The sequence below is a fragment of the Curvibacter lanceolatus ATCC 14669 genome (assembly GCF_000381265.1).
In the GTDB taxonomy this organism is placed as follows: domain Bacteria; phylum Pseudomonadota; class Gammaproteobacteria; order Burkholderiales; family Burkholderiaceae_C; genus Curvibacter; species Curvibacter lanceolatus.
In genome coordinates this window covers 56,811-113,322 of record NZ_KB906259.1, presented here as the reverse complement: position 1 = coordinate 113,322, position 56,512 = coordinate 56,811, and the positions used below count along the sequence as shown (strand labels likewise).

At 68.3% G+C, this 56,512-nt stretch carries 45 protein-coding genes and 2 pseudogenes (2 of these 47 only partly in view); 27 read left to right on the top strand and 20 right to left on the bottom strand.

The window, feature by feature from the left end:
• On the bottom strand, positions 1-274 hold the beginning of the coding sequence (locus F624_RS0114125) for a hypothetical protein (RefSeq protein ID WP_019574967.1). It extends 299 nt beyond the left edge of the window; the window shows 274 of its 573 coding nt (coding positions 1-274); it begins with the start codon at positions 272-274; the stop codon falls past the left edge of the window.
• An 87-nt stretch (positions 275-361) separates the two neighbouring features.
• Here F624_RS0114125 and clpB point away from each other — a divergent pair, with 87 nt between their 5' ends.
• The 4 genes from clpB to F624_RS0114105 all read left to right on the top strand — a co-directional run bounded on the left by clpB (position 362) and on the right by F624_RS0114105 (position 5,899).
• On the top strand, positions 362-2,968 hold the full coding sequence (gene clpB / locus F624_RS0114120) for an ATP-dependent chaperone ClpB (RefSeq protein ID WP_019574966.1): 2,607 nt from the start codon (positions 362-364) through the stop codon (positions 2,966-2,968).
• A gap of 109 nt (positions 2,969-3,077) precedes the next feature.
• Complete coding sequence (locus F624_RS0114115; RefSeq protein ID WP_019574965.1) at positions 3,078-3,425, top strand: hypothetical protein; 348 nt, start codon at positions 3,078-3,080, stop codon at positions 3,423-3,425.
• Between the two features lie 158 nt (positions 3,426-3,583).
• Positions 3,584-4,471: a formyltransferase family protein gene (locus F624_RS0114110; protein ID WP_157443468.1), complete on the top strand. Its 888-nt coding sequence runs from the start codon at positions 3,584-3,586 to the stop codon at positions 4,469-4,471.
• An 84-nt stretch (positions 4,472-4,555) separates the two neighbouring features.
• Complete coding sequence (locus F624_RS0114105; protein ID WP_019574963.1) at positions 4,556-5,899, top strand: amidase; 1,344 nt, start codon at positions 4,556-4,558, stop codon at positions 5,897-5,899.
• Positions 5,900-5,915: 16 nt separating this feature from the next.
• Here the strand turns inward: F624_RS0114105 and F624_RS36255 are convergent, their stop codons facing one another.
• Together F624_RS36255 and F624_RS0114095 are read right to left on the bottom strand one after the other, a co-directional pair.
• On the bottom strand, positions 5,916-8,084 hold the full coding sequence (locus tag F624_RS36255) for an FUSC family protein (protein ID WP_019574962.1): 2,169 nt from the start codon (positions 8,082-8,084) through the stop codon (positions 5,916-5,918).
• 99 nt (positions 8,085-8,183) lie between these two features.
• Positions 8,184-9,098 (bottom strand): AraC family transcriptional regulator, encoded by a 915-nt coding sequence (locus F624_RS0114095; RefSeq protein ID WP_019574961.1) that lies wholly within the window; start codon positions 9,096-9,098, stop codon positions 8,184-8,186.
• Positions 9,099-9,209: 111 nt separating this feature from the next.
• Between F624_RS0114095 and F624_RS0114090 the strand changes: the two genes are divergently transcribed.
• Positions 9,210-10,469 carry an MFS transporter gene (locus F624_RS0114090; protein WP_019574960.1) on the top strand — a complete coding sequence of 420 codons (1,260 nt, stop codon included), beginning with the start codon at positions 9,210-9,212 and terminating at the stop codon, positions 10,467-10,469.
• A 12-nt stretch (positions 10,470-10,481) separates the two neighbouring features.
• Here F624_RS0114090 and F624_RS0114085 read toward each other — a convergent pair whose 3' ends face one another.
• Entirely contained in the window at positions 10,482-11,543 is a 1,062-nt protein-coding gene (locus F624_RS0114085; protein WP_031255017.1) for an ABC transporter ATP-binding protein, read from the bottom strand.
• Between the two features lie 52 nt (positions 11,544-11,595).
• Between F624_RS0114085 and F624_RS0114080 the strand changes: the two genes are divergently transcribed.
• The 8 genes from F624_RS0114080 to F624_RS0114045 all read left to right on the top strand — a co-directional run bounded on the left by F624_RS0114080 (position 11,596) and on the right by F624_RS0114045 (position 21,007).
• Positions 11,596-13,212 (top strand): ABC transporter permease, encoded by a 1,617-nt coding sequence (locus tag F624_RS0114080; RefSeq protein ID WP_019574958.1) that lies wholly within the window; start codon positions 11,596-11,598, stop codon positions 13,210-13,212.
• Between the two features lie 157 nt (positions 13,213-13,369).
• Positions 13,370-14,416 carry an extracellular solute-binding protein gene (locus F624_RS0114075; RefSeq protein ID WP_019574957.1) on the top strand — a complete coding sequence of 349 codons (1,047 nt, stop codon included), beginning with the start codon at positions 13,370-13,372 and terminating at the stop codon, positions 14,414-14,416.
• Between the two features lie 142 nt (positions 14,417-14,558).
• The gene (locus tag F624_RS0114070; RefSeq protein ID WP_031255016.1) at positions 14,559-16,811 is read left to right on the top strand and encodes a TonB-dependent receptor; all 2,253 of its coding nucleotides are present in this window, start codon (positions 14,559-14,561) and stop codon (positions 16,809-16,811) included.
• A 12-nt stretch (positions 16,812-16,823) separates the two neighbouring features.
• Positions 16,824-17,510, top strand: a complete 687-nt coding sequence (locus F624_RS0114065) for a Fe2+-dependent dioxygenase (protein ID WP_019574955.1) — start codon at positions 16,824-16,826, stop codon at positions 17,508-17,510.
• The gene (locus F624_RS0114060; protein ID WP_019574954.1) at positions 17,495-18,610 is read left to right on the top strand and encodes an alpha-hydroxy acid oxidase; all 1,116 of its coding nucleotides are present in this window, start codon (positions 17,495-17,497) and stop codon (positions 18,608-18,610) included. Before F624_RS0114065 ends, F624_RS0114060 begins: the two co-directional genes overlap by 16 nt.
• Before the next feature lie 105 nt (positions 18,611-18,715).
• On the top strand, positions 18,716-20,428 hold the full coding sequence (locus F624_RS0114055) for a thiamine pyrophosphate-binding protein (RefSeq protein WP_019574953.1): 1,713 nt from the start codon (positions 18,716-18,718) through the stop codon (positions 20,426-20,428).
• Positions 20,429-20,486: 58 nt separating this feature from the next.
• Entirely contained in the window at positions 20,487-20,747 is a 261-nt protein-coding gene (locus F624_RS0114050) for a type II toxin-antitoxin system Phd/YefM family antitoxin (RefSeq protein WP_019574952.1), read from the top strand.
• On the top strand, positions 20,744-21,007 hold the full coding sequence (locus F624_RS0114045; RefSeq protein ID WP_019574951.1) for a Txe/YoeB family addiction module toxin: 264 nt from the start codon (positions 20,744-20,746) through the stop codon (positions 21,005-21,007). Before F624_RS0114050 ends, F624_RS0114045 begins: the two co-directional genes overlap by 4 nt.
• A gap of 42 nt (positions 21,008-21,049) precedes the next feature.
• Here the strand turns inward: F624_RS0114045 and F624_RS0114040 are convergent, their stop codons facing one another.
• Both F624_RS0114040 and F624_RS0114035 read right to left on the bottom strand, forming a co-directional pair.
• Positions 21,050-22,087 carry an MBL fold metallo-hydrolase gene (locus F624_RS0114040; RefSeq protein ID WP_019574950.1) on the bottom strand — a complete coding sequence of 346 codons (1,038 nt, stop codon included), beginning with the start codon at positions 22,085-22,087 and terminating at the stop codon, positions 21,050-21,052.
• A gap of 14 nt (positions 22,088-22,101) precedes the next feature.
• The gene (locus tag F624_RS0114035) at positions 22,102-23,028 is read right to left on the bottom strand and encodes a LysR family transcriptional regulator (protein ID WP_019574949.1); all 927 of its coding nucleotides are present in this window, start codon (positions 23,026-23,028) and stop codon (positions 22,102-22,104) included.
• 168 nt (positions 23,029-23,196) lie between these two features.
• Here F624_RS0114035 and F624_RS0114030 point away from each other — a divergent pair, with 168 nt between their 5' ends.
• From F624_RS0114030 to F624_RS0114015, 4 genes are all read left to right on the top strand, one after another.
• On the top strand, positions 23,197-24,063 hold the full coding sequence (locus F624_RS0114030; RefSeq protein WP_019574948.1) for an alpha/beta hydrolase: 867 nt from the start codon (positions 23,197-23,199) through the stop codon (positions 24,061-24,063).
• Between the two features lie 209 nt (positions 24,064-24,272).
• Positions 24,273-25,556, top strand: a complete 1,284-nt coding sequence (locus tag F624_RS0114025; RefSeq protein ID WP_019574947.1) for an efflux RND transporter periplasmic adaptor subunit — start codon at positions 24,273-24,275, stop codon at positions 25,554-25,556.
• 31 nt (positions 25,557-25,587) lie between these two features.
• Positions 25,588-28,833: an efflux RND transporter permease subunit gene (locus F624_RS0114020; RefSeq protein WP_019574946.1), complete on the top strand. Its 3,246-nt coding sequence runs from the start codon at positions 25,588-25,590 to the stop codon at positions 28,831-28,833.
• 12 nt (positions 28,834-28,845) lie between these two features.
• Positions 28,846-30,354: an efflux transporter outer membrane subunit gene (locus F624_RS0114015; protein WP_019574945.1), complete on the top strand. Its 1,509-nt coding sequence runs from the start codon at positions 28,846-28,848 to the stop codon at positions 30,352-30,354.
• Here the strand turns inward: F624_RS0114015 and F624_RS0114010 are convergent.
• The 7 genes from F624_RS0114010 to ppsR all read right to left on the bottom strand — a co-directional run bounded on the left by F624_RS0114010 (position 30,342) and on the right by ppsR (position 38,804).
• Positions 30,342-32,588, bottom strand: a complete 2,247-nt coding sequence (locus tag F624_RS0114010; protein WP_084679516.1) for a TonB-dependent siderophore receptor — start codon at positions 32,586-32,588, stop codon at positions 30,342-30,344. The genes F624_RS0114015 and F624_RS0114010 overlap by 13 nt on opposite strands.
• 104 nt (positions 32,589-32,692) lie before the next feature.
• Positions 32,693-33,046 carry a DUF3325 family protein gene (locus F624_RS0114005; RefSeq protein ID WP_031255014.1) on the bottom strand — a complete coding sequence of 118 codons (354 nt, stop codon included), beginning with the start codon at positions 33,044-33,046 and terminating at the stop codon, positions 32,693-32,695.
• Entirely contained in the window at positions 33,039-34,646 is a 1,608-nt protein-coding gene (locus F624_RS0114000; protein ID WP_157443467.1) for a PepSY-associated TM helix domain-containing protein, read from the bottom strand. The genes F624_RS0114005 and F624_RS0114000 overlap by 8 nt, the downstream gene beginning before the upstream one ends.
• A 12-nt stretch (positions 34,647-34,658) precedes the next feature.
• Positions 34,659-34,934: a hypothetical protein gene (locus F624_RS0113995; RefSeq protein ID WP_027475802.1), complete on the bottom strand. Its 276-nt coding sequence runs from the start codon at positions 34,932-34,934 to the stop codon at positions 34,659-34,661.
• A 13-nt stretch (positions 34,935-34,947) separates the two neighbouring features.
• Positions 34,948-37,077, bottom strand: coding sequence for a TonB-dependent receptor (locus F624_RS0113990; RefSeq protein ID WP_019574940.1), 2,130 nt, complete (start codon positions 37,075-37,077; stop codon positions 34,948-34,950).
• A 350-nt stretch (positions 37,078-37,427) separates the two neighbouring features.
• Positions 37,428-37,904 carry a bacterioferritin gene (gene bfr, locus F624_RS0113985; RefSeq protein ID WP_019574939.1) on the bottom strand — a complete coding sequence of 159 codons (477 nt, stop codon included), beginning with the start codon at positions 37,902-37,904 and terminating at the stop codon, positions 37,428-37,430.
• A 78-nt stretch (positions 37,905-37,982) separates the two neighbouring features.
• A complete protein-coding gene (ppsR, locus tag F624_RS0113980) occupies positions 37,983-38,804 on the bottom strand; it encodes a posphoenolpyruvate synthetase regulatory kinase/phosphorylase PpsR (protein WP_019574938.1) in 822 nt (273 codons plus the stop codon).
• Positions 38,805-39,013: 209 nt separating this feature from the next.
• Between ppsR and ppsA the strand changes: the two genes are divergently transcribed.
• From ppsA to F624_RS0113960, 4 genes are all read left to right on the top strand, one after another.
• A complete protein-coding gene (gene ppsA / locus F624_RS0113975; RefSeq protein WP_027475806.1) occupies positions 39,014-41,407 on the top strand; it encodes a phosphoenolpyruvate synthase in 2,394 nt (797 codons plus the stop codon).
• A gap of 130 nt (positions 41,408-41,537) precedes the next feature.
• Complete coding sequence (locus F624_RS32520) at positions 41,538-41,807, top strand: sodium/substrate symporter small subunit (RefSeq protein WP_019574936.1); 270 nt, start codon at positions 41,538-41,540, stop codon at positions 41,805-41,807.
• On the top strand, positions 41,807-43,912 hold the full coding sequence (locus F624_RS0113965) for a VC_2705 family sodium/solute symporter (RefSeq protein ID WP_019574935.1): 2,106 nt from the start codon (positions 41,807-41,809) through the stop codon (positions 43,910-43,912). The genes F624_RS32520 and F624_RS0113965 overlap by 1 nt, the downstream gene beginning before the upstream one ends.
• A gap of 136 nt (positions 43,913-44,048) precedes the next feature.
• Positions 44,049-44,546: a hypothetical protein gene (locus F624_RS0113960; protein ID WP_019574934.1), complete on the top strand. Its 498-nt coding sequence runs from the start codon at positions 44,049-44,051 to the stop codon at positions 44,544-44,546.
• Between the two features lie 23 nt (positions 44,547-44,569).
• Here F624_RS0113960 and F624_RS35535 read toward each other — a convergent pair whose 3' ends face one another.
• The 4 genes and pseudogenes from F624_RS35535 to F624_RS32515 all read right to left on the bottom strand — a co-directional run bounded on the left by F624_RS35535 (position 44,570) and on the right by F624_RS32515 (position 46,331).
• Positions 44,570-44,899 (bottom strand): FKBP-type peptidyl-prolyl cis-trans isomerase, encoded by a 330-nt coding sequence (locus F624_RS35535; RefSeq protein WP_420536240.1) that lies wholly within the window; start codon positions 44,897-44,899, stop codon positions 44,570-44,572.
• A gap of 27 nt (positions 44,900-44,926) precedes the next feature.
• Positions 44,927-45,271 (bottom strand): annotated as a pseudogene (locus F624_RS35530) (FKBP-type peptidyl-prolyl cis-trans isomerase); the annotation flags it as partial.
• Between the two features lie 128 nt (positions 45,272-45,399).
• Positions 45,400-45,711, bottom strand: a complete 312-nt coding sequence (locus F624_RS0113950; protein WP_019574932.1) for a winged helix-turn-helix transcriptional regulator — start codon at positions 45,709-45,711, stop codon at positions 45,400-45,402.
• Between the two features lie 157 nt (positions 45,712-45,868).
• Positions 45,869-46,331 (bottom strand): annotated as a pseudogene (locus F624_RS32515) (MarR family winged helix-turn-helix transcriptional regulator).
• Between the two features lie 180 nt (positions 46,332-46,511).
• Between F624_RS32515 and ahpC the strand changes: the two are divergent.
• From ahpC to F624_RS0113930, 3 genes are all read left to right on the top strand, one after another.
• Positions 46,512-47,075, top strand: coding sequence for an alkyl hydroperoxide reductase subunit C (ahpC, locus tag F624_RS0113940; RefSeq protein ID WP_019574930.1), 564 nt, complete (start codon positions 46,512-46,514; stop codon positions 47,073-47,075).
• A gap of 166 nt (positions 47,076-47,241) precedes the next feature.
• Positions 47,242-48,810, top strand: coding sequence for an alkyl hydroperoxide reductase subunit F (gene ahpF / locus F624_RS0113935; RefSeq protein WP_019574928.1), 1,569 nt, complete (start codon positions 47,242-47,244; stop codon positions 48,808-48,810).
• A gap of 91 nt (positions 48,811-48,901) precedes the next feature.
• A complete protein-coding gene (locus F624_RS0113930) occupies positions 48,902-49,120 on the top strand; it encodes a SlyX family protein (protein ID WP_019574927.1) in 219 nt (72 codons plus the stop codon).
• Between the two features lie 434 nt (positions 49,121-49,554).
• Here the strand turns inward: F624_RS0113930 and F624_RS0113925 are convergent, their stop codons facing one another.
• Both F624_RS0113925 and F624_RS0113920 read right to left on the bottom strand, forming a co-directional pair.
• On the bottom strand, positions 49,555-50,778 hold the full coding sequence (locus F624_RS0113925) for an HD-GYP domain-containing protein (protein ID WP_019574926.1): 1,224 nt from the start codon (positions 50,776-50,778) through the stop codon (positions 49,555-49,557).
• A 120-nt stretch (positions 50,779-50,898) separates the two neighbouring features.
• Positions 50,899-51,798: a LysR family transcriptional regulator gene (locus tag F624_RS0113920; RefSeq protein WP_019574925.1), complete on the bottom strand. Its 900-nt coding sequence runs from the start codon at positions 51,796-51,798 to the stop codon at positions 50,899-50,901.
• A 115-nt stretch (positions 51,799-51,913) separates the two neighbouring features.
• Between F624_RS0113920 and F624_RS0113915 the strand changes: the two genes are divergently transcribed.
• The 3 genes from F624_RS0113915 (at position 51,914) to F624_RS0113905 (ending at position 55,364) form a co-directional block, all read left to right on the top strand.
• Entirely contained in the window at positions 51,914-52,912 is a 999-nt protein-coding gene (locus tag F624_RS0113915; RefSeq protein ID WP_019574924.1) for a tripartite tricarboxylate transporter substrate binding protein, read from the top strand.
• 11 nt (positions 52,913-52,923) lie between these two features.
• Positions 52,924-54,129, top strand: a complete 1,206-nt coding sequence (locus F624_RS0113910) for a M20 aminoacylase family protein (protein WP_031255007.1) — start codon at positions 52,924-52,926, stop codon at positions 54,127-54,129.
• A 128-nt stretch (positions 54,130-54,257) separates the two neighbouring features.
• Positions 54,258-55,364: a sensor domain-containing diguanylate cyclase gene (locus F624_RS0113905; RefSeq protein WP_019574922.1), complete on the top strand. Its 1,107-nt coding sequence runs from the start codon at positions 54,258-54,260 to the stop codon at positions 55,362-55,364.
• Between the two features lie 74 nt (positions 55,365-55,438).
• Here F624_RS0113905 and F624_RS0113900 read toward each other — a convergent pair whose 3' ends face one another.
• Positions 55,439-56,512: the 3' portion of an acyl-CoA dehydrogenase family protein gene (locus F624_RS0113900; RefSeq protein ID WP_019574921.1), read on the bottom strand. 672 nt of this gene lie beyond the right edge of the window; the window shows 1,074 of its 1,746 coding nt (coding positions 673-1,746); its start codon lies beyond the right edge, outside the window; the stop codon is at positions 55,439-55,441.

Here is a 56,512-nt window from a genome sequence, read left to right as displayed (position 1 = left end):
GAAAGGGTTGCCCGTAGTCGGCATGGGGTGTGGGGGCCGGCATCGCCTGGATGGGCGGCGTGCCCTGATCCGGCAGCCCGGCCGGTCCCGCCGTGGCCTGGGGCCCCTCGCTGGTGGCGGGGGCGGGCACTTCACCGAGCAGCATGGGCCACCAGCCCTTGAGCAGCAGGCGCGTCAGCCACAGCCGCAACTCCTCGCGCGAGGTGGTGTTGAAGCGCATCAGGATGCGGTCTTGCTCGCGCTGGTACTGAAGCGACAGTTGGTGGATCTCCATGCTTTGATTTTAGTCAGCACCCAGGTGTCGGCCGGCCCTTGAAATAAGCCTGTTGGGCACAAGTTGCAGTTCAACTGGAGATCACCCATGCGAATCGACAAATTCACCACCAAGTTTCAAGAAGCCCTAGGCGAGGCTCAGAGTCTGGCCCTGGGGAACGATCATGCCTACATCGAACCGGCCCACCTGCTGGTGGCCTTGCTGCGCCAGGACGACGGCCCCAAGGCCCTGCTGCAGCGTGCGGGCGTCAACGTGCCCGGCCTGCTGAGTGCCGCCGAGGCTGCCGTCAAGCGCCTGCCCCAGGTGCAGGGCCAGGAGCAGGTGCAGGTCAGCCGTGAGCTGGCCGTGCTGTTCCAGGCCACCGAAAAAGAGGCCCTCAAACGCGGCGATCAGTACATTGCCAGCGAGTTGTTTCTGCTGGCCCTGACCGAAAGCAAGATCGAGCTGGCCGCCACCGCCAAGAGCCACGGTCTGACCCGCAAGAGCCTGGAGTCGGCCATCGAAGCCGTGCGCGGCGGCCAGAACGTCAACAGCCCCGAGGCCGAAGGCCAGCGCGAGGCCCTCAAGAAATACTGTCTCGACCTGACCGAGCGGGCCCGCCAGGGCAAGCTTGACCCCGTGATCGGCCGCGACGACGAGATCCGCCGCGCCATCCAGGTGCTGCAGCGCCGCACCAAGAACAACCCCGTGCTGATCGGCGAGCCCGGCGTGGGCAAGACCGCTATCGTGGAAGGCCTGGCCCAGCGCATCGTGGCCGGCGAGGTGCCCGACTCGCTCAAGGGCAAGCGCGTGCTGTCGCTGGACATGGCTTCGCTGCTGGCCGGCGCCAAGTTCCGCGGCGATTTCGAAGAGCGGCTGAAGAACGTGCTGAACGAACTGGCCAAGGATGAGGGCCAGACCATCGTCTTCATCGACGAGCTGCACACCATGGTGGGCGCCGGCAAGGCCGAGGGCGCCATGGACGCGGGCAACATGCTCAAGCCGGCACTGGCGCGTGGCGAGCTGCACTGCGTGGGGGCCACCACCCTGGACGAATACCGCAAGTACATCGAGAAAGACGCCGCGCTGGAGCGCCGCTTCCAGAAGATCCTGGTCGGCGAGCCCTCGGTCGAGGCCACCATCGCCATCTTGCGCGGCCTGCAAGAGAAGTACGAGGTGCACCATGGCGTGGACATCACCGACCCCGCCATCGTGGCCGCGGCCGAGCTGAGCCACCGCTACATCACCGACCGCTTCCTGCCCGACAAGGCCATCGACCTGATCGACGAGGCCGCGGCCAAGATCAAGATCGAGATCGACTCCAAGCCCGAGGCCATCGACAAGCTCGACCGCCGCATGATCCAGTTGCAGATCGAGCGCGAGGCCATGAAGAAAGAGACCGACGAGGCCTCGCAAAAGCGCCTCGAGCTGATCGAAGAGGAAATCGGCAAGCTGCAAAAAGAGATCGCCGACCTCGAAGAGATCTGGAAGTCCGAGAAGGCCCAGGCCCAGGGCAGCCAGCAGGTGCGCGAGGCGATCGACAAGCTGCGCCAGCAGATCGAAGAGCTCACCCGCAAGGGCGATTTCAACAAGGTGGCCGAGCTGCAATACGGCAAGCTGCCCGAGCTGGAAAAGCAGCTCAAGGAAGCCCAGGACAAGGAAGCCGGCCGCACCGCCAGCCACGGCGCGCCACGCCTGCTGCGCACCCAGGTGGGGGCCGAAGAGATCGCCGAGGTGGTGAGCCGCGCCACCGGCATCCCGGTGTCCAAGATGATGCAGGGCGAGAAAGACAAGCTGCTGCAGATGGAAGACAAGCTGCACGAACGCGTGGTCGGTCAGGACGAGGCCATCAGCGCGGTGGCCAACGCCATCCGGCGCTCGCGCTCGGGCCTGTCCGACCCCAACCGCCCCACCGGCTCTTTCCTGTTCCTGGGCCCCACGGGCGTGGGCAAGACCGAGCTGTGCAAGGCGCTGGCGGGCTTTTTGTTCGACTCGGAAGAGCACCTGATCCGCATCGACATGAGCGAGTTCATGGAGAAGCACTCCGTGGCCCGCCTGATCGGCGCGCCCCCGGGCTATGTGGGCTATGAAGAGGGCGGCTACCTGACCGAGGCGGTGCGCCGCAAGCCCTACAGCGTGGTGCTGCTCGACGAGGTCGAAAAGGCCCACCCTGATGTGTTCAACGTGTTGCTGCAGGTGCTCGACGATGGCCGCCTGACCGATGGCCAGGGCCGCACCGTGGACTTCAAGAACACCGTGATCGTGATGACCAGCAACATCGGATCGCACCACATCCAGGCCATGGTGGGGCAGTCGTATGACGACATCAAGGACGCTGTGTGGGATGAGCTGAAGAACCACTTCCGCCCCGAGTTCCTGAACCGCATCGACGAGACCGTGGTGTTCCATGCGCTCGATGCCAAGCACATCGAATCGATTGCCGGCATCCAGTTGCAGATTCTGCAGACCCGTCTGCAGAAGATGGACCTCACGCTGCAGGTCTCGCCCGCGGCGCTGGCCGAGCTGGCCAAGGTGGGCTTCGATCCGGTGTTCGGTGCCCGGCCGCTCAAGCGTGCGATCCAGCAGCGTATCGAGAACCCGCTGTCGAAGCTGCTGCTCGAAGGCAAGTTCGCGCCCAAGAGCGTGATCCCGGTCGATGTCGATCCGGTGCAGGCGCCCGGGGTGTTCCGCTTCGGCGAGGTCAGCGCAGCCTGAACGGGCTCCGGCCCACGACGGCTTGAACTTTGCCGCTGCGGCTCCATCTGAGGGGCATGCACAGCCCGACGCGCCTGGCGCGTCGGGCTTTTCGTCTTGAAAGGAACCCATGTCCGGACTCAACCAGGCCCTGGCCTCTTTGTCCCGTCTCTTGTTGCGCCTGCTGCTGGTGGCGGCCGCGCTGGTGCTGGTGCTCAGCCTGCTCGCGGCCATGGCCGTGCTGGCCCTGGCCTGGACCCTGCGGGCCGGCTGGGCCCGCCTCACGGGGCGCCCCGTCACCCCCTGGGTGCGGCGTTTCGACCTGGGCCAGCAGTTCGGCGACGTGCTGCGGCGCGGCCAGGCAGGGCCCGGCGGTGCCGGGCGCCATGCGCCGGCCGATGTCACCGATGTCGAGGTGCGCGAGATCATCGACGTGGGGGATGTGCGCGACAGCAATCCCCGCCTGCCCCCACGCTAGTCGCCTGGATCGCCTGGATCGCTTGGTACAGGCTGCCTTCCCCTGCTACCGGCCGTTTACCAAAACCTCAATCGGCCTTTACCTGCGGCTTTCAAAATGGTGACACCGGCCCCCGGGGCCGCCACCTTGGGTGGTGGCGCCTGAGGGCTGGCGCCCCCTTGAACCAGCCCAGGAAGCCCATGCCAGAGCGGCGCTTTGCCATCACGGCCACCGACCGTTATCTCGGTGTTTTCAAGGCCTTTGTCGAGGCGGGATGGCAGCCGGTGAAGCTGTTCACGGCGCCCACCGACGAGCGCATCTCGCACAACAAGGCCACCATCGCCTACGCCCGCAGCCTGGGGCTGGACATCCAGCTCTCGCCGCTGGACCAGGCCGCCATGGTGGATCTGCAGGCCCGTGATTGCGAGCTGCTGGTGCTGGCCAGCTACCAGTGGCGCATCGGCGACTGGGCACCCTACCTGCGCTATGCGATCAACTTCCACCCCTCGCCGCTGCCGCGCTACCGTGGGCCTTACCCCCTGGTGCAGGCCCTGCTGGACCGGCAAAAGCGCTGGGCCGTGAGCTGCCACCAGGTCACCCACGAGTTCGATGCCGGCGCCGTGCTGGCCAGCCGCAGCTTTGAGCTGGCGGACGATGAATGCCATGAAAGCCTGGACCTCAAGACCCAGATCGCCGCCGGCCAACTGGCCACCGCCGTGGCCATGAACCTGGACGCCCTGTGGGACCAGGCCCAGCCCCAGGGCGAGGGCCATTACGTGAAGCTCTGGAGCGACGCTGACCGCCTGCTGGATTTCGAGCGCGGCGTGGACGAGTTGCAGACCCAGTTGCGCGCCTTTGGCCGCTTTGAATGCCTGGCGCGGGTCAACAACGTGGTCTTCCATGTGCGCCGTGCCGCGGCCTGGAAGCAGGGGCACCGCTTTCCCCCCGGCGCGGTGGTGCACAGCGACGGGCCGCGCCTGGTGCTGGCCTGCAGCGACGGCTATGTGGCCCTGCTCGAGTGGAGCCTGCTGGCGCCGGGCACCCCGACCGAGACCCCGGCACGCTGAAAGCCCTGGTGGCCCTGAAAGCCCTGGCGGCAGCGCCTCCCGCCCCCGCCCGATAATGCCGGTTGGCTGAATTGCGAGGGGCCCATGCGCTTCATCACCGACACCATTCCCGTTCTCAAGGCCCGCCTGGCGCGGGGCGAAACCAGTTGCGAGGCCCTGGTGGCCGGCGCCCTGGAGGCCGCGGCCGCCCCGGCGGCGGCCAGCGTCTTCACCACCCTGTACCCCGAGGCCGCCCTGGCTGCGGCCCGCCATGCCGATGCGCAGCGCGCCGCCGGCGTGGCCCCCCCGGCCCTGGCCGGCCTGCCCGTCAGCATCAAGGACCTGTACGACGTGGCCGGTGAGACCACGCTGGCCGGCTCGGTGGTCTGCCGTGGCGAGCCCGCCGCCCTGGCCGATGCCCCGGCCGTGGCCCGCCTGCGCAGCGCCGGGGCGGCCCTGCTGGGCAAGACCAACATGACCGAGTTCGCGTTTTCGGGCGTGGGCATCAACCCCCATCACGGTACCCCGCGCAACCCGGCCGATGCCGCGCTGGCGCGCATCCCCGGTGGCTCTTCGTCCGGCGCGGCGGTGTCGGTGGCCCTGGGCCTGGCGGTGGCCGGCCTGGGCTCTGACACGGGGGGCTCGATCCGCATCCCGGCGGCCCTGTGCGGCCTGGTGGGCTTCAAGAGCACCCAGTCGCGCGTGCCGCGCCAGGGCGCGCTGGAGCTGTCGCGCAGCCTGGACACGGTGTGCGCCATGACCCGCAGCGTGGCCGATTGCCTGACGGTGGATGCCGTGCTGGCCGGCGCGCCGCTGGCCGTACAACGCCGCCCGCTGGCCGGCCTGCGCCTGGCCTTGCCGCAGACCGTGCTGCTCGATGCCCTGGAGCCCGCCGTGGCCCAGGCTTACGCCCACGCGCTCACCCGCCTGTCGGCGGCCGGTGCACAGTTGATCGAGATCCCCTTGGGCGAGCTGGCCGAGATCCCACGCCTGAACGCGCCCGGCGGCTTTTCACCTGTCGAAGCCTATGCCGTGCACCACCAGCGCCTGGCCCGGGCACGGGCGCAGTTCGACCCCCGTGTGGCGGCCCGCATCGAGCTGGGGGCGTCTGTCTTGGCCCGTGAGTACATCGCCATGCAAGACCACCGCGCCGACTGGATTGCCCGGGTGGAGGCGCTGCTGGAAGGCTTTGATGCGGTGCTGTGCCCCACCGTGCCGGTGCTGGCGCCGGCCATGGACGAACTGGTGGCGTCCGACGAGGCCTTCTTCAAGGCCAATGGCCTGTTGCTGCGCAACACCTTTGCCTTCAACTACCTCGACGGCTGTGCCTTCAGCCTGCCTTGTCAGGCCGCGGGCGAGCTGCCGGTGGGGCTGATGCTGGCCTCGGTGCGCGGCGACGATGCGCGCCTGGCCAGCGTGGCCCTGGCGGTGGAGCAGGCGCTGGCCTGAACCGGCTTCAAGGCGCTCAGCTCGGTGGGCGGCGCAGTTCGGCCAGTGCCTCGCGCGCCGACGATGCCACCCGGGCCGCGTCGCGCAGGGCCACCTGCAGGCGCCGGTTCATCCAGGGCATCACGTCTTCGCTGAGCGGCTTTTCCGGCAGCAGGTCCAGCCCCGCATCCAGGGCCGCGGCCTCGACCTGGGTCTCGATGTCGGTGTCGCCGGCGGGCTGTTTGCCAAGGGTCAGCAGCGTGTCCAGCGTCTTCTGGGCAGCCTGCACCGCCGCCTGCGCCTGGGCCTGTTGCAGTTCAGTGCCGCCGCGCAACTGCATCATGCGCAGCATCGACAGGTGGGCCATCAGGCGCTGGGCGTGGTCCAGCAGCCGGGTCAGGGCTTGCAGCGGCAGTTGCACCTGGCGCGGCTCGAAGCTGCTGCGCTGCAGGGCCGTGGCCAGCAGGCCCAGGGCGTCGTAGGCCTGGCGCCGTGCCAGGCGCTGGGTCACGGTGCGCTCGGGGTGGGCCGGGTCGTGGGGTGCCAGCGCCGCATGGGCGTAGGCGCGCAGCGCCTGCAACAGGCGTGGCAGTGTGCGGGGCAGGGCGCGTCGCTCCCACGAGGGCAGCACAAAACAGAAGGCCCAGGCCATCAGCGCGCCCAGCAGGGTGTCGCCCAGGCGTTCGGCAATCGGAAAGCCGATCGCCGGGTGGGCCAGATGCGCCTGCAACAAGGCCATCACCGTGGCCGCCGAGGCCGTGACCAGGTAGCGTTCCACGGCAAAGCTGTGCGCCAGGCCCACCGCCGTCAGAAAGGCCAGGGTCAGCAGCAGGGGCGAGTGCACATGGGCCAGCCCCATCACGATCAGGCAGCCCAGCAGGGTGCCCAGCACCCGGATGTTGCGTCGCGACAGGGTCTGCTCCAGGTTGCCGCGCAGCACCACCGCCACGCTCAGCACCAGCCATTGGGGGTGGGCGGTCCAGGGCAGGGCCAGTGCGATGTAGTAGGCCGCCCCCAGCGCCAGCGCGGCGCGCAGGGCGTGGCGCAGCACGGGCGAGGCCAGGCTCAGGTGGGGCTTGAAGGCCGACAGCGGCCAGCCTTCGGGGGCCACGAACAGTTGCAGTTCCTTGCGCGTCAGCGGCAGTTCACCGTCGCCCTGGCGCAGCAGCGCATGGATGGCGTCCACGTCATCGGCCAGGTGCTGCACCCGGTTCACCAGGGCCGGCAGCAGGCGGGCCCGTCGGTCATCCGATGGCAGCAGGGGGTGGGCCAGGAACTGGTCACGCAAATCCAGCCGCAGCGGGGGCTCGGCCTCGGCGGTGGGTGGCAGGCCGCGCACACCGGCCTGGGCCTGGTCCAGCCGGTAGGCCAGGTGGCGCAGGCGCGCCGCCAGGGCTGCGCGCACCTGCAGGGCCAGCTCGTCGCTGCCCAGCAGCTCCAGGTCGAGGCGGCTGGCCAGCAGGATGTCGCGCAGGTCGATGGCGCGCAGCAGCATGCCGGTGTCGCGGCGCGCGCGGGCCGAGTCGGGGGCGGCGAACAGCAGGTCGCGGGCGGCCTGAAGGCGTTCGGCCAGCACGGCCTCGTCGCGCACCCAGGTCTGCAGCGAATCGCGCGCCTGGTCGGTTTCGGCGGCCCCTTCGACCACACCGGCCCGTGAGCGCAGCAACTGGGCCGTGGCGTCCAGCGCGGCGGCCAGGGCCAGGCTGCGGTAGCGCGGTTGCAGCAGGCGCACCAGGATCTGGGCCCAGCCCAGGTACACGGCCGAGCCGGCCAGGGTCCAGGCCAGCAGTTCGTCGGGCGGGGTGCCCGGGGGCACGCCCATGGTGAAGACGATGGCCAGCACGGCGGCAAACGACACCGGGCCAGCCCGCGGGCCCCAGGCCAGGGTCATCATGCCGAGGAACACCAGCCCCATGATGGCCAGGCCCAGCAGCCGGGGGTAGGGGTCCAGGGCCGCCACCGTCCAGGTGGCCAGCGCGCCAAGCACGGCGGCCAGCAGCACTCGGTGCAGCGAGCGCCGCGGTGTGGTGGGCACATCGGCCAGGCTGGAGAACACCGCACCGCTGCTGGCCAACTGGGCCAGGTGCAGGGTGGCGTGGCTGCCGAACAGCCACTGGATCAGGCCGATGCCGAGCGCCACACCCAGACCGTTGAGGACGTGGGGGGGCAGTCGGTGCAGCCAGGTCAGGGGAGAGAAAAAACGCATGGGCAAGGCAAGGCTAGAGAGGGGGCTGTCGGGGACCTGCGGCAGCATAGCGTGAGCCGACGGCCTTGTCTGTGAGGATGTAACCGGATGAACGGGCCGTCAGACCAAGCCCGCGCTGTGTCGCGTCTTGCCGCTGAAGTGGCTGGGCGGCTGGCCCATGGCGGCGCGGAACATGGCGGTGAAGGCGCTTTCGCTGGCGTAGCCGCTGGCCGCCGCCACCAGGCTCACCGGCTGGCCGCGGGCCAGCAGGGGCAGGGCGTAGGCCAGCGTGGCCTGCTGGCGCCATTGCTGGTAGCTCAGGCCCAGCTGCTCGCGGAACAGCCGGGCCACGGTGCGCTCGCTGGCCCCGACGCTGGCCGACCATTCGGCCAGCGTGGCCCGTTCGCCCGGGGCCCGCAGCACGGCTTCACACAGGGCCCGCAGGCGCTTGTCGCCGCCGTCGCGCGGGGGCAGGGGCACGCCCATGCGGATCTGCGGGGCCTGCAGCAACTCGTCGCACAGCAGGGGCTGGATCAGGCGCTCGCGTTGCAACAAGGCCTGTTGCCTGTGGGGTTCGACCTGGCTCAGCTGGGCGTCCGAGTGCGTGTCCAGGCCCAGCACCAGGGCGCGCATCAGCTCGGTGACCTCGATCACCACGCAGCCTTGCCAGGGGGCCTGTTGCGGGGCGGCGTGGTGGTGCAGGTACAGGGTGTGCAGGTCGGCGTCTTCCACCACATTGATCGAGTGGCTCATGCCCGCCGGCACCCAGACCGCGCGCGAGGGCGGCACGATGAAGGTGCCGTCGTCGGTGCTGAGCCGGCACACGCCGTTGAGCGAGAAGGTGAGCTGCGGCCACTCGTGGTGGTGCGGCACCACCTTGGTCTCGGCCTGCAGGTGGCGCATCTTGGCGCGCAGCGGGCGATCGGCCGTGGGCAGGTACAGGTGCGGGGTGAGGCTGTCGACCACGTCGCCCAGGGGGCGCACGGTCACGGGCCTGGCTGCGCTGCGGGCGGGGCGGCGTCGGATGGCGGGCATGTCGGTGGGGTGATTTGTCTTGATTGCGATGAATTATGTCTTTTCATCGTCAACAAGACGAGCGCACTCCCCCTAACATGACCCTCTTCAAGCCCATAGGGAGCCCCATTCATGTCCACCACCGCCCACGCCTTGCCCGTGCCCACCGTCCGCCAGGATGCCGCCCTGATCGGTCTGGTGGGGCTGGCCCATGGCATCAGCCATTTCAGCCAGCTGGTGCTGGCCCCCTTGTTCCCCTGGCTCAAGGATGCCTTTGGCGTGAGCTACACCGAGCTGGGCTTTGTGCTCACCGTGTTCTTTGTGGTGTCGTGCATCGTGCAGGCCTTGTCGGGCTTTGTGGTCGATCGCTACAGCCCGCGCCCGGTGCTGTTTGCCGGCCTGGGCCTGCTGGGCGTGGCCTTGCTGGGCTATGCCGCTGCTCCCAGCTACTGGATGCTGCTGTTCTGCGCGGTGCTGGCCGGCATGGGCAACGGGGTGTTCCACCCGGTCGACTACACCTTGTTCAACCGCAAGGTGGCCACCACCCGGCTGGGCCATGCCTACAGCGTGCACGGCATCACCGGCAGCCTGGGCTGGGCGCTGGCGCCGGCCCTGGTGGTGCCGCTGGCCATGGCTTTCTCCTGGCGCGTGGCGCTGGCCAGCGCGGGTGGGCTGGCCCTGGCCGTGTTGGCGGTGCTGTGGTTCAACCGCGAGGTGCTGAGCCTGCCCAGCGCCACCGCCGCGCCCAAGCCTGCCGCGGCCTCATCGGCCAAGAGCACAGGCTCGGCCGCGGGCGGTCTCGATTTCCTGCGCATCCCGGCCGTGTGGATGTGCTTTGCCTTCTTCCTGTTCTATGCCATGGCGCTCAGTGTGGTGCAGACCTTCGCGCCCGAGGCGGCACGTCAGTTGCACGCCGTGCCCGTGACCCTGGTGGCGGTGTGCCTGACCATCTACATGGTGGCCAGTGCCGGCGGCATGGTGCTGGGCGGCTTTCTGGCCTCTGACCCCACACGTTGCGAGCGCATCGTGGCCGTGGGCATCGGCCTGGCCGCCCTGGTGGCGCTCAGCCTGGCCCTGGCCCCGGTGCCGGCCAGCCTGGTGCCGGTGTTGTTTGGCTTCATGGGCTTTGCCAATGGCATCGCCGGGCCCTCGCGCGATCTGCTGGTCAAGCGCTCCACGCCCGAGAACGCCACTGGCCGCGTCTATGGCGTGGTGTATGCGGGGCTGGACATCGGGCAGGCCATCTCGCCGCTGGTGTTCGGCCGGCTGATGGACCATGGCCAGTACACCAGCGTGCTGGTGGGCCTGGCCGTGGTGCAGGCGGTGCTGATTGCGAGTGCCTTCAATGTGCGGCGGGTGCGCCGCACCGCGGCCGGCCTGCAGCCTGCCTGATCCGCTGCTGCGTCAGGCCGCCGTGGGGAGGCGGTCGAACACCACGGGATGTTCGGGCCGGGCCCGCACGCCGATCCAGCTGCCGACAGGGTGCTCCAGGTGGCTGGGCAACTGGGCCAGCAGGCGTTGGCCGTCGCTCAGGCGCAGTTCATACAACGAGTCGGCACCGCGGAACAGCTTGCGAACAATCTGGGCCTGGGGGGCGCCAGGGGCCATGTCGCTGGCCACGTCGCTGGCGCGCAGCAGCACGTCGCAAGGTCCTTCGGGCCGTTGCGCCGGGGCCGGCAGCGGCCCCAGGGCAGTGTCGATCCAGCGCTGGCCGGCCTGGTGCTGCACAAGGCCCGGGGCAAACACCCCATGGCCGATGAAGTCGGCCACAAAGCGGGTGGCGGGTTCGCGGTACACCGTGCCGGCGTCGGCCCACTGGTGCATCCGACCCTGTGACATGACCCCGATCAGGTCGCCCAGGGCAAAGGCCTCCATCTGGTCGTGGGTGACGAACAGCGCGGTGGTCTGGGCTTCCTTGAGGATGCTGCGCACCTCCTGGGCCAGGCGCTCGCGCAGTTCCACATCGAGGTTGGAGAAGGGCTCGTCGAGCAGCATCAGCTGAGGCTTGGGCGCCAGGGCCCGGGCCAGGGCCACCCGCTGCTGCTGTCCGCCCGAGAGTTCATGCGGCAGGCGCTGGGCGCTGGAGCGCAGCCCGACCAGGGCCAGCACCTCGTCCACTCGCCGGGCTTGTTGGGCGCGCGGCTGGCGGTGCAGCCCGAAGCGGACGTTGTCGGCCACGCTGAGGTGGGGGAACAGCGCATAGTCCTGGAACACCATGCCGATGCGCCGCCGCTCCGGCGGCACAGGGCTGCCCTGGCCACTGACGCACTCGCCCGCCAGCTGGATCGTGCCGGCGCTGACGGGCTCGAGCCCGGCCACGGCGCGCAGCAGCGTGGTCTTGCCGCAGCCCGAGGGGCCCAGCAAGACACCGATCTCGCCGGCCTTCAGGCCCAGGCTGGCGCGGTCCACCGCGAGGTGTTCGCGGCCGGGGTAGCGGATCTCCAAATCAAGGACGTCAAGAAACATGGGGCGATTGTAGGGAGTCGAAGGGCCACGATATTGGCTCCTACAATGCCGCATGATTTTTCGTCCGGGCTTCTTCTCGCGTGCCGTTCTCTGGGGAATTGCCCTGCTGCTGGCCTTGCCGGTGCTGGTGGTGATCGGGGCCTGGCTGCAATGGAACGAAGGCTCCAACGAGCTGCTGCGCAACATGCTGGAGACGGTGCTGCCGCGCTATGCTGGCACCACCGTGGCGCTGTCCCTGGGCGTGGGCATCGGGGTGGTCCTGCTCGGCACCTTGTGTGCGGTGCTGGTGAGCCTGTTTGATTTCCCTGGGCGTCGCACCTTTGAATGGGCCCTGTTGCTGCCCCTGGCCATGCCGGCCTATGTGCTGGCCTATGCCTACACCGATTTCCTGCAGTTCAGCGGGCCCTTGCAGACTTGGCTGCGCGCGGCCTGGGGCCTGGAGGGGCGCCTGCTGCCCAACATCCGCAGCGTGGGGGGCGCGATCGGTGTTTTCATCCTGGCCTTGTACCCCTATGTCTACCTGCTGGTGCGCACAGCGCTGGCGCAGCGGGCCCAGTTGCTGATGGAGGCGGCCCGCCTGCTGGGGGCCTCGCTGGGGCGGCGTGTGTTCCGCGTGGCCTTGCCCATGGCCCGCCCAGCCATGGCGGCGGGTGCTGCGCTGGCGTTGATGGAGACCTTGGCCGACTACGGCGTCTCCAGCTATTTCGGGATCCAGACCTTCACCGCCGGCATCTACAAGGCCTGGCTGGTCATGGAAGACCATATTGCGGCAGCCCAGTTGGCCACGGTGCTGTTGCTGATCGTGGCGCTGCTGCTGACGCTGGAGCAGCGCTCTCAGGCGCGCCTGCGTTTTGCCAGCCAGCGGCTGGACCGGGCATCCGCAGCTTCGGCTTCGCTGAGGCTGGGCGGCTGGCGTGCCGCGCTGGCGATCGCTCTGTGTGCGCTGCCGGTGCTGCTGGGTTTTGTGCTGCCGGTGGGCTTCATGCTGCGGGCCCTGCACGCCGCCGGGGAGGTGGCCTTGCCCTGGGCGCGTTTCGGTCGCTGGGCTTTCGACAGCCTGGCGCTGGGCCTGGGCACGGCGGTGCTGGCCAGCTTGCTGGCCCTGTGGCTGTCGGCCCAGTCGCGCCTGTACCCGGGCACCCAGATGCGCTCGCTGTCCTATCTGATCGGCCTGGGCTATGCCGTGCCCGGCGCCGTGATCGTGGTCGGGCTGCTGCTGCCTGTGGGGTGGGTGCAGTCGCGCTGGCCGCAAGCGTCCGTGGGGTCTTGGCTGACCACCACCTTCCTGGGGCTGATCTGGGCCTACCTGGTGCGTTTTGTGGCGGTGGCGCTGCAATCGGTGCAAAGCGGCTACAGCCGGGTGCCGGTCCACCTCGATGACAGCGCCCGCATGCTCGGGGTGGCCGGCTGGGGCCTGCTCCGGCGCGTGCACATGCCGCTGCTGCGCCAGCCCATGATGGCCGCCATCCTGCTGGTGATGGTGGATGTCATGAAAGAGCTGCCTGCGACCCTGGTGTTGCGCCCCTTCAACACCGACACCCTGGCCGTGATCACCCATCAGCTGGCGCGTGACGAGCGCCTGGGGGAGGCCGCCTTGCCGGCCCTGGCGCTGGTGCTGGTGGGCCTGGTGCCGGTGATGCTGCTGAGCCGCACCCTGCGTCGTCGTTAGTCTCGCGCAACACCTCACTGATGGGGGTTAGGATGTTTATGAGAATCATTCTTGTTCGTGATAGCATTTGCTTTCCTTTGCGTTGATTCGCAAAGAGATTGCAATTTATTCACCCAAATCGACACCTTCTGAGCTGACCTTGGCGAGGCCCTCACACATGCGACGCATCCTTCCCATCCTCACGCTGGCCCTGGCGGCCCCATGGCTGTCCGCCCAGGCGGACGAGGGCTCTGTCAACCTCTACTCGGCACGCCATTACCAGAGCGACGATGCCCTCTACAGCGCCTTCACCAAGGCCACCGGCATCAAGATCAACCGGGTCGATTCCGATGACGCCGGCATCCTCAGCCGCCTCAAGGCCGAAGGCAGCGCCTCGCCTGCCGATGTGATTCTGCTGGTGGATGCGGCCCGCCTGTGGCGTGCCGAAAACGATGGCCTGTTCCAGCCGATCCGCTCCAAGACCCTTGAAGACGCCATTCCCGCACAGTTCCACGCCCAGCCCAAGGCCGATGGCGGTATCGCCTGGTTCGGCTTTTCGACCCGTGCCCGCGTCATCGTCTTCAACAAGATCAAGTACCGCAAAGCCGATTTCGACACTTACGACAAGCTCGCCGATCCCCAGTTCAAGGGCAGACTCTGCACCACCACCGGTTCGTCGCCCTACAACGTGAGTCTGTTCGGTTCGATGATCGAGCACATCGGCCCGGCGGCCACCGAGACCTGGCTGCAGGGCCTGGTCAACAACATGGCCCGTTCGCCTCAGGGCGGTGACACGGACCAGATCCGCGCCGTGGCCAGCGGTGAATGCGGTGTGGCCCTCTCCAACAGCTATTACTACGCCCGCCTGATGCGCTCCAGCAACCCCGAAGACCGGGCTGTGGTGGAGAAGGTCGGGGTGGTGTTCCCCAACCAGTCCAGCTGGGGCACGCACGTCAATGTGGCCGGCGGCGCCGTGGCGCGCTACTCGAAGAACCAGGCCAACGCGGTCAAGTTTCTCGAGTACCTGGCCAGCCCCGAAGCGCAAAAGCATTTCGCCAATGGCAACAACGAGTGGCCGGTGGCCAAGGGGGTGCAGTTCGACAACGCCGCCCTCAAATCAATGGCGGGTGGCGGCAGCTTCAAGAGCGAAGTCATCCCCGTGAGCGCAGCCGGCCAGAACCAGACCAAGGTTCAGCAGATGCTGGACCGCGTCGGTTACCGCTGACAGTTTCCCCCGGGTGGTGGCCGTGCCCTGCGGGCAAGCCACGCCTTTTTCAACTCAGCCAGCGACCTGTACTGCGCGGTGCGGGGCGTCAGCCAACGGCCCGGGCTTCGGCCCCAGGGCCCACCCACACACTGGAGTTTTCATGCAACGCAAAAAGATGTCCCGCAATCAGCAAAGTGTGGCGCGCCAGGCCGCGCCTGCCCCTGGCAAAGTGCTGCCGCTGGCCGCGCTCATGTTGGCCGGCTCTCTGGGCACGGCCCAGCAGGCGATGGCGCAGAGCGAGGAGAAGTCCCTCAGCACCGTGACCGTCAAGGACACCAAGGAGGGCCCGACCATTGCCAAGGAAAGCCTGCTCGTCAAGCAGACTGGCATCGCCAAGGGCAACCAGGACATCCGCGACATTCCCCAGACCGTGACGGTGATGACCGAGCACTACATGGACGACCGCAATTTCGATGATCTGCGCGAAGTGCTGAAGTCGGTCTCGGGCGTGACCTTCCAGGCTGGCGAAACGGGCGAAGAAGACGTGCGCATCCGGGGTTTCTCGCTCCAGCAGGCCGGCGACATCTATGTCGATGGCCTGCATGACAACGCCATGGTCCAGCACGACACCTTCAACCTCGACCGGGTCGAAGTGCTCAAGGGCTCGGCCTCCATGCTGTTCGGCAAAGGCTCGACCGGCGGGGTGGTCAATCAGGTCAACAAGCAGCCTTTCCTGATGGACCAGAGCGAGATCAACGGCACCGTGGGCAACGGCCGCTCGGCCCGCGTCTCGGCGGACATCAACCGTCAGACCGGCGAGTCGTCGGCCTTCCGGGTGAACATCATGCGTCACCAGGCCGACAACTGGGGCGCAACGGTCAAGAAGGAGGGCGTGGCCCCCACCTACCGCTGGGGCATTGGCGAGCGCGACGAGTACTCGATCGGCATGTACCACCTGCGCACCGAGGGGCGCCCGATGTACAACCACCCCTGGCTGATCAACAACGGCAGCACCACCGCCAGCAACAACAGCACCGGCACCATCACCCCCGTGCTCGACGCCACCGCCTACTACGGGCTGGCCAGCGACTACCTGCGCACCGAGTCCAACTACGGTACGGTCACCCACAAGCGCCGACTCGATGGCGATGCCGAGATCAAGACCACGCTGCGTTACGGCCACTACTCGCGTGACCTGCTGGCCAGCAACATCAGCTGGGGCAGTGTGACCACCGCGTCCAGCCTCAGTGGCAGCACGGTGCTCAACCGCCGCTTCAAGGCGCGCCGCAACGACTCCAACATGCTGCAGGTGCAAAGCGAGTACACCGGCAACGCCAACTGGGGTGGCTTCAAGCACAGCCTGGTGGGCGGGGTCGACTACTACGACCAACGTGCGCAGCAGAACAACAATGCCACGGCCGGCCTGGCGACGCCCCCCACCACCACGGTGGGCAACCCCGACAGCGGCGCCTATGTGCAGGACACCCGCGCGGTCGCCATGGCGCCCTTCCGCGCCCGGTCGATGGGCTTCTATGGCCAGGACGTCATGAGCCTGACCGAGCAGATCAAGTTGGTGGGTGGCCTGCGCTACGACCGCTTCATGGGCAAGTATGGCGACACCAGCGGCAACAGCTTCAGCATGGACAACAACCTCTGGAGCCCGCGCGTGGGGGCCATCTGGCAGCCCAATGACACCTCGTCCTACTACGCTTCGTATGGCACCTCGTACAACACCTCGGGTGATACCTACCAGTACGGTACGGTCAACCTGAGCTTGGCGGGCACCAATGCCACCCTGCTCAACACCCCGCCAGAGAAGAGCCGCAACTTCGAGCTGGGTGCCAAGTACGACGTCTTCGACAAGAAGGGTCTGTTCGGCGTGGCGCTGTTCCGCAGCGAGAAGTACAACGAGCGCAACACCGACGTCGACACGGTGGCCAACCAGTACCTGCTGTCGGGCAAGCGCCATGCCACCGGCATGGAGTTCAACTTCGCCGGCCGCCTGACCCCGGCCTGGGAGGTGTTCTACAACCACACCTGGATCCCCTCGGCCACCATCGACGTCAGCAGCGTGGCCTCCACCAGCGCCGCCCAACGCCAGGGCGATCGTCCGGCCCTCACGCCCAAGCACAGCGCCACCCTCTGGAGCACCTACCGGGTGCTGCCGGGCTGGCGTGTCGGTGGCGGCCTGAACTACCGGGGCGCGCAGAATCCTGATCAGAACCGCAACGTCGTCGCCCAGGCCTTCACCACCGTCGATGCCATGGTCGAGCACAACCTGACCAGCAACACCTTGCTGCGCCTGAACGTGAGCAACCTGACCAACAAGCTGTATGCTGACCAGCTCTACCGAGGCTTTTACGTGCCCGGTGCGCCGCGTCGCATCGAGCTGAGCGTCAAGGCCCTGTTCTGACCCGGCGAACCCATGCTGCTGCAACTCAAGAACCTGCTGAGCGCGCAAGAGCTCAGCACCGCCCGCGCCCTGCTCGGCGACGAGGCCCCATGGATCGATGGGCGCAGCAGCGCGGGCGTCCAGGCCCTGACGCAGAAGAACAATGAGCAGCTGGCGCAGGACAGCGAAGCCTCCCGCACCCTGCAGGCCCTGATCCTCGGGGCCCTGCGACGCGATCCGCTGTTCTTCTCGGCAGCCCTGCCGCGCAAGATCTTCAACCCGCTGTTCAACCGCTACGGCGGGGGCAGCAATTTCTACGGCCCCCATGTCGATGGGGCGGTGCTGCATTCCAAGGCCACGCAGGAGTGGGTGCGCACCGATGTCTCCTGCACCGTCTTCCTCAGCGACCCGGCCGATTACGACGGTGGCGAGCTGCTGGTGCAGGACACCTATGGCAGCCGTGGCGTCAAACTGGCGGCGGGCGATGCGGTGCTGTACCCCGGCACCAGCGTGCACCAGGTCACCCCCGTCACCCGCGGCCACCGCGTGGCCAGCTTTCTCTGGATTGAGAGCATGGTGCGCAGCGATGAACAGCGCCGCATCTTGTTCGACCTCGACATGAACCTGCTCAAGCTGCGCGCCCAGCTGGGCGAAACCCCCGAGACCACGGCCCTGACCGGCGTCTACCACAACCTGTTACGGCAATGGGCGCAGACCTGAAGGGCTTGCCCGCCACCTTGCCCGCCACCTTGCCCGATTACGCGCAGCGGGCCCAGGAGCGCCTCACGCCTGAGGCCTGGGCCTATTTCGATGGCGGCGCCGGCGACGAGTGGACCCAGCGCCGCAACGTGGCCGCCTGGGCCCACTGGGGCCTGCGGCCCCGGGTTCTGCAAGACCTGCGTGAAGGCCACACCCGTGTGCACCTGCTGGGTCGCGAGCTGCCCACCCCCCTGATCGTGGCCCCCATGGCTTACCAGTGCTGGGCGCACCCCGACGGCGAGCGTGGCATGGCATTGGCCGCCAGCAGCCAGCAATGTGGCTTTGTGCTCAGCCAGCACAGCACCACACCGCTGCAGCAGGTGGCCCCCTTGATGCGGGCCGAGGCCGTGCGCGGCCCGCTGTGGATGCAACTGGCCAACGGCGCCGACCGGGGCCACTTGCTGGAGTTGATGGCCGAGGCCGAGCATGCCGGCTACGAGGCCCTGGTGCTCAGTGTCGATGCCCCGGTGCAGGGCAGCCGCGACCGGGTGCGCCGCCTGGGCGCCCAGCCGCCCGCGGCCCTGGTCACGCCGCATTGGCGGGCGGCCCCATCGGCGCCGGAGGGCCTGTGCGGCGGCACCGTCGAGCAGGCGCTGCGCTGGGACGACCTGGCCTGGCTGCAGGCGCGCACCCATCTGCCCCTGCTGCTCAAGGGCATCACCCACCCCCTGGACGCGCGCCAGGCCGCACGGCTGAACGTGGCGGGCGTGGTGCTCAGCAACCATGGCGGCCGCGTGCTCGATACCCAGCCCGCCACGGCCGAATGCCTGCCCGAGCTGGCCGACGCGCTGCAGGGCGACGCCGCCTTGCTGGTGGACGGTGGCATCCGGCGTGGCACCGACGTGTTCAAGGCCCTGGCCCTGGGCGCCCAGGCCGTGCTGATCGGCCGGCCCTGCCTGTGGGGCCTGGCGGCCCAGGGCGCCATGGGCGCGGCCCATGTGCTGCGCCTGCTGCGCGATGAGTTCGAGATGGCCCTGGCCCTGTGCGGTTGCCGCTCGCCGGCCGACATCTCGCGCGATCACCTGCGGGCCCTGGATCGCGCGGTCGACGACGCGCCCTGAGCAAGCGGGCTCAGCCGAGCTGAATCCCGGCAAGCCGTCAGGGCGGGGAAGCCATTACGATCAGGGCTCCCCCATTGATCTCCATTTCACCCGAGAAGACACCCCATGGCAGAGCAGCAAAGCGCAGGACACTTGTTGGTTGAATGCCTGATCGCCCAAGGCGTGGACACCGCCTTCGGCGTGCCCGGCGAAAGCTACCTCGCGGTATTGGACGGCTTTCACCGCTACCGCGACCAGATCCGCTTCATCACCTGCCGCCAGGAGGGCGGTGCCGCCTTCATGGCCGAGGCCGCCGGCAAGCTCACGGGCCGCCCTGGCGTCTGCCTGGTCACGCGCGGGCCCGGTGCCACCAACGCGTCGATTGGCGTGCACACCGCGTTCCAGGATTCGACCCCGATGGTTCTGCTGGTGGGCGATGTGGGCAGCGATTTTCGCGACCGCGAGGCCTTCCAGGAGATCGACTTCCAGAGCTTCTTCGGCCCCAGCACCAAGGGCATGGCCAAGCGGGTCGAGCGCATCGATGACGCGCGCCGCATCCCCGAGTACATCGCCCGCGCCTTTGCCACGGCCATGAACGGCCGCCCCGGCCCGGTGGTGCTGGTGCTGCCCGAAGACATGCTGACCCAGACCGTGAGCGCCACGCCCCTGCCACGGGTGGATGCCGTGCAGGCCTGGAGCGACCCGGGCTCGCTGCGTGACCTGCGCAGCCTGTTGATGCAGGCGCAGCGGCCCTTTGTGATCGCCGGTGGCGGCGGCTGGACCCCGCAGGCCGCCCAGGCCCTGCAGCGCTTTGCCGAGAACTGGCAACTGCCCGTGGGCAATGCCTTCCGCTTCCAGGACACCTTCGACAACCACCACCCGCTGTACGCGGGCGATGTGGGCATCGGCATCAACCCCCGCCTGGCCGCACGCATCCGTGAGGCCGATCTGGTGATCGCCATCGGCCCGCGCCTGGGCGAGATGACCACCGGCGGCTACACCCTGCTCGAGGCCCCGCGCCCGCGCCAGAAGCTGGTGCACATCCATGCCAGCGCCGAAGAGCTCAACCGCGTCTACCAGGCCGACCTGGTCATCAACGCCAGCATGAACGCGGCCGCGCGCAGCCTGGAGGTGCTCAGCGCGCCGGTCAGCCTGCCCTGGGCCGATTGGGCCGCCGCCGCCCACGCCGACTACCAGGCCAATCTGCAGCCCCAGGCCCTGCCGGGGCTGGACACGGCGCAGCCCGGCGTGATCGACATGCCGGCCGTGGTGGCCCTGCTGCAAAAGCACCTGCCAGCCGATGCGGTGCTCACCAATGGCGCGGGCAACTTTGCCAGCTGGGTGCACCGCTACTTCCGCCACTTCGGCCTGGCCCGCGGGCACAAGACCCAGCTGGCCCCCACGGTGGGCGCCATGGGCTATGGCGTGCCGGCCGGCATCGCGGCCAACCTGCTCACCGGGCGGGTGGCCTTCACCATCGCGGGCGACGGCGACTTCCTCATGAACGGGCAAGAGCTGGCCACCGCGGCCCAGCACGGCGGCAAGAGCATCATCGTGCTGCTCAACAACGGCATGTACGGCACCATCCGCATGCACCAGGAGCGCGAATACCCCAGTCACGTCAGCGGCTCGGCCCTGGCCAACCCCGACTTCTGTGCCCTGGCCCGGGCCTATGGCTACGCGGCCGAGCAGGTCAGCCGCACCGAAGACTTCGAAGCCGCCTTGCTGCGCGCCCTGGCCTCTGAGCGCGGCACCGTGATCGAGATCCCGCTCAGCCCCGAGGTCATCACCACACGCAGCACCCTGAGCGCCATCCGCGAGGCCGCGCTGAAACGTTGACGCGCTGAAGCGGACCCTGGGGCTCTGTTTGACCCGGCGTACCTTTTGGCGTACGCTTTTGAGCAAGGAGCCCACCATAGTCACACTCACCGCCAGCGAAGCACGCGCCAATCTGTACCGCCTCATGGACCAGGCGGCCGAGTCGCACCAGCCCATCACCATCTCCGGCAAGCGCCATGATGCGGTGCTGGTGTCGGCGGAGGATTGGCAGGCCATTCAGGAGACGCTCTACCTGCTGTCGGTGCCCGGCATGCGTGAGTCGATTCGAGAGGGCATGGCCACCCCGGTCGAATCCTGTGCCCAGGAGTTGGACTGGTGAGCTGGCAGGTAGCCTTCACCCGGCATGCGCAAAAAGACGCTCAAAAGCTGCTGGCCAGCGGCCTCAAAGCCAAGGCTCAGGAACTGCTGGCCATCCTGCGTGAGAACCCGTTTCAGAATCCGCCGCCTTATGAGAAGCTGGTCGGCGATTTGACCGGGGCCTACTCGCGTCGCATCAACATCCAGCACCGTCTGGTCTACGAGGTGTTGCAGGCGCAGGGCGTGGTCAAGGTGCTTCGCATGTGGTCGCACTATGAGTGAACTGGCTGTGCGGGTCTTGCCCGCAGCCGCAACAGCCTGAGCTCACTCCACCGCCGTCCACCAGCCCTGCGACAGGGCCGGTGCGCGCAGGTCCAGGCGCTCGCCCATCTGCGGCGCCACCAGGGGCACGCCGGCCTGGCGGGCCAGGCCCGCGATGCGGTCAAACGGCTCGTGCCAGGGGTGCAGGGCCAGGTCGAAGGTGCCATTGTGGATGGGCATCAAGTGCCGCGCCCGCACATCCAGGTGGGCCTGCAGGCTTTGTTCGGGCTGCATGTGCACATCGGGCCAGTCGGCGTTGTAGGCACCGGTCTCCATCAGGCTGATGTCGAAGGGGCCGAAGCGCTCGCCGATGGTCTTGAAGCCCTTGAAATACCCGGTGTCGCCGCTGAAGAACACCCGCACATCATCCTGGATCAGCACCCACGAGGCCCACAGCGTGCTGTTGCCATCCTTCAGGCTGCGCCCCGAGAAATGCTGGGCCGGCGTGGCCACCAGGCGCAGGCCTTGCACCTGGGTTTCCTGCCACCAGTCCAGCTGTTGCACCTTGGCCGCGGGTACGCCCCAGGCGATCAGCCGATCGCCCACGCCCAGCGGCGTCACAAAGTGCGCCACCTTGGGTGCCAGCTGTTCGATGGCGGCCCGGTCCAGGTGGTCGTAGTGGTCGTGCGACAGCAGCACGCCGGTGATCTCGGGCAGGTCTTCGATGCGCAGCGGCGGCGCGTGAAAGCGCTTCGGGCCCATGAAGGTGAAGGGCGAGGCGCGCTCGGCAAACACCGGGTCGGTCAGCCAGAACTGCTGGCCCAGCTTCATCAGCATCGTGGAGTGGCCCAGCCGCCACAGGCTCATGTCGGGCGCGGCCAGCAGTTCGGCCTGGCTCAGCGCCTGCACCGGGATGGGCCGCGCCGGCACCGTGTTGGCCGGCTTGCCAAACAGAAAGCGCCACATCACGGCGAGGGTCTTGAGGGTGCCCATGGCATGGCGTGGTGCCGCGTTGCGGAACTTGCCGGCGCGCCACTGGGGCGAATCGGCATAAGGGGCGGCCTCGGCAGGGGCAGGGCAGGCGCATAGACTGGTGTTCATGGGGTGGGCTTTGTTCAGGTGGGCAGGGGGGTGCCTTGCAACAGGGGGTGGCTGGCAAACAGTTCGGCGGCCCAGTCGACAAAGGCGCGCACCTTGGCGCTCAGGTGCCGGTTGGGCGGGTACACCACAAACACCGGCAGCAGCGGGTGGCCCCATTCGGGCAGCAGGCGCTGCAAGGCACCGCTGGCCAGGTGGGGCTGGGCCTGGAAGGTGGTGATCTGCCCGATGCCCAGGCCTTGCAGCAAGGCCTCGGTGTAGGCATTCGATTCGTTCACGCTGATGCGGTAGGGGCCGGGGATCTCGATCACCTCGTCGCCCTGGTGGAATTCCAACGGGTACTGGCGGTTGGTGTGGGCCCCGAAATACGTCACCACGGTGTGCTCGCGCTCGATGTCCAGCGGGTGCGCGGGCACCCGCCGGCGCTGCAGGTAGCTGGGCGCGGCCACGGTGATGAACTCCAGGTTGCCGATGCGCCGCGCCACCAGCGACTGCTCGATCAGGCTGCCGCCCCGGATCACGCAGTCCACGTTGTCCGAGATCATGTCCACGATGCGGTCGCTCACGCCCAGGTCGAGCTGGATGTCGGGGTAGCGCTCTTGAAAGCGCGCCAGGTTCGGGATGATCAGCAGCCGCGCAATCGTGCTGCCCACGTCCACGCGCAGGCGCCCGCGCGGGTTGGCGCGGGCCTGGCTCATGCTGGCCTCGATGTCGTCCAGCTCGGCCAGCAGGCGCACGGTGCGCTCGTAGTAGGCCGCGCCGTCGGCCGTCACCGTGACGCGGCGCGTGGTGCGGTTGAGCAGTTGCACCCGCAGCCGGGCCTCCAGTGCCTGGATGTGCTTGGTCACGGTGGCCTTGGGCAGGTTCAGTGAATCTGCCGCGCGCGTGAAGGTGCCGGCTTCCACCACGCGGGTGAATATGCGCATGGCCTGGATCTGGTCCATGGGCTCTCCTGTTGTTGTGCCCGATCGGGGCTGGTACAAATTCTCACATGACGGCCGGGCGGCATTGTTGGGCGTTTGGAAACACTGCTGTGGCGAAGCAGGTGTTTATGGCACGCGCTTCTGCCACTAAAGTCGCACCATCCCATCTTGTTGCGAGCCTTGTCCACCATGCCCAGCACCCCTGAAACCGTTTCGCCCCTGCCCACCCCGGGCACGCCGCCGCTCCACCCCGGGGTCGACAGCGAGGTCGGCCTGCCCGGCGGCAAGAGCGTGGCGGTGCGGGTGTATGGCCGCAAGACGCCGGGCCAGGCCAAGCCCCTGGTGGTGCATTTCCACGGCGGCGCCTTTGTGTCGGGCGATCTGGACAACGGCTGCACCGTGGCCCAGTTGCTGTTGAGCGCTGGCGCGGTGGTGGTGTCGGTGGCCTACCCGCTGGCGCCGCAGCACCCCTTCCCCAATGCGGCCGAGGCCGGCTACGAGGTGCTCAAGTGGGTGTTCCGCCAGCGCACCCGCTTGGCCGGTACCGGCGCGCTGGTCTATCTGGCCGGTGAAGAGGCCGGCGGCAACGTGGCCGCCGCCGTGAGCCTGATGGCGCGCGACCAGGCCCACCCCCCGCTGGCCGGGCAGATCCTGCTCTCGCCCATGCTCGACCCCTGCGTGGGCACGGCCTCGCTGCGCCAGGCCACCGGCAGTGCCACCTGCTGCAAATGGGTGGAAGGCTGGCTCAGCTACCTGCGCAACCCGCGCGATGCCGAACACCCCTACGCGGTGCCGGCAGGTTCGATGCGCCTGCAAGGCCTGCCCCCCACCCTGGTGCTGGTGGGCCCGGACGACCCCATGCGTGACGAGGCCATGGCCTATGTCACCCGCTTGCAGGCCGCCGGCCTGCAGGCCCGCGGCGAGGTGCTGAGCGCGGCGCAGCACTGGCCCGACGCCCTGCTGGCCGCCCAGGCCCAGGCCTGCCCCTGTGCCGGCGCGGTGCAGGCGCAGTTCCAGCGCTTCTTCGAGGACACCCGCAGCCCGGTGCCTTCCTAGAGCGCCCCCACGGCCCGGCCTGACACCGCGGTGTTGACCGGGTGGCCTTCAAGGCCTGGCTTCCCCCCTTGCTGATCACCGGCCCCGGCCGGTGATTCGGGCGTTGCTCGCCCGGATTTTTTGTTTTCCTGTCTTGCAGTCCTGCCTGCGGGCCCGTGCGGCCCGGCGGGGTGGGCTGCGTCACGCCTTTTTGTCTTGGAGGACCTGCCATGAACCCGACCCCTGAATCCCAACCCACCACCGCTGTTCGCCCCGCCTCAGCCTCGGTTTCACGCCGACCGCTGTGGCTGTCGGCCGTGGCCTTGGCCGTGCTGGCCACCACGGGCGCGGCCTTCCTGGGCCTGCCCAGCTCGCATGCCGATGCCCCGACCGAACAGGCCACTGCGGCCACCTCGGTCTCGGTGGCCACGGTGGCCGAGCAGCCCATCGCGCTGTGGGACGAGTTCTCGGGCCGGCTGGAGGCCGTGCAGCGCGTGGACCTGCGCCCCCGCGTGGCCGGCGCCGTGCAGACCGTGAACTTCCGCGAAGGCTCGCTGGTGCAGGCGGGCGATCTGCTGTTCAGCCTGGACCCGGCACCCTTTTCCGCCGAGGTGGACCGGGCCCAGGCCCAGGTGGCGGCGGCCCAGGCCCGCGTGGCCTACAGCCAGAGCGAGCTGGAGCGCGCCACCCGCCTGTGGGAGGAACGCGCCATCGCCCAGCGTGAGTTGGACGAGCGCCAGAACGCCCAGCGCGAGGCCGATGCCAACCTGCGTGCCGCCCAGGCCGCACTGCAAAGCGCCCGCCTGAACCTGGGTTACGCCCAGGTGCGTGCGCCCATCAGCGGGCGCATCGGGCGCATCGAAGTCACGGCCGGCAACCTGGTGGCCGCTGGCGCCGGCGCCCCGGTGCTGACCACCCTGGTCTCGGTGAACCCGATCTACGCGAGTTTCGAGGCCGATGAGCAACTGATCGCGCAGGCGCTGCAAGGCCTGGGCAGCGGCCAGAGCGCCCGCGCCCGCATCGAGCGCATCCCTGTGCAGATGGGCACGGCCGAGGGGGGCAAGGCAGAAGGCGGCAGCACCCCTTACAGCGGCCACCTGCAGCTGGTGGACAACCAGGTCGACGTGCGCAGCGGCACCGTGCGCGTGCGCGCCGTGTTCGACAACCCCGACGGCCGCCTGATGCCGGGCCAGTTCGCCCGCCTGCGCATGGGCCAGGCTCAGACCCGGCCGGCCCTGCTGGTGCATGAGCGTGCGGTGGGCACCGACCAGAGCAAGAAGTTCGTGCTGGTGGTGGGCGCCGACCACAAGGCCGAGTACCGCGAGGTGACGCTGGGCGCGCCGGTCGACGGCCTGCGTGTGGTCAAGAGCGGGCTCAAGGCGGGCGAGCAGGTGGTCGTCAACGGCCTGCAGCACATCCGCCCCGGCGCCCTGGTCAGCCCGCAGACCGTGCCCATGAAGCCGGAGGCGGCCGCCACCGCCACCCCGGCGGCCCCAGCCAGCCCGGCCGCCTGAGGCGCGACCGCCCCGACACGAGATCGAACCCATGAACCTGTCCAAATTCTTCATTGACCGCCCCATCTTCGCGGGCGTGTTGTCGGTGCTGATGCTGATCGCCGGCCTGCTGGCCCTGCGCGTGCTGCCGGTGTCCGAGTACCCCGAGGTGGTGCCGCCCCAGGTGGTGGTGCGCGCCAACTACCCCGGCGCCAACCCCAAGGTGATCGCCGAGACCGTGGCCACCCCGCTGGAGGAGGCCATCAACGGCGTCGAAGGCATGCTCTACATGGGCAGCCAGGCCACCACCGATGGCCTGCTCACCCTGACCGTCACCTTCCGCCTGGGCACCGACCCCGACAAGGCCCAGCAGCTGGTGCAGAACCGCGTGGCCCAGGCCGAGGCGCGCCTGCCCGAAGAGGTGCGCCGCCTGGGCCTGGCCACCGTCAAGAGCTCGCCCGACCTGACCCTGGTGGTGCATCTGCTGTCGCCGGGCGGCCGCTACGACATGACCTACCTGCGCAACTACGCGGTGCTCAACGTGAAAGACCGGCTGGCCCGCGTCAAGGGCGTGGGCGAGGTGCAGCTGTTCGGCTCGGGCGACTACTCGATGCGCGTCTGGCTGGACCCGCAGAAAGTGGCCCAGCGCGGCCTGTCGGCCAACGACGTGGTGCGCGCCATCCGCGAGCAGAACGTGCAGGCCGCGGCCGGTGTGGTGGGGGCTTCACCCGGCCTGCCCGGGGCGGATCTGCAACTCTCCATCAACGCCCAGGGCCGCCTGCAAAGCGAGGAAGAGTTCGGCGACATCATCGTCAAGACCGGCAGCGACGGCGCCGTCACCCGGCTGCGCGATGTGGCCCGGCTGGAGCTGGGGGCCGCCTCGTACGCGCTGCGCTCGCTGCTCGACAACAAGGACGCGGTGGCCGTGCCCATCTTTGCCGCGCCGGGCTCGAACGCGATCCAGATCTCGGACGATGTGCACGCCGCCATGGCCGATCTCAAGAAGGCCATGCCCGATGGCATGGACTACCAGATCGTCTACGACCCCACCCAGTTCGTGCGCGCCTCCATCGACTCGGTGGTGCACACCCTGCTTGAGGCCGTGGCCCTGGTGGTGCTGGTGGTGATCCTGTTCCTGCAGACCTGGCGCGCCTCCATCATCCCGCTGCTGGCGGTGCCGGTGTCGGTGGTGGGCACCTTTGCGGTGATGCAGCTGTCGGGCTTCTCGGTCAACGCACTGAGCCTGTTCGGCCTGGTGCTGGCCATCGGCATCGTGGTGGACGACGCCATCGTGGTGGTGGAGAACGTGGAGCGCAACATCGAAGCCGGCCTGTCGCCGCGCGAGGCCACCTACCGCGCCATGCGCGAGGTCTCGGGCCCCATCATCGCCATCGCCCTGGTGTTGTGCGCGGTGTTCGTGCCGCTGGCCTTCATCAGCGGGCTGACCGGGCAGTTCTACCGCCAGTTCGCGCTGACCATCGCCATCTCGACCATCATCTCGGCCGTCAACTCGCTCACCCTGTCGCCCGCCCTGGCCGCCTTGCTGCTCAAGGGGCATGACGCGCCCAAGGATGCGCTCACCCGTGGCATGGACCGGGTGCTGGGCCGCTTCTTTGCCGGCTTCAACCGCCTGTTCGGGCGCGGTGCGGCGGCCTACAGCGGTGGCGTCACCCGCGTGATCGCGCGCAAGGGCGCCATGATGGGCCTGTACCTGGTGCTGGGCCTGCTCACGCTGGGCCTGTTCAAGAGCGTGCCCGGCGGTTTTGTGCCGGCGCAGGACAAGCAGTACCTGATCGGCTTTGCCCAGTTGCCCGATGGCGCCACGCTGGATCGCACCGAGCAGGTGATCCGACGCATGAGCGAGATCGCCCTGGCCCAGCCGGGCGTGGAGCACGCGGTGGCCTTTCCGGGCCTGTCCATCAACGGTTTCACCAACAGCTCCAACTCGGGCATCGTGTTCGCCACCCTCAAGCCCTTTGAAGAGCGGCGCGACGCCAGCCTGAGCGCGGGGGCCATTGCCGGCCAGCTCAACCAGAAGTACGCCGGCCTGCAGGACGCCTTCATCGCCATGTTCCCGCCGCCCCCCGTGGCCGGGCTGGGCACCACCGGCGGCTTCAAGCTGCAGATCGAAGACCGCGGCTCGCAAGGCTATGCGGCCCTGGATGGCGCCGTGAAAGCCTTCATGGCCAAGGCCTACCAGACGCCCGAGCTGGCGGGCCTGTTCACCAGCTTCCAGGTCAACGTGCCCCAGCTGTATGCCGACATCGACCGCACCCGGGCGCGCCAGCTGGGCGTGCCGGTGACCGAGGTGTTCGACACCCTGCAGATCTACCTGGGCAGCCTGTATGCCAACGACTTCAACCGCTTTGGCCGCACCTACAGCGTGCGCGTGCAGGCCGATGCGCCTTACCGCGCCCGGGCCGAAGACGTGGGCCTGCTCAAGGTGCGCTCCAGCAGCGGCGAGATGGTGCCCCTGTCGGCCCTGCTGAAGATCGAGCCCAGCTTCGGGCCCGAACGCGCCATGCGCTACAACGGCTACCTGTCGGCCGACATCAATGGCGGGCCCGCGCCCGGCTACTCCAGCGGCCAGGCCCAGGCGGCGGTGGCCCGCATCGCGGCCGAAACCCTGCCGCCGGGCTTCAGCTACGAATGGACCGAGCTCACCTACCAGGAGATCCTGGCCGGCAACTCGGCGGTGTGGGTGTTCCCGCTGGCCATCCTGCTGGTGTTCCTGGTGCTGGCCGCGCAGTACGAAAGCCTGACGCTGCCGCTGGCCATCATCCTGATCGTGCCCATGGGCCTGCTGGCCGCCATGACCGGGGTGTGGCTGTCACGCGGCGACAACAACGTCTTCACCCAGATCGGGCTGATGGTGCTGGTGGGGCTGTCGGCCAAGAACGCGATCCTGATCGTCGAATTTGCGCGTGAGCTCGAGTTCGCCGGGCGCAGCCCGCTGCAGGCCGCCATCGAAGCCAGCCGGCTGCGCCTGCGCCCCATCCTGATGACCTCGCTGGCCTTTGTGATGGGCGTGCTGCCCCTGGTGCTGTCCACCGGGGCCGGTGCCGAGATGCGCCGCGCCATGGGCGTGGCGGTGTTCGCCGGGATGATCGGTGTGACCGCCTTCGGCCTGTTCCTGACCCCGGTGTTCTATGTGCTGCTGCGGCGCCTGACCGGCAACCGGCCGCTGATCCAGCACGGCAGCCATGTCGCGCCGGTGGGCCCGGCCGATCTGGCCCCGGCCGCCTCCGGTGCCCAGGGCCGCCCCGTGCTGGCCGCCCCCCGCCAAGACCATGATTGAAAGAAGCATCGCATGACCTCTTTGACCTTGCCCGGGACCTTGCGTGTCCTGACCCCCCTGTGGGCGGCCCTGTGGCTGGCCGGCTGTGCCAGCACGGCCCTGCCCAGCCCTGAGCAGGCCTTGCCCCAACTGCCCGCCACCTTCAGCCAGAGCCAGCCTGCCGGCGTGGGCGAAGGGGGGGGCCGCTGGACCGTCGCCCCCGGCGCCGAGGCCCAGCCCCGGGGCGCCTGGTGGCTGGACTTCATGGACCCGGTGCTGACCGACCTGGTGCAGCGCGCCGACCTGGCCAACACCCGGCTGCAAGAGGCGGCGGCCCGCCTGGCCGAGGCCCGGGCCCTGCTGGGCACGGCCGAGGCCGCCCGTGCGCCCCAGGTGGGCGTCAATGCCGGCCTGAACCGCCAGGCCGGGCGCGGCACCCTGACGGGCGAGCAGCCCAGCACCACGGCCAGCCTGGGCCTGGGCGCTTCGTACGAGCTGGATGTGATGGGGCGCCTGCGCCAGGCCAGCCAGGCGGCCGGGCAGGACGCCCGTGCCCAGGCCGCCCTGCTGCAGAGCACCCGCCTGCTGGTGCAGGCCGATGTGGCTCAGACCTACCTGCAACTGCGCTCGGTGCAGGCCGAGCAGGGGCTGGTCGATGAGAGCCTGCAGGCCTTGCGCGACATGCTGGCCCTCACCACCCGGCGCGAGCGCGCGGGCGACGTGGCCGAGCTGGACCTGGCCCGGGCCCGCTCCGAGGTGGCCGCCACCGAATCGGAAGCCCTGGCCCTGCAGCGTCAGCAGGCCTTGCTGACCCACGCCCTGGCGGTGTTGGTGGGCGAGGTGGCGACCGGCTTCCATCTGCCCGCGGCCGGGCCGCTGGCCAGCATCCCGGTGGTGCCGCCCGGGGTGCCGGGCACGGTGCTGGCGCGCCGCCCCGATGTGGCGGCCGCCCAGGCCTCGGTGCTGGCGGCCCAGGCCCGCCTGGGCGTGGCCCAGACAGCCTGGTTCCCCGCCGTCACCCTGACCGGCAGTGCCGGCCAGGCCTCGCCCGAGCTGGGCGATCTGTTCAAGTGGTCGGCCCGGGCCTGGAGTGCCGGGGCCCTGCTGTCGTTGCCCCTGTTCGATGGCGGCCGGCGCGAAGCCGCGGTGCAGGGCGCCCAGGCCCGGCTGGACGCCGCCCTGGCGGCCTACCGCGGCCAGGTGCTGAATGCCTTTGGCGAGGTCGAAGACCAGCTCAGCAACCTGAACCTGCTGGCCGCCCAGGCCGAGGCCCAGGCCCGCGCGGTGGCCGCCGCCCGGCGCGCCACGGCCTTGTCCGAATCGCGCTACCGGCATGGCTTTGTGAGCCAGATCGAGCTGCTGGACGCGCGCCGGGCCGAGCTGCGCAACCGCCGTGCCGAGCTGCAGGTGCGCACCGGCCAGGCCGTGGCCACGGTGGCCCTGGTGCGCGCCCTGGGCGGGGGCTGGGGCGATGGCCCCGGCGCAGCGGCGGCCCTCGGCGGCCCGCGCCTCGAGGCCGTTGCCCGGCTTCAGAACCGGTAGGTCGCGGTGGCCACCACCGTGCGGCGCTGGCCATAGAAGCAGTCGCCGCGGGTCAGGCAGGTGGTGATCTGCACCTTGTCGGCCAGGTTCACGGCGTTCAAGGCCAGGCGCCAGTGGCCCTGGTCGTAGGCCACCATCGCGTCCAGCAAGGTGCTGGACGGCGTGCGCAGGCTGTCGGTGCCATCCCACGACTCGCCCAGGTAGCGCAGCCCCATGCCGGCCGACAGGCCGCCGCGGCCCTGGCCGGCAAAGCGGTGCATCAGCCACAGCGCGGCGCTGTGTTGGGGCACGCCCGCCAGGCGCTTGCCTTGGTCGGCCCCGGTGCTGCGGCTCACGCGGGCATCGGTCCAGGCGTAGCTGCCGGTCCAGTCCCAGTGCCGGCTCAGGCTGGCCGTCACCTCCAGTTCGACCCCGCGCACCCGGGCCTCGCCGATCTGCAGGCTGTTGAGCGGGTTGGCCGGGTCGCTGGTCTTGCGGTTGGTGTCACGCAGGTCGTACACCGCGGCATAGGCCGTGATGCCGCGCCCCGGCGGCTGCCACTTCACCCCCGCCTCCCATTGCTTGCCGCGCTGGGGCTTGTAGGCGCTGCCATACGCATTCACCCCGCCCAGGGGCAGGAAGGACTCCGAATAGCTCAGGTAGGGCGCCCAGCCGCCGTCGGCCAGGTAGCTCAGGCCGGCACGCTTGCTCCAGGCCTTGTCGTCGATGGCGGCGGCCGGGCGGCCCTCGGTGTCGGTCTGGGCGCTGTCGTGGCGCAAGCCCAGGGTCAGGCGCCAACGCTCCCAGGCGATCTGGTCCTGGGTGTACAGGCCGAGCTGGCGCTGCGTCACCGAAGGCTGGCGCGTGAGCCGGGCCGGGGGCGTGTAGTTGCCGTAGACCGGCTGGTACACGTCGATGTCGCCTGCCTTGCCGCTGCCGGTCCACTGGCCGGTCTGGTTGCGCTGCAGGTCCAGGCCCAGCAGCAGGCGGTGGCTGACGGCGCCGCTTTGCCAGCTGCGCTCGGCCTGGTTGTCGAGCAGCACCATGCGCCCGGTGTTGAGCTGCTGCACCAGGTCGCGGGCCAGGGTCCGGTTGTCGGCGTTGAAGACGGGCCGGGCCGGGCGTCCGGTGGCCGCATTGGCCGTGAAGCTGGTGTAGGCGGTGCGGTAGTCCACCTCGCTTTCGGTGGCACGCAGGTTCTGGCGCAGGGTCCAGTGTTCATTGAGGCGGTGGATGAACAGGTAGCCCAGCGAGCTCTGGCGGGTGTTGTAGGCGTCCCAGCCGGGCTCGCCGATGAAGGTGTTGGTGGGGATCTGGCCATAGGCACTGGGCCGCAAGGTGCCCTGCCAGGGGAAGAAGCCGATCAGCGAGCCGCTCTGGTCGCGCTGGTACAGGCCCTGCACGGTGAGCGAGGTGTCGGCGTTGGGGCGCCAGGTCAGCGTGGGAGCGACCACGGTGCGGTCGTCGGCCACATGGTCGACCTGGGTGCCGCTGTCGCGCCCGACCAGGATCAGGCGGTACAGCCACTGGCCCTCGGCATCCAGCGGCCCGGTCAGGTCGGCCGCGATCTGGCGCCGCTGGTAGGAGCCCAGCTGCAGCTGGATTTCGCGCTGGGTTTCGGCCTGCGGGCGCTTGGAGCTGAGGTTGAGCACCCCGCCGATCTGGCCCTGGCCATAGAGCACCGAACTGGGGCCGCGCAGCAGCTCCACGCGCTCCAGGGTGTAGGGGTCGGGGCGGGTGGTGTTGTAGGTGCCGTAGCTGCGCAGCAGGCCGTCCAGGTATTGGGTCACATCGCCGCCGCGGGCCTTGAAGCTGTCGACGCGGCTGTCGAAATAGCTCGACACGATGCCCGCGCTGTAGGCCGTGGTCTGGCGCAGGGTGGTGGCGCCCTGGGCCTCGATCTGGTCGCGTGTGACCACCGAGATGGCCTGGGGCGTCTCCAGCACCGGGGTGTCGGTCTTGGTGGCGCTGGCGCTTTGCCGGGCCACGAAACCCGTCACCGGGGTGGTGGCGCTTTCCGATTCGGGCCGGGCCTGGATGGTGATGGACGACAGCGCTTTTTCGGCCGGGGCCTCGGCAGGCGCCGTGCCCTGGGCCTGCAGCAGGCCGGGCAGGGCCAGGCTGCACAGCGTGAGCGCGGCCTGGGTCACGGCGCGCAGGCGGGGCTGCGGGGGCGTGCAGGAACGGAGGCTTGAGCGCAAGGTCGAGCCGAAGGTCGAGCGGCGCCGGTGGGCAGGGAGTGGGCAGGGTGTCATGGTCAGGGGTTCATCCTCTGGGCTGCAAGTCATTGGCTGGGGGGCGGCCTGCCGGGGCGGGCTGCCAGGACACCTGGCTGAAAGGGGGTGGGGAGGGGTTGGTGCTATCGGTTGACGCTCATCCGCGACGTGCCCAGCAGCCAGCGCAGCGCGCCGGGGCCGAAGCTCAGTTGCAGGGCCACGGCGAGGGCGCTGGCGCTCAGCAGCATCAGCCACAGCAGGCTGCCGAAGACCGCGCCGTCTTGCCACAGGCACAGGCCCAGTGCCAGGGCCAGCAGGGCTGCGCCCCGCAGGCGCCAGCGGCGCAGGGTAGGGGAGTCAGGGGTGGGGCCGGGGGTGGGGTGGTGGCCGGCGCTGACGCTGACCGTGTCCAGGTGGCGTTCCTGGCTCAGGGCCAGCCAGGCCATGCCCAGCGTGTTGAGCAGGCTGGCGGCGCCCATCCAGAGGGCGTCATGCATGGCGTTCTCCGGTGTGCTGGAGGGCCGGGCTGCGGTCTGTGTTCCGGCTCGGCGTGCTGTGGCGGGCATGCCCGCGGCGCAGCCGCAACGCAGCCCAGGTGCTGACCGCGGCCAGGCACAGCAGGGCGGTGTCCACGCCGGCCACGCCCCATTGGCCCAGTTGCAGGCTGCGCCACAGCGGCATGCCGGTGGTCAGGGCGTTGAGCAGCACGGCCGCTGCCGCTGCGCCGGCCACGGCCCACAGCTGCTGTGCCCAGGCCTGGCGGCCCTGCCAGGCGGCATGGGCCAGGCTGAGCAGCCAGCACAGGTAGAAGGCGGCCATCTCCAGCTCGGCACGGCCCAGGCTGCCGGCCTGGGCGTGTGCCGGCAGCAGCCGGTTGGCCAGCAAAAAGGCCAGCGTGGCCGCGATCACGCCGGGCATGGAGGCCACGCTCAGCGCCTCGACCACGCGCACGCCGGCCAGGCCCTGGCGGGCGTGCCGGGTGCGCCGGCTTTCGAGCCAGAACACAAAGCCGGTGCCGATCATCACGCAGCCCCCCAGGCCGGCCGCAAAGTACAGCCAGCGCAGCATCCAGTGCTTGAACTGCACGTAATGCAGGCCGCTGACAAAGCGCTGCACGCGCATCACGGGGGCTTCATTGAACTCGTGCAACAGGGCGCCGCTGGCGGCATCGAAATACAGCTGCTCCAGGCCCAGGGGAACCTGGTCCTGGGGCGAGCGGCGCAGCTCCACATAGCTGTTGGCGTCGCCCGGATGCCAGACCCGCAGAAAGTAGGCCTCGCTGCCGGGCCAGTGCTGGCGGGCCGCCGCCAGCATGCTGTCCAGTGCCGGGGCCTGCTCGGCGGGCCGCCCGGCCTTGGGCCGCCGGTACACGCCCATGCCTTCGGCCTGGAAGGCCTGCTGGGCCGCCACCGGGCCGGCGCCGGGGTAGGCAGCCCAGGGGGCGGCGGGCCAATAGATGCCCATGAAGACGATCAGCCCCGACAGCGCGATGGCGACATGAAACGGCAGCAGCAACACGCCTGTGAGGTTGTGCAGGTCCAGGCTGGCGCGCGGCAACTGCTTGCGCGGGCGGAACAGAAAGAAATCGGCCAGCAGCTTGCGGTGGATCACCACGCCGCTGACCACCCCCACCAGCATGGCCAGGCCGGCCAGGCCGGCCAGCCAGTAGCCCAGGGCTTTCCATTTCAGGTGCAGGCTGTAGTGGAAGGGGTAGATGAAGCCCGAGCCGCCCAGGGTCTCGGTCTCGTTGAGCACGGCACCGGTGCGCGGGTGCAGGTAGCGCCGTTCGGGTCGGGTGCTGCCGGGCGGGCGCCAGCTCAGGCGCAGCACGGGCGCGCGCTCATAGGGCAGCACCACGGACCATTGCGAGGCGCCCTGCGTGAGGCGCTCGATCTGCGCACTGACGGGGCCTTCGAGCACCAGCGGCGCTTGCAGCAGCCCGGTGTCCAGGCGGGTGTCGGGCATCATCCAGCGGTCGATCTCGCGGTCGAACACGCTCAGCGTGCCCATCCAGAACACCACGAACAGCAGGCTGCCGATGAGCACGCCCGCCCAGCTGTGCAGCCAGGCCATGGATTGACGGAATGTGGGGTGCATGACAGGGCTTTCTCAGGGCAGACAGGCCAGCAGGGCCAGGCAGGCGGCGCTGCCCAGCAGCACGGTGGCCCACAGCCGGCGCAGGCGCCGCACGCTGAAGGCCCACAGCAGCAGCCCGAGGTAGACCCCAAAGCCCAGCATGGCGGTGGCCACCACGGCCTCGCTGCGGGGCAGTCCGGCCAGCACCAGCAGGCGGCTGAGCAGGCCCATGCTGCAGGCGGTCAGCAGGTAGCCGCCGGGCAGGGCGCCCAGCACCCTGGCTGTCACGTGAAGAGCTGAGGCGTGCATGGGGGCCTCAGGCTCAGAAGGTGGTACGCAGCGTCAGCTGCAGCGCGCGTGGCGAGCCCGGCAGGATCAGGTTGTCGTTGCTGCCGTGGCTGGACACGTAGTACTTGCGGTTGGCCAGGTTCTTCAGGTTCACGTCCAGCGCCCAGTCGCCGCGCTCGTAGTGGGCTGCGGCGTCCAGCGTGGTGTAGCCCGGCAGGGTGACCAGGTTGGTGAGCGAGGTGTAGCGCGCCCCCACCGCGCTCAGGCCGCCGCCCAGGCGCAGGCCCTGGCCCACGTCCTTCATGGCCCAGACAAAGCCCGAGTGGCGCGGCGTGAGCGCCGGCACCTTGCCCAGGGCCGACACGTTGACGAGGGGCAACTGGCTGGAGGCGGTGGTGGCCACCGACTCGACCATGCGCCCGTTGAGCCAGGCGTAGCCGGCGCTCAGGTCCCAGCGGCCAGGCAGGCGGCCGGTGGCGGTCAACTCCAGGCCATCGGTGCGTTGCTTGCCCACGTTGATCATCACCGAGGGGCGGTTGGGGTCGGTGTTCTTGATGTTGGCGCGCTCCAGGCGGAACAGGGCCCCGGTCAGGTTGAGCTGGCCATCCAGCAGGTCGAGCTTGGCGCCGATCTCACGGTTCTCGGTGATTTCGGGGGCGCTGGCGGCATTGCTGGACGACAGTGCCAGGCTCTCGCCCGAGGGCTGGAAGGAGCGGCTGTACGAGGCGTAGTAAGACAGCCAGTCGGCCGGCTGCCAGACCAGGCCGGCGCGGGGGCTGAACTTCTTGTCGGTGCGGCCCAGCGGGCTGAGCTTGCGCTCGAAGGCGGTGTCCTGGCTGAACACGTCGTAGCGTGCCCCGAGCAGGGCCTTCCACTGGGGCGACAGGGTGATCTGGTCTTGCGCATACAGCGCGCTGGTGCCCAGCGAGGTGTGGCTGGGGATGGCGCTGTCGGCGGCATAGGCGCTGGCCGCGATGGCCGGTGGCACCACGCTGCCCGGGTTGAGCAGGTTGACCCGGTCGACCGTGCCCCCGGAGACCGACCAGGCGGTCTTCTTCTGCGAGCCCAGCTCCATGCCCAGCAGCCATTCCTGCTGCAGGCCGCCCAGGCGGTTGCGCCAGGTGAGGTCGGTCTGGTTGAACAGGCTGGACTCGTCGCGGAAGATGAAGGAGCGGGTGCGGCCCACGGTCTGGGTCACCGGGTCGGTGGTGCCGCTGGGCAGGGTGTTGAAGCGGCGCAGGTCGTAGCCCTGGACGCGGGTGACGTTGCGCAGCGACAGGGCCTCGTCAAAGCGGTGGTTCAGGGTGGACGTGAAGGCGCGCACATGGCTGGTGGTGGTGTCGTCGCGCGCGGCCTGGCCCGAGCCGTAGTAGGTGCTGGCGGCCACGTTGACCGGGCGCCCGTTCAAGGCCGGGATGCCGAAGTCGGTCAGGCGGCGGTCGTCGGCATCGGTGTACTGCAGCAGCAGATCGGTCTCGCGGGCCAGCTTCAGGGCCAGCGAGGGGGCGAAGTTGTAGCGCTTGAGGAATTGCTGGTCGCGGTAGCTGCCCGAGTCTTCCTTGGCCACGTTGAGGCGGAAGGCGGCGCTCTCATTGATCCCCAGGTTCAGGTCGGCGGTGGCGCGGCGGTAGTCGAAACTGCCCAGGCCCAGGGTGGCTTCGCCACGGGTCACGCCGAACCGCGGCTTCTTGGTCACGCGGTTGATCAGCCCGCCCGAGGAGCCGCGCCCATACAGCACGGCCGCCGGGCCCTTGAGCACCTCGATGCGCTCGATGTCGGCCAGGTCGCGGAAGTACATCGCGTCGTCTCGCACGCCATCGATGAACTGGTCGGCCAGGGCCGTGAAGCCGCGGATCACCACCTGGTCGCGCTGGCCGTCGCCCGTGCTCATCGCCACGCCGGGCACGTTGCGCAGCGCGTCTTCCATCGAGCGGGCGCCCTGGTCGCGCAGCAGCTGGGCCGGCACCACCTGCACCGATTGCGGGATGTCGCGCAGCGGTGCGCTGGTCTTGGTGGCACTGCGGCTGCTGGCGGGCGAGTAACCCTCGTCCTGGGCGCCGTTGACGGTGACTTCCTGCAGGGTCTGGGCCTGGGCGGGCAGGCCGAAGGCGGCGAGAAGCGCCAGGGCGAGCGGGCCACGGCGGAAAAAGCGTTGCTGAAACATGGTTGGGCCTCGGGGCACGGGGTGGGTCCGGGGGCAGGGGCGCGGTGCGCCCTGCGTCTGCCGGGGCCGGCGTGCCGAGGTCGAAGGCGCAGCAGGCGCGCGTCCGATTCGCTGTGGGGGTTGTGCGCAGGCCAGTGGCCCGCCAGGCGCCCCGGGCCACAAGGGCCGGCACACTGGATCCGGGGCTGGCGGGGCCCGTGTCGGGCTTGGCTGGCGTAACGCAAGTTTACATTACAAATGAGAAACGTTCGCAACAACTTGACGCGAGGGGCGCGCGACGTGCAGCAAGGGCTGCCGACGCCAAAAAAAATGGGCCCGAAGGCCCATGCAGGTGCGCGCCGTGAGGGTGCTTATTCGTGTTCGCCCATCTGCGACTGCAGGTAATTGGGCAGGCCCACCTTGTCGATCAGGTCGATCTGGGTTTCCAGGAAGTCGATGTGCTCTTCGGTGTCGTCGAGGATCTTCTGCAGCAGGTCGCGCGAGACGTAGTCGCGCACGCTTTCGCAGTAGGCCATGCCGTCCTTGATGGTGGCCTGGGCGCCTTGCTCGGCGCCCAGGTCGCAACGCAGGATCTCGGGCACGTCTTCACCGACCGACAGCTTGCCCAGGTCCTGCAGATTGGGCAGGCCGTCGAGCATGAAGATGCGGTCCATGAGCCAGTCGGCATGCTTCATCTCGCCGATCGACTCGGCGTACTCCTTCTTGGCCAGCTTGTCGAAGCCCCAGTGCTTGAGCATGCGGTAGTGCAGAAAGTACTGGTTGATCGCGGTCAGCTCATTTTTGAGCTGGGCCTGCAGGTGGCTGATGACTTGAGGGTCGCCTTTCATGGGATGTCCTTCCGGTTGGGGTGATCGGTGGATTGTGGTGCACAACCGGGGCCGGGTGGCTCTGATTCCGGTGATTTCCTAGTAAATCAGGCGCTCGGGCCGGATCTCCTGCAGGATGGTGGTGGCGATCTCCTCGATCGACTTGGTCGTGCTGCTGAGCCAGCGGATGCCGCTGCGCCGCATCATGGCTTCGGCCTCGCTGACCTCGGCGCGGCAGTTCTCGAGGCTGGCATAGCGCGAGTTGGGTCGGCGCTCGTTGCGGATCTCCGACAGGCGCTCGGGGTGGATGGTCAGGCCGAACAGCTTCTTGCGGTGGGGCAGCAGGGCCGGCGGCAGCTGGCGGCGGTCGAAGTCTTCCGGAATCAGCGGGTAGTTGGCGGCCTTCAGGCCGTGCTGCATCGCCAGGTACAGGCTGGTGGGGGTCTTGCCGCTGCGGCTCACCCCGACCAGGATCACATCGGCGGCTTCCAGATCGCGGTTGGACTGGCCGTCGTCGTGGGCCAGGCTGAAGTTGATGGCTTCGATGCGGTCGTGGTATTCCTTGCTCTTGCTCACGTCCGAGAAGCGGCCCACGCGGTGGTGCGACTTGATGCCCAGCTCTTTTTCGAGCGGGTGCACAAAGGTGCCGAACATGTCCAGCAGCATGCCCTGGCAGCCCTCCTGGATCACGGCCAGCACTTCCATGTTGACCAGCGTGGTGAAGACGATGGGCTTGCGGCCTTCGATCTCGCCCGTGTGGTTGATCTGGCGCACCGCCTGGTGGGCCTTGTCGACGGTGTCGATGAAGGGCAGGCGCACATGGCGGGTGCTCATGTCGAACTGGGCCAGGATGGCGTTGCCGAAGGTTTCGGCCGTGATGCCGGTGCCGTCCGAGATGTAGAAGACTGTGCGGGTGTGCATTTGCGAAGGGGTTTCCAAAAAGGGTCTGTCAGCCTGACGCCAGCAGGTCATGGCGCGCCAAGCCTACAATCGCGCATTATCCAAATTCTCACCATGCGCTGTCTTGACCTACAAGCACAAATACAAAGTCGCCCGACGCGCATGGGCCGCAGCTGCCATGGCCGAAGCGCTGGCAGCGCAGACCCGGTTTTAACTTCTGGAGCTTTCCCATGTCTGCACTTTTCAGCCCGACCGCCCTGGTCGTACCGTTTGAAAACCTGAGAATGAGCGATGTCGAGGCCGTTGGCGGCAAGAACGCCAGCCTCGGCGAGATGATTTCGCAGCTGCCGCAAGGCGTGCGCGTGCCCACCGGCTTTGCCACCACGGCCCATGCCTTCCGCCAGTTCCTGGCCCATGATGGCCTGGCCGACAAGATCAATGCCCGACTGTCCAGCCTGGACACCGAGGACGTCAACGCGCTGGCCAAGGCCGGCGCCGAGATCCGCGCCATGGTGGAGGCCCAGCCCTTCCCGGCCGATCTGGAAAAAGCGATTGCCGACGCCTTTGCCACGCTGAGCGCCGGCAATGCCGCCGCTTCGTTCGCGGTGCGTTCCTCGGCCACCGCCGAAGACCTGCCCGACGCCTCGTTCGCCGGTCAGCAAGAGACCTTCCTGAACGTGGTGGGCCTGAGCGACATCCTGCACAAGATGAAGGAAGTGTTCGCCAGCCTGTACAACGACCGCGCCATCAGCTACCGCGTGCACAAGGGCTTTGCCCATGCCGACGTGGCCTTGTCGGCCGGCGTGCAGCGCATGGTGCGCTCCGACCTGGGCGCCGCCGGCGTGATGTTCACCATCGACACCGAGTCGGGCTTTGAAGACGTGGTCTTCATCACCTCCAGCTACGGCCTGGGCGAAACCGTGGTGCAGGGCGCGGTGAACCCCGACGAGTTCTACGTGCACAAGCCCATGCTCAAGGCCGGCAAGCGCGCCGTGATCCGCCGCAACCTGGGCTCCAAGCTGATCCAGATGGTGTTCTCGAGCGCCGAAGAAAAAGCCGCCTCGGGCAAGCTGGTCAAGACCGTGGACGTGCCCACCGAGCTGCGCAACCGCTACTCGCTGACCGACGCCGATGTCGAGCAACTGGCCCAGTACGCGCTGGTGATCGAGCAGCACTATGGCCGCCCGATGGACATCGAATGGGGCAAGGACGGCACCGACGGCCAGCTCTACATCCTGCAGGCCCGTCCCGAAACCGTGAAGAGCCAGCAGCAGGGCAAGGCCGAACAGCGCTACAAGCTCAAGGGCCAGGGCGCCGTGCTGGCCGAAGGCCGTGCCATCGGCCAGAAGATCGGCACCGGCCCGGTGCGCCTGGTGCACCACATCAGCGAAATGGACAAGGTGCAGGCCGGCGACGTGCTCGTCACCGACATGACCGACCCGAACTGGGAGCCGGTGATGAAGCGCGCCAGCGCCATCGTCACCAACCGCGGTGGCCGCACCTGCCACGCCGCCATCATTGCGCGCGAGCTGGGCATCCCGGCCGTGGTGGGCTGCGGCAATGCCACCGACCTGCTCAAGGACGGCACCCTGGTGACCGTGAGCTGCGCCGAGGGCGACACCGGCCGCATCTATGACGGCCTGCTCGAGACCGAGGTGACCGAGGTGGAGCGCGGCGTGATGCCCAAGATCGCCACCAAGATCATGATGAACGTGGGCAACCCGCAACTGGCCTTCGACTTCTGCCAGTTGCCCAACGAAGGCGTGGGCCTGGCCCGCCTGGAGTTCATCATCAACAACAACATCGGCGTGCACCCGAAGGCGATCCTGGACTACCCGAACATCGATGCCGACCTGAAGAAGGCCGTCGAGTCGGTGGCCCGTGGCCATGCCTCTCCGCGCGCTTTCTATGTCGACAAGGTGGCCGAAGGCGTGGCCACCATCGCTGCGGCCTTCTGGCCCAAGCCGGTGATCGTGCGCCTGTCCGACTTCAAGAGCAACGAGTACCGCAAGCTGATCGGCGGCAGCCGCTACGAGCCCGAGGAAGAAAACCCGATGCTGGGCTTCCGCGGTGCCGCGCGCTACATCAGTGCCGATTTCGGCGAGGCCTTTGCCATGGAGTGCGAGGCGCTCAAGCGCGTGCGCAACGACATGGGCCTGACCAATGTGCAGGTGATGGTGCCTTTTGTTCGCACCTTGGGCCAGGCCGACCGCGTCACCCAGCTGCTGGCCGACCACGGTCTGAAGCGTGGCGAGAACGAGCTCAAGGTCATCATGATGTGCGAGGTGCCCAGCAACGCCATCCTGGCCGATGAGTTCCTGCAGTACTTCGACGGCTTCTCGATCGGCTCCAACGACCTGACCCAGCTCACCCTGGGCCTGGACCGCGATTCGGGCCTGGAGCTGCTGGCCGCCGACTTCGACGAGCGCGATCCGGCCGTCAAGGCCATGCTGAGCCGCGCCATTGCCGCCTGCAAGGCACAAGGCAAGTACGTGGGCATCTGTGGCCAGGGCCCCAGCGACCACCCCGACTTCGCCCAGTGGCTGGCGGATCAGGGCATTGCCTCGATCTCGCTCAACCCGGACAGCGTGATCGACACCTGGAAGCGCCTGGCCGGCCTCTGAGCCTGCGCATGAGGGGGCATCGGAGCCCCCGTCGCCGGGGTAAGACCTAGGCCTGACGGGCGGCTTCCGGTGCGATCATGCGGGCATGTCTCCACCCGTGGCATCTGAACTTTCTGCGCCGACCCCGGCCGTGCTGACCCAACACCGCTTCTGGTGGTTGCGGGCCTTGCTGCTGGGCGTGTGGGCGGCGGTGTCTTTCGGGGCCTGCTACTTTGCCCGCGATCTGGAGCGCCTGCCCTTGCCGGGCTGGGGCGGCTCGCTGGGCTACTGGATGGCATCGCAAGGTGCGGTGCTGGTGTTCATCGCCATTGTGGTGCTGTATGCCTGCGTGCTCAACCGCGCCGATCGCCACAGCGCCCAGCCCCAGACCGAGGTCCGGGCCGGGCTTGGGTCCGACTGATGCCGGAGCGTCCGGCGGTGTTGGCTGATCCGGTTGTGCGGCGTCGCTACGAGCGCCGTCTGTACCGCATTCTGGGCCTGTTTGTTCTGTGCCTGCTGGGCTTTCTGCTGCTCATGGGCTGGGCCGAGCAGCAGGGCCTGTCGCGGCGCTGGATCGGCCCCATCTTCCTGTTTTCGAGCGTGATGGTGTGCGCCGGCATCGGCATCTACAGCCGCACCACCGATGCCGAAGACTATTACGTGGCCGGGCGGCGCATCCCGCCCTTCTTCAATGGCATGGCGGCCGCGGCCGACTGGATGAGCGCGGCCTCGTTCATCAGCCTGGCTGGTGCCCTGTACCTGCAGGGTTTTTCCGGCACCGAGGGGCAGCCCGGCGGGCTGGCCTATGTGCTGGGCTGGACCGGGGGCTTCTGCCTGGTGGCCATGCTGATCGCGCCCTACCTGCGGCGCATGAACCTCTACACCGTGCCCGACCTGTTCGAGCAGCGCTTTGGTGGCCGCTGGCCGCGTGTGATCGCGGCGCTGGCCGCGGTGGTGTGCTCTTTCACCTATGTGGTGGCCCAGATTTACGGGGTGGGGTTGATCGCCTCGCGCCTGACCGGCGTGCAGTTCGAGATCGGCATCATGCTGGGGCTGGGTGGGGTGCTGCTGTGCTCCTTTCTGGGCGGCATGCGGGCCATCACCTGGACCCAGGTGGCGCAGTACATCATCATGCTGCTGGCCTTTCTGATCCCGGTGTCCTGGCTGGCCTACAAGCAGCTGGGCAATCCGCTGGCGCCGCTGGTGTATGGGCGTCAACTGGCCAAGATCGAGGCGCTCGAGCAGCAGCTCATCGATTCGCCGTCCGAGCGGCAGGTGGCGGCCGAGTTTCTGCGCCGCTCGCGCGAGTACGAAGCCAACCTGAACAACGTGCCCCAGGCCCTGGTGCGCGAGCGCCAGGCCGCCCAGGAGCACCTGCGCGAACTCCGCCAGCGCAATGCTGACGTGGCCAGCATCGTGGCCGCCACCCGCGAGGTGGCCAGCCTGCCGCGCGATGCGACCGCCGCCCGCGAGCAGTGGACCCGGGCCATCCAGGAGAACCGCGAGCGCGCCGCCCCGCTGGGCGGCATGCCGCGGCACAGCCAGGCCTTTGCCGGCGACCCCGAGGGCACGCCAGCCGAACGCGAAGCCTTTCACCTGTCGCGCCTCAACTTTCTGGCGCTGATGTTCTGCCTGATGGCGGGCACGGCGGGGCTGCCGCACCTGTTGATCCGTTACTGCACCACGCCCACGGTGGCCGATTCGCGCAGCTCGGTGGCCTGGTCCCTGGTGTTCATCGCCTTGCTGTACCTGAGCGCGCCGGCCCTGGCGGTGCTGGTCAAGTTCGAGATCATGAACAACCTGGTGGGCAGCACCTTCGGCGCCTTGCCGACCTGGATCGTGCAGTGGGCCAAGGTCGATCCGTCCCTGGTCTCGGTGAGCGATGTGAATGGCGACGGCTTGCTGCAGTTTGCCGAGCTGCGGCTGGGGGCCGACATCGTGATGCTGGCCACGCCCGAGCTCGGGGGCCTGCCCTATGTGCTGTCGGGCCTGGTGGCGGCGGGTGGCCTGGCCGCGGCGCTGTCGACCGCGGACGGCCTGCTGCTGACCATCAGCAATGCGCTGGTGCACGACCTGCACCTGTTCCGCAAGGCGGCCTCCAAGGTGGCGCTGGGCGAGCGCCGCGTGATCCTGTCCAAGTTCGTGCTGCTGGCGGTGGCCATGCTGGCGGCCTTCATTGCCGCGCTCAAGCCGTCCGAGATCCTGCCCCTGGTGTCGGCCTCGTTTTCATTGGCGGCCTCGGCCCTGCTGCCGGCCATGGTGCTGGGCATTTTTTGGCGACGCACCACCCGCCACGCCGCGGTGGTCGGCATGCTGACCGGGCTGGCGGTCACGGTGTATTACCTGCTGTCGAATTCGGCCCTGTTGATGGCCTGGTTGGGTTTTGCGCCCGGGCCTCGGCTCTGGTATGGCATCCAGCCGGTGTCGGCCGGCGTGTTCGGCGTGCCGGTGGGCTTTTGCGTCATCTGGCTGCTCAGTGCCCTCACGCCGCGCCGACCCAGCCAGGTGCTTGAAGTGCACAGCTGAGTCCGCTGTGGCGCCAAGGGCGCAGTTTGTGGACAAACCCCTATACAAAAGCCCGGCACAGCATGCCAATCTGGGCTGACAATGCGACGGACCCCAAGGGGTCTGCACAGGCCTGTTCCCGCAACGCACACTGCCGATGATCTACGCCAAGACCGAGTTGGGCCACCGCCTTTTCAAGGCCCGTGACCCCGTGCTGACGCCCCGTCAGCGGTCCGCCTTCATCCTGTTCGACGGGGTGCGGCGGCTGGACGAGGTGTTGCTGGCCACCACTGCGCTGGGCATCACCCAGGCGGATGTGCGGCACATGCTGGAATCCGGCTTGCTGGCCCCGGCCGCTCCGGCCACGGCACCCTTGGTCAAAGCTCAGGAGCCCTTCGAAGAGGGTGAGTCGTCGGTCGATTTTTCTTTGTCGCTGCTGCCGCAGGACAGTGCCCGCAGCGAGCGCCAACGCTTCAACGACGCCTACCCGGTGGCGGTGGCGCTGACGGCCTCTTTGGGCTTGCGGGGGTTCCGCCTCAACCTGGCGGTCGAGGCTGCGGGCAATTACCAGGCCCTGCTGGCGGTGGCGCCGCGCATCCGCGAAGCAGTGGGCGCCTCCCAGTACCGGGCCCTGGAGCGTGCCCTGCTGGGCTGAACGCTCCCGGCCCGGGGGCGGGCTCAGGCGACAGCCAGCAGTTCGACGTCGAACTTCAGCGTGGCATTGCCGGGGATCACGCCACCGGCGCCGCGGGCACCGTAGCCCAGCTTGGCCGGGATGATCAGGGTGCGCTTGCCGCCCACCTTCATGCCCTGCACGCCCAGATCCCAGCCCTTGATGACCATGCCGGCACCCAGGTGGAATTCAAACGGCGAATTGCGGTCCAGGCTGGAGTCGAACTTGGCGCCCTGGGCGCCGCTGTTGTACAGCCAGCCGGTGTAGTGCACGCGCACCTTGCGGCCGGCCACGGCCTCGGTGCCTTCACCGACCACGGTGTCTTCGATCTGCAGATCGGCGGTGGCGGACTCGGGCGACTCGACACCCAGCAACTCGACGTCGAACTTCAGGGTGGCGTTGGGCGGGATCACGCCGCCGGCACCACGGGCACCGTAACCGAGTTCGGGCGGGATGATCAGGGTGCGCTTGCCGCCCACCTTCATGCCCTGCACGCCTTCGTCCCAGCCCTTGATCACCATGCCGGCGCCCAGGGCGAATTCGAAGGGGTCGTTGCGGTCGACGCTGGAGTCGAACTTGGCGCCTTGAACGCCGTTTTCATACAGCCAGCCGGTGTAGTGCACGCTCACCTCGACGCCGGCGCGCGCGACCGCGCCCTCGCCAACCGTGGTGTCTTCGTATTGCAGGCCAGAGGGGGTCGTGGGCATCGGATTTCCTTGCGTGAAGTGCTTCAGTTCGGGAGCCCGGCGGCGCTTCCATGCGCCCACCGCAGCTCTTTTGAGAGCCCGGATTATCCCCGAAACCCAGGCCGGGGCCGGGCTGCTGCTTGGCCCGCCTACGCGGCGCGGCGGGCTCGGTGGGCGGCCCAGCGGGCGGCGAAGGGCTGAACATCGTGCAGGCGCCGCAGCAGGTCTTTGCCGCTGTCCGTGACCAGGTAGCCGCTGGGGCCATGGTCGACCAGGCCGGCCTCGCGCAGCTCTTTCAGCCGGGTGTTGAGGGTGTTGGGGGTGATGCCGCCGACGCTGTCCTGCAGCAGCCGGAAGGTCTGGGCGTGCTCGTCGCGCAAGGCCCACAGCACACGCAGCGCGTAGCGCGATTCAAGCAGGTCGAACAACTGGCTGATGGCGCTGACTTCCTTGGCACTCATGGTCGCAATCTCCGGCTGATGCGCTGGGCGGGCTGGCGCACCGGGCGGCCACCAGCCATCTCGGCGCGACTATAGCCCAAATTGCACAGTCTGCTACGTCTTTCATAGCTGCTGACTCAGTGGGAATCAAGCCTGGACCGGGTTGGGGGCTGGCGGCTCAGAGGTAGATCTTCTGCAGCAGCCGGATCAGGGTCTTGCGCTCGTTTGCGGTGAGCCGGCTGGTGGCGTCGTCTTCCAGGTCGGCTGCGGTCTGTTCGGCGTCCTTCATCAGGGCCAGACCGGCTTCGGTCAGGTGCAGGCCCATGGCCCGGCCGTCGCTGGGGTGCGGGCGGCGCTCGATCAGGCCGCGCCGGTCCATGCCGGCGATGATGCCCACCAAGTTGGGGGGGCAGGATGTTGAGGGTGGCACACAGCTGGCGCGAGGTGATGCCGGGGTTGTGCGCGACCAGCGAGAGCACCGAGAAGTCGACCACCTTGAGCCCATAGACCGACATGCGCTCCATGAACACCTCGATGATCGTCAGGGCGGCGCGGCGGGCGTTGTAGCCCATCAGGGTTTCGAGGTAGCGGGTGTCCACGCTTTCCACGGCAACAGAGGGGGCAGGTTTCTTCGTAGCCATGCCCTCATTGTGGCGGCAAGGCCCGGGTGGGACGTTGCGGCTTGTGACTTTGTGGTGACAAATAGCGCTCAATGATAGGTATATGTAATCGTATGAATATGATCAATTAATGGGTTCAATGGGTTGGGCTGCGATAAAGTCACGGCTGTCGTTCAACCAACCCCAAGTGAGGAAACAGCAATGTCCCTGATCAACACCCAAGTCCAACCCTTCAAGGCCCAGGCTTTCCACAATGGCAAGTTCATCGAAGTCACCGAACAAAGCCTGAAGGGCAAGTGGTCGGTTCTGATCTTCATGCCGGCCGCCTTCACCTTCAACTGCCCGACCGAAATCGAAGACGCTGCTGACAACTACGCTGAATTCCAGAAGGCTGGCGCCGAGGTCTACATCGTCACCACCGACACCCACTTCTCGCACAAGGTGTGGCACGAAACTTCGGCTGCCGTCGGCAAGGCCAAGTTCCCCCTGGTTGGCGACCCGACCCACGCCCTGACCAACGCTTTCGGCGTGCACATCCCTGAAGAAGGCCTGGCTCTGCGCGGCACCTTCATCATCAACCCCGAGTTGCTGATCAAGACCAGCGAAATCCACTCCAACGAAATCGCTCGCGACGTCAAGGAAACCGTGCGCAAGCTGAAGGCTGCCCAGTACACCGCCGCTCACCCGGGCGAAGTCTGCCCCGCCAAGTGGAACGAAGGCGCCAAGACCATCGCTCCGTCGATCGATCTGGTCGGCAAGATCTAAGTCACCGCCGGTCTACGGCCGAGCGCGCTGCGGCGCGCTCCCCCGCCGGACAGCGTCATGGCCTTGCGCCATGCCGTCCGGCTTTTTTTCGCCCAAAAACAGGGCGCGCACCCCCTGATGGGAGTCCGCAGCGCCTCCCCCAACCGAATTCAAGAAGGAAGCCACCATGCTCGACGACCAACTCAAGACCCAACTCGCCGCCTACCTGGAGCGCGTGACGCAACCGTTTGAGCTGGTGGCGTCCCTCGACGACAGCGACACCGCCCGCGAGATGCTGCAATTGCTGCAGACCATCCAGTCGCTGCGCGCCGACAAGATCAGCCTGCGCACCGACGGCATCGATGCGCGTCGCCCCTCGTTCAGCCTGCAGCGCCTGGGCAGCAGCAGCCAGCTGCGCTTTGCCGGCCTGCCGCTGGGCCATGAGTTCACCTCGCTGGTGCTGGCCCTGCTGTGGACCGGTGGCCACCCGCCCAAGGTCGAGCAAGACGTGATCGAGCAGATCCAGGCGCTGGAGGGCGACTTCAACTTCGAGGTCTACATGAGCCTGAGCTGCCACAACTGCCCTGACGTGGTGCAGGCGCTGTCGCTCATGGCCATCCTGAACCCCCGCATCAAGACCACCGTCATCGAGGGCGGCGCCTTCCAGGAGGAAGTCACACGCCGCGAGATCATGGCCGTGCCCATGGTCTTCCTGAACGGGGAGGTGTTCGCCTCGGGCCGCATGACGGTGGAAGAGATCGTGGCCAAACTCGACACGGGCTCTGCCGCCCGCGACGCCGCCAAGCTGTCGGCCAAGGCCCCTTACGACGTGCTGGTGGTGGGCGGTGGCCCGGCCGGCGCCGCAGCGGCGGTGTATGCCGCCCGCAAGGGCATCCGTGTGGGCGTGGCGGCCGAGCGCTTCGGTGGCCAGGTCAACGACACGCTGGCCATCGAGAACTACATCTCGGTGCTCGAAACCGATGGCCCCAAGTTCGCCGCCGCGCTGGAAGCCCACACCCGGGCCTACGACGTGGACATCATGAACCTGCAGCGTGCCGACAAGCTGATCCCTGCGGCCCAGCCCGGCGGCCTGACCGAGGTGGTGCTGGCCAACGGGGGCAGCCTCAAGGCCAAGACCGTGATCCTGTCGACCGGCGCGCGCTGGCGCAATGTCAACGTGCCCGGCGAGGCCGAGTACAAGAACAAGGGCGTGGCCTACTGCCCGCACTGCGACGGCCCCCTGTTCAAGGGCAAGGACGTGGCGGTGATCGGCGGCGGCAACTCGGGCATCGAAGCCGCCATTGACCTGGCCGGCGTGGTGCGCCACGTCACCGTGATCGAGTTCGCCCCTGAGCTGAAGGCCGATGCCGTGCTGGTCAGGAAGCTGCACAGCCTGCCCAATGTGGTGGTGCACACCAACGCCCAGACCACCGAGATCACCGGTGCCGAAGGCAAGGTCAATGGCCTGCGCTACAAGGACCGCGTGAGTGGTGACGAGCACCTGGTGGCCCTGGAGGGCGTGTTCGTGCAAATCGGCCTGGTGCCCAACACCGAATGGCTCAAGGGCACCATCGAACTGTCGCGCTTCGGCGAGATCGTGGTCGACGCCAAGGGCCAGACCAATGTGCCCGGCGTGCTGGCGGCAGGCGACTGCACCACCGTGCCCTACAAGCAGATCGTGATCGCCGCCGGCGAGGGCGCCAAGGCCGCGCTGAGCGCCTTCGATCACCTGATCCGCACCCCGGCCGCTGCCTGAGCCGCCTTGGCTTGAGTGAGTCGACCCCACCCCGCCTGGCGGGTGTGGGGTTTTTTTCTGGCCCGGTGCTTTTTTCGGGTCCAATCAGGGCATGGAAACACCCGCCCACATCGACAACCGCCTGACCGATCTTGAAGTCAAGACCAGCTTCAACGAAGACCTGCTGGAACAACTCAACCAGATCGTGTTCCGCCAGCAGGAGCAGATCGATGCGCTGATCCGCGAAGTGCACGAACTGCGCCGCCAGAACCCCGACGGTGGCGCCCAACGCGGCGGCAACCTGCGCGACGAACTGCCGCCCCACTATTGAGCCCTTGACAAGACCGTTGCATTGGCCTCCCGAACAGACTTGGGGGCGGTAATCTCAGATCTGAGTCACGAGGCGCAGCCCTCGAATGAGAGATGGCCTCACCGTTCAAAAGGCCGCGGAGCAGGCCATGCCAGCAGACACCACGGAGCTGGCTTTGCCAGGCCGTTGGAGTCGTCCCCCTGGGGGATGGCGCCGAAGGCGACTCAGCGGGGAGTCAAGTGGTGTCGTCCGCCTCAGATGATTCCGGCGCATGAATGAGGAAACCTCCGCCAAAGGCTTCTGCCAAGGAGCGCCGGGCTCGCACGAGCAACTGCCTCACCGTTCGAATGGCCGCGGAGCAGGCCAAGCCAGCAGACACCACGGAGCTGGCTTTGCCAGGCCGTTGGAGTCGTCCCCCTGGGGGGATGACGCCGAAGGCGGCTCAGGGGGGGGGGTCAAGTCAACGCCAGCAGACGAACCAGGTCCGTCCGCACCCGGATGTCCCGGTAATTCACGCTCGACAGAATGCGGTGGTCGCTCACCCGCGTGTCGCGGATGGCGGGCTCCAGCATGGGCATGCCTTCGCGGTTCACCAGCACGGCCACCCGGGGGGTGAGGGTGTTGGCACCCCGGCGCACCACGGTGGCCACCTCGTTGCTGGCCAGCTTCACGAACGAGCCCGGCGGGTAGATGCCCACGGCCTTGATCAGGGAGGCACCGGCCTCATCCACCTTCTTGCGCTCATCGAAATAGGTGGCGTGCATGGCCGCCGAGGGGGCCATGGGGGGACGGGTGGCCCGCGGCGACAGCCGGGCCGCAAAGCCGTCAGCCCGGTGGATCAGCCGGGCGATCTGCTCGGCCGGGCTGCGCCCGCCCAGGGGGCCGGCCATGGCGTCGTGGTGCAGGCGGATGGCCTCCAGCCAGACGTCATCCTGCACACCGCGCTCACGCAGCAGGCTCACCGAACGCTCGGGATGGCTTTCGATGAGGACGCGCTGTTCGGTGGTGGGTGGGTCGTGCTGAAGGGTCAACTGGTCCTGCAGCTCAGTCATGCCGATGTTCATGGTCAGGCAGGCCCGCACCATGGCGGTCTCCAGCTCGGGCGACCAGTTCAGCACATCGCGCGCGGCCAGCGAGCACATGGCGCACACCAGCATGGCGTGGGTGGCGCTGTAGAAGCGGGTTTCGCTGGCGGTCAGGTGGATCAGGGCAAACAGCACCGTGTCGGGGTTGCTGCGCAGCATGCGGCTCAAGTCGCGCTGCAGCTTGTCCAGGCGGAACATGAAGCGCTGGCTGCGCGGGTCGCGCATCATGGCGTTGGCCCGGCTTTGCATGTCCAGCCAGTCGATCGGCGCATCGGGGTCGCTGTACTCGTCGGCCGTCTTCGCAGTGGCGGTCATCAGTTCTGGCGCCATGATCTGGGTGTCGGCGATCTGGCCCAGCGTGGTGTTGTTGTTGTTCACCATCGCATGCATCTGTGCTTCCATCGCGCGGCGGTACTGGCGCACCTCCTGCGGGTCGACGAACAAGGTGCCGTGGGCCGCCAGGGTGTCCAGTGCCTCGCGTTCGGTGAAGATGTAGCCGCGACTGGCCAGCAAGGTCCCGTCGGCATTGTGCAGGCCGAAGGGCAGCGGGCGACCGAGCGGAATGTTGCTGAAGCTGACGGGCGCTAATTTCATGGGTGGCGTCGATTATGTGACAGGATGTCAGCGCTTCAACAGACCTTAACCGGGCATCAGCGGGGCCTTTACCTGCCAGTGACCGACACTGCAGCGGGCGCTTTGATCAGCACATGGCCTTCACTCGCAAAGGTGCTGGTCGACAAACTGGCGCAGCAGGTGCATGACCGGCGAAGGGGTGCGCCCGCGCAGCGTGATCAGGCCAAAGCGTGCCGTCGCCTGCAGCGGTGGTTGCACGGTCAGGGCTACCAGCGCCCCCGATTGCAGATGCGCTTTCGCAGCCGCCTGCACGCCCAGAAAGATCGCATCCGTGTTCAGGGCGGTCTCCACCAGGCTGCTCACGTCTTCACAGTGCAGCGAAGCCAGGTGCTCCGGGTGGGCCTGCGGGCCGTAGCGGTCCACCAGCAGGCGGGCCACCTCATCGCTCAGCGGGGTGGTGGCAATGGGGTAGGCCAGCAATTCCTCAAAGGCCAGGCTGCGGCGCCCAACCAGCGGGTGGCTGGCGCGGCAGATGAAGCCGGCGCGCAGTTCCACCAGCGATTCGATCTGCAGGTCATCGGCCGGTACCACGCGGCGCAGATCGATGACCAGCGCATCCAGTTGGCGCTCGCGCAGCATCTGCAACTGCAGCTCGGTGGGGCCGCGCGAGACGCTGACCCGCACCTGCGGATGCTCGCGTGCCATGTGGCTCAGCAGGGGCGTCATCAGCAAGGCCCCGGGGCCCGAGCCCAGGCCCAGCCGCAGCGAGCCCAACCCACCCTGGGCCAGGCGCTTCAGGTTCTCCTTCAGCTCGTCGGCTTCAAACAACATGCGTCGCCCATGCGTGACCACGACTTCGCCCAAGGGGGTGAGCTCATTGCGCTTGCCCAGGCGGTCGATCAGCCGCGCGTCCAGCGTGCGCTCCAGGGCCTGGATGCTGCGGCTCAGCGCCGACTGGGTCAGGTGCAGTTGCTCGGCGGCCCGGCTGAACGAGCCGGTCTCAGCCAGGCAGATCAGGTGCTGGAGTTGGCGCAGGTCCATGGGGTGTGTATGAGCTGATTGAATGGGTTTCAGGAAAATTATGCATTGGACACATTTTTGAAGCATTTCTAGCATGGGCTCCTCATCTCATCACCTGATGGCAAGGAAATCCCCCATGAAATCGCTTCTTCGTCGTGCGTCCCTGAAAACCGGCCTGGCCCTGGCGGCCCTGACCCTGGCTGGCGGCAGCTGGGCCCAGAGCTTTCCGCAGCGCCCTGTCACGCTGATGGTGCCGTACCCGGCGGGTGGGGTGTCTGATGTGATCGCCCGCACGGTGAACACGGCGCTGGGCAAGCATTTGGGGCAGCCCGTGGTGGTCGAGAACCTGGGCGGGGTCAGCGGCGCGATTGCCGCCCAGAAGACCCTGAGCGCGCCGGCCGACGGTTACCTGCTTTTTCAGGGCTCGCCCAATGAGCTGATCCTGTCGCCACTGGCCAATGCGGCTGTCAAGTTCAAGAGCGAAGACTTCCGCCTGCTGCAGATGATTTCGGTGGCCCCGCTGGCCGTCATTGCCCGCGCCGATCTGCCCGTCAGCAATGGCGACGAACTGGCCGCCTACGCGGCCCGCATGGCGCGCGAGGGGCGCCCTCTCACCTATGCCAGCGTGGGGCCGGGCTCGTTCTACCATTTCATGGGCGAGCACATGTCTCACACCCTGGGCGTGCCCATGACCCATGTGCCTTACAAGGGCGCGGCACCGGCCTTCACCGACCTGATGGGCGGGCAGGTGGACATCTTCATCACCGTGTTCGGCAAGGCCCAGCTCGAGATGGCGCAGCAGGGGCGCCTCAAGTTTGTCGCCACCCTCAGCGAGGAGCGGCTGGAGGGCCTCAAGCAGGTGCCCACGCTGCGCGAGAGCCGGGCGCTGAAAGACTTCAGCTACAAGATCTGGACCGGCTACTTCGTGCGCAAGGACACGCCCGAGCCGGTCGTGCAGGTCTTGTACAAGGCCCTCACCGCCACCCTGTCCGACCCGGCCGTGCGCGCCGGCCTGGAGGCCCAGAGCCAGCAGGTGTCACGCCCCCTGAGCCTGCAGGAGGCCGCCCAGGCCTACACCGACGGCACGGCCCAATTCAGGGCCCTGGCCAAAACCATCCAGCTGCAGCCCCAGTGAGAACCCAGACCATGAGCACCGACATCGCTGATCTGCTGGCCCGGGCCCAGGCCCTGGCCCCCGAGTTCGAGGCCTGGCGCCGCGATATCCACCAACACCCTGAGCTGGGCTTTGAAGAGCACCGCACCAGCGAACGCGTGGCCGAGGCCCTGCAGGGCTGGGGCTACCAGGTCACGCGTGGGCTGGGCGGCACCGGCGTGGTGGGCCAGCTGCGGCGCGGCAGCGGCACGCGCCGGCTGGGCCTGCGCGCCGACATGGATGCCCTGCCCATCACCGAGACCAGCGGTCTGCCGCACGCCAGCCAGCACGCGGGGGTGATGCATGCCTGCGGCCATGACGGCCACACCGCCATGCTGCTGGCCGCGGCCAAGCTGCTGGCCGAGTCGGGCCGGTTTGACGGCACGCTGAACCTGATCTTCCAGCCCGCTGAAGAGGGCCTGGGCGGGGCGGTGCGCATGATGCAGGACGGTCTGTTCGAGCAGTTTCCCTGCGACGCCGTGTTTGCCATGCACAACATGCCGGGTTACCCGCAAGGGCACCTGGCCCTGCGCGAAGGCCCGGCCATGGCCTCGTCCGACTATGTGGAGATCACCCTGCACGGCGTGGGCGGCCATGGCGCCATGCCGCACCGCGCCGCCGACCCGGTGGTGGCCGGCGCCAGCCTGGTGATGGCCTTGCAGACGGTGGTGTCGCGCAACGTCGACCCCTTGGGCATGGCCGTGGTCACGGTGGGGGCCTTCCACGCCGGGCAGGCCAACAACGTGATCCCCGAGACCGCCACCCTGAAACTCAGCGTGCGCGCCCTGGACCGCGAGGTGCGCCGCCTGCTGCGCGAGCGCATCACCGCGCTGGCCCAGGCCCAGGCCGCCAGCTTTGGCTGCACGGCCCAGGTGGACTACCGCGACGGCTATGCCGTGCTGGTCAACACCCCGGCCGAGACCGCGCTGGCCCGAGAGGTGGCGCTGGCGTTGGCCGGGCCCCAGCAGGTCACGCTGCAGGCCCCGGCTTTGCCGGGCAGTGAAGACTTTGCCTTCATGCTCGAAAAAGTGCCGGGCAGCTACCTGCTGATCGGCAATGGCGACGGGCAGGAGGCCGACCACCCCTTTGCCGGCCACTGCGCCTGCATGGTGCACAACCCAGGGTACGACTTCAACGACCGCAACCTGGTGCGGGGGGCGGCCTATTGGAGCCTGCTCGCACAACGCTTTCTGGATTAACCCCGGCAGGGTGGGTAGGTACGGGTGCGGGTTTGGTTACCAACTGATACAGTTGACGACTCTGATATCTGGCCTGCCCGCTGCCCATGTCGCCTTTCCCGCCACGCCCCCCCCATTGGGTGGTGCGCATGAATTACCGCAACCGCGCAGTGTCGTGGCTGGCGGTGATATCGGTGGTCGCATGGCAATGGTGGGCCAGCCCCTGGCCCTGGTTCTGGTGGGTCGGTCTGGGTCTGCAGTTTGTGCTGTACCCGCAGCTGGCCTACCTGTTTGCTCGCCTGTCCGACGACCCCCTGGCCTTCGAGCTGCGCACCATGACCTTCGACTCGCTGGCCATCGGCTTTTGGGTGGCTTGGCTGGGGGCGCCTCTGTGGCTGGCCTATGCCTTGTGCGTCTGTGGGGCCATGAACCTGGCGGCCTTCAAAGGGCCCAGGGGTTTGCTCATTTCGGTGCTGCTGCAGTGCTGCGGAGCGGCCCTGGCGGTGCTCGTGCATGGCTTTCGATTTCAGCCCGATCTGGCGCCTGGGCCGACCGCCTTGTGCATGCTGGCCCTGTCGGGTTACATGATGGCCTTTGCCCATGGTGCCAACGAGCGCACCCGCAAGCTGCATGCGATCCGGATGCGCCTGACCGACAGCGAGCGGGCGCTGCAACGCCAGCTGGCCGAGAACCAGGTCCTGCAGGTGCGCCTGAGCGAGCAGGCGAATCGGGATTCGCTCACCGGCCTGTTCAACCGGCGCTTTCTGGATGCCACGCTGGGCCGTGAGCTGATCCGCTGCCAGCGCGAGGGGCAACCCCTGGCGCTGATCGTGATCGACATCGATCATTTCAAGAAGGTCAATGACAACGCCGGCCACCCGGTGGGTGATGAGGTGTTGCGGCGCGTGGCTTTTCTGTTGAGCCACGAATCGCGGGCCAGCGATGTGGTGTGTCGACACGGCGGCGAGGAGTTCCTGCTGATGTTGCCGAACATGCCTCTCTCGGCCGCCCTGGAGCGTGCCGAGCATTACCGCGAGAGCCTGGCCGGCTCGACCTTGCTGATCGAGGGGCAGCGGCTGCGCATCACGCTGTCGGCCGGGGTGGCCTCCTACCCGGAGCATGGGCAACTGCCGGGTGAGTTGCTGGCCGCTGCTGACAAGGCCTTGTACCTGGCCAAGAGCCGAGGTCGCAACCGGGTTGAGGTGGCGCAGGCCGACCGGTTCGAGCAGCCCACCGTGCCCCTGGAGCCAGCGTGAGCCGGCTCATCAGCGGCGGCTGAACCTGGGGCTGAACCGGGGCCTGAACTGGCCCCGGGGAGTGGGTGGCAGCCTCAGGCCGGGTGCAAGGGCGTGGCCGGGATCAGTTGGCGGATCATCTTCAGACGCATCTCGAACTCAGGCAGCACTCGCTGTTGCAGGGCCTGTAGCGGGCCTTGCCAGCGCGGGGCTTCGGCCCCCGGGGTGTGCTCGATCTGGGCCCAGGCCCAGGCCAGCAGCACCAGGGCCACGGCGCGCAGGTAGTCGTCCGCGCTCAGGCTGGCCAGCATCGGGTCGGCCGCGCAGGCGGCGGCCAGGGTGGTGCTCAGGTAGCGAAGCTCGGCCAGTCGGCGCAGCACTTCGGCATCGAATGGGCGGCTGGCGTCCAGCGTGGCGCGCAGCGACAGCAGCAGGGCGCCCAAGGCCTCGCCACCGTCGGGCAGCACCTTGCGCTGCAGCAGGTCGATGGCCTGGATCTCATTGGTGCCCTCGTAGATCATGGCCACCCGCGAATCCCGCACGATCTGCTCGATGCCCCATTCGCGCACATAGCCATGGCCGCCGAACACCTGCAGGCATTCGCTGGCGCCGTAGAAGGCCTGGTGCGTCCAGGCCGCCTTCAGCACCGGGGTCACCAGGCTGCACCAGCGCTGGGCCTGGGCGCGCTCGGCCGCGTCGGGGTGGTGGCGCGCCGTGTCCAGGGCCAGGCCGGTGCGGTAGGCCAGCAGGCGGCCGCCGTCGATCCAGGCGCGCTGCACATCAAGGATGCGGCGCATGGCCGGGTGCTCGATCAGCAGGTCGGCGCTGTCCTTGTCGCCGCGCGAGGCGGGGCGGGGCCCGGGGGCCCGCATCTGGCGGCGTTCGTGGGCGTAGGCATCGGCCTTCTGCCAGGCGGCGTCGAGCAGGCCGATGCCTTGCAGGGCCACGTGCAGGCGCGCCGCGTTCATCATCACGAACATTGCGTTCAGGCCGGCGCCGGGCTGACCCACCAGCCAGCCGGTGGCGTCTTCAAAACGCATCACGCAGGTGGGGCTGCCATGCAGGCCCATTTTTTCTTCGATGCGGTCGCAGTGGGCACCATTGCGTGTGCCGTCGGGCAGGAACTTGGGCGCCAGGAACAGCGACAGGCCCTTGGGCCCGGCCGGTGC

What these genes read in the sequence shown, in the direction of transcription:
- F624_RS0114025 (WP_019574947.1), top strand. Translation starts at nt 24,273, where the DNA reads ATGAACCCGACCCCTGAATCCCAACCCACCACCGCTGTTCGCCCCGCC.
- F624_RS0113910 (WP_031255007.1), top strand. Translation starts at nt 52,924, where the DNA reads ATGAGCACCGACATCGCTGATCTGCTGGCCCGGGCCCAGGCCCTGGCC.
- F624_RS0113930 (WP_019574927.1), top strand. Translation starts at nt 48,902, where the DNA reads ATGGAAACACCCGCCCACATCGACAACCGCCTGACCGATCTTGAAGTC.
- bfr (WP_019574939.1), bottom strand. Translation starts at nt 37,904, where the DNA reads ATGAAAGGCGACCCTCAAGTCATCAGCCACCTGCAGGCCCAGCTCAAA.
- F624_RS0114000 (WP_157443467.1), bottom strand. Translation starts at nt 34,646, where the DNA reads ATGCACCCCACATTCCGTCAATCCATGGCCTGGCTGCACAGCTGGGCG.
- F624_RS0114115 (WP_019574965.1), top strand. Translation starts at nt 3,078, where the DNA reads ATGTCCGGACTCAACCAGGCCCTGGCCTCTTTGTCCCGTCTCTTGTTG.
- F624_RS0113960 (WP_019574934.1), top strand. Translation starts at nt 44,049, where the DNA reads ATGATCTACGCCAAGACCGAGTTGGGCCACCGCCTTTTCAAGGCCCGT.
- F624_RS0114010 (WP_084679516.1), bottom strand. Translation starts at nt 32,588, where the DNA reads ATGACACCCTGCCCACTCCCTGCCCACCGGCGCCGCTCGACCTTCGGC.
- F624_RS0114015 (WP_019574945.1), top strand. Translation starts at nt 28,846, where the DNA reads ATGACCTCTTTGACCTTGCCCGGGACCTTGCGTGTCCTGACCCCCCTG.
- F624_RS0113950 (WP_019574932.1), bottom strand. Translation starts at nt 45,711, where the DNA reads ATGAGTGCCAAGGAAGTCAGCGCCATCAGCCAGTTGTTCGACCTGCTT.
- F624_RS0114070 (WP_031255016.1), top strand. Translation starts at nt 14,559, where the DNA reads ATGCAACGCAAAAAGATGTCCCGCAATCAGCAAAGTGTGGCGCGCCAG.
- F624_RS0113990 (WP_019574940.1), bottom strand. Translation starts at nt 37,077, where the DNA reads ATGTTTCAGCAACGCTTTTTCCGCCGTGGCCCGCTCGCCCTGGCGCTT.
- F624_RS0113915 (WP_019574924.1), top strand. Translation starts at nt 51,914, where the DNA reads ATGAAATCGCTTCTTCGTCGTGCGTCCCTGAAAACCGGCCTGGCCCTG.
- F624_RS0113905 (WP_019574922.1), top strand. Translation starts at nt 54,258, where the DNA reads ATGAATTACCGCAACCGCGCAGTGTCGTGGCTGGCGGTGATATCGGTG.
- F624_RS0114060 (WP_019574954.1), top strand. Translation starts at nt 17,495, where the DNA reads ATGGGCGCAGACCTGAAGGGCTTGCCCGCCACCTTGCCCGCCACCTTG.
- F624_RS0113920 (WP_019574925.1), bottom strand. Translation starts at nt 51,798, where the DNA reads ATGGACCTGCGCCAACTCCAGCACCTGATCTGCCTGGCTGAGACCGGC.
- F624_RS0114075 (WP_019574957.1), top strand. Translation starts at nt 13,370, where the DNA reads ATGCGACGCATCCTTCCCATCCTCACGCTGGCCCTGGCGGCCCCATGG.
- ahpF (WP_019574928.1), top strand. Translation starts at nt 47,242, where the DNA reads ATGCTCGACGACCAACTCAAGACCCAACTCGCCGCCTACCTGGAGCGC.
- F624_RS0114065 (WP_019574955.1), top strand. Translation starts at nt 16,824, where the DNA reads ATGCTGCTGCAACTCAAGAACCTGCTGAGCGCGCAAGAGCTCAGCACC.
- F624_RS0114035 (WP_019574949.1), bottom strand. Translation starts at nt 23,028, where the DNA reads ATGGACCAGATCCAGGCCATGCGCATATTCACCCGCGTGGTGGAAGCC.
- F624_RS0114055 (WP_019574953.1), top strand. Translation starts at nt 18,716, where the DNA reads ATGGCAGAGCAGCAAAGCGCAGGACACTTGTTGGTTGAATGCCTGATC.
- F624_RS0114095 (WP_019574961.1), bottom strand. Translation starts at nt 9,098, where the DNA reads ATGCCCGCCATCCGACGCCGCCCCGCCCGCAGCGCAGCCAGGCCCGTG.
- F624_RS0114040 (WP_019574950.1), bottom strand. Translation starts at nt 22,087, where the DNA reads ATGAACACCAGTCTATGCGCCTGCCCTGCCCCTGCCGAGGCCGCCCCT.
- F624_RS0114020 (WP_019574946.1), top strand. Translation starts at nt 25,588, where the DNA reads ATGAACCTGTCCAAATTCTTCATTGACCGCCCCATCTTCGCGGGCGTG.
- F624_RS0113925 (WP_019574926.1), bottom strand. Translation starts at nt 50,778, where the DNA reads ATGAAATTAGCGCCCGTCAGCTTCAGCAACATTCCGCTCGGTCGCCCG.
- F624_RS0114105 (WP_019574963.1), top strand. Translation starts at nt 4,556, where the DNA reads ATGCGCTTCATCACCGACACCATTCCCGTTCTCAAGGCCCGCCTGGCG.
- F624_RS36255 (WP_019574962.1), bottom strand. Translation starts at nt 8,084, where the DNA reads ATGCGTTTTTTCTCTCCCCTGACCTGGCTGCACCGACTGCCCCCCCAC.
- F624_RS0114005 (WP_031255014.1), bottom strand. Translation starts at nt 33,046, where the DNA reads ATGCATGACGCCCTCTGGATGGGCGCCGCCAGCCTGCTCAACACGCTG.
- clpB (WP_019574966.1), top strand. Translation starts at nt 362, where the DNA reads ATGCGAATCGACAAATTCACCACCAAGTTTCAAGAAGCCCTAGGCGAG.
- F624_RS0113995 (WP_027475802.1), bottom strand. Translation starts at nt 34,934, where the DNA reads ATGCACGCCTCAGCTCTTCACGTGACAGCCAGGGTGCTGGGCGCCCTG.
- ppsA (WP_027475806.1), top strand. Translation starts at nt 39,014, where the DNA reads ATGTCTGCACTTTTCAGCCCGACCGCCCTGGTCGTACCGTTTGAAAAC.
- F624_RS0114030 (WP_019574948.1), top strand. Translation starts at nt 23,197, where the DNA reads ATGCCCAGCACCCCTGAAACCGTTTCGCCCCTGCCCACCCCGGGCACG.
- F624_RS0114085 (WP_031255017.1), bottom strand. Translation starts at nt 11,543, where the DNA reads ATGTTTCTTGACGTCCTTGATTTGGAGATCCGCTACCCCGGCCGCGAA.
- ahpC (WP_019574930.1), top strand. Translation starts at nt 46,512, where the DNA reads ATGTCCCTGATCAACACCCAAGTCCAACCCTTCAAGGCCCAGGCTTTC.
- ppsR (WP_019574938.1), bottom strand. Translation starts at nt 38,804, where the DNA reads ATGCACACCCGCACAGTCTTCTACATCTCGGACGGCACCGGCATCACG.
- F624_RS0114080 (WP_019574958.1), top strand. Translation starts at nt 11,596, where the DNA reads ATGATTTTTCGTCCGGGCTTCTTCTCGCGTGCCGTTCTCTGGGGAATT.
- F624_RS0113965 (WP_019574935.1), top strand. Translation starts at nt 41,807, where the DNA reads ATGCCGGAGCGTCCGGCGGTGTTGGCTGATCCGGTTGTGCGGCGTCGC.
- F624_RS0114090 (WP_019574960.1), top strand. Translation starts at nt 9,210, where the DNA reads ATGTCCACCACCGCCCACGCCTTGCCCGTGCCCACCGTCCGCCAGGAT.